This window comes from Halomonas sp. WWR20, assembly GCF_054602495.1.
Map to the genome: position 1 here is coordinate 1 of NZ_JBTRHR010000003.1, position 54,147 is coordinate 54,147.

Genomic DNA, 54,147 nt, shown 5'->3' on the forward strand with positions numbered 1-54,147 from the left:
GCCTCGATCTCGCTGGCCACGGTTTCGAGAAACATTGCGCGATCCTCGAGCGAGGTCTCGCGGTAGGTATCGAAGGCGTCCCAGGCGAGCTGCGCGGCCTTCTCCACCTCGGCGGCGCTGCCACCGGCATAGGCCGGGTCGAGCGGTTCGCCGGTGGCCGGATTGACGGCATGAATGGCGGCACTAGTGCCGGTGATGGCCTGCTGGCCGATGAGTGATTTGCCTTCCAAGATCATGAATGCTTCCTTTGGGTGCGATTGAGTAGGGCTTTTGTCGAGCTGCTGCCATGCGGTTCAGGCAAGTGCCACGAGGTCGTCGTATAGGCTTTTTGAAATGGCAATTCCATGCTTAAGACTGCGTTCGCGAGCCTCGTAACGACGCTGGGACGGGAGTCGAGCACCTTGATCGATCATGGAGGTAAATAGCATTTCGGCGCTATTGATAGACTGCTCGGAAGTGGTGCCCATAAAGTGCGACGGATCCATGGCGATGATGAGCTCTCCATGGTAGGGGGAGGCTCCACAGCCTCCATCGTAGGCCAGGGATTGGGCGCTGGTGAGATCGCCTATCAGCGGCCCGGCAATAAGCTCAATCATGGCTGCCAGTGCAGATCCCTTATGACCGCCAAAGGTGAGCATGGCACCTTTGAGTGCAGCTGCAGCTTCCTGTGTCGGTTGCCCTTGGGCGTCTATGCCCCAGCCCAAGGGGATAGGTTTTCCTTCGCGCCGGTGGAGCTGGAGGTCACCACGCGCAACGGCGCTGGTCGCAAAGTCGAAAATGAAGGGGTACTGGCTCATCGGACGAGGCCAGCCGAATGCGATAGGGTTAGTCCCGAATAGTGGCTGAGTGCCTCCCTCGGGTGCCACCCAGGCATGGCTTGGGTTGCAGGCAATCCCCACTAGACCTCGCTCAGTGAGGGCTTCGATTTCTACCCAGAGGGCCGAAAAATGTACGCAATGATTGATAATCAAAGCGGCGAGCCCATGCTGTTTTGCCTTGGCTTCCAATAGCGGTAACCCCGCCTGGAAGGCCAGTTGCGAAAAGCCACCTTGGGCATCGACACGAATTAGGCTGGTCGTTTGATCGTGAAGCACGGGCTCGGCGCTAGCATCGACCTTGCCTGATTGTAGTGTGCAAACGCAGTTCAACAGTCGATAAAGGCCGTGTGAATGACACTCATCCCGTTGGCCTGCTACCACAACCTGCGCCAGTGCTTGGGTTTGCTTGTCGCTAAACCCCTGCCGCTTAAGCACGGATTCAGCCAACGCATAAGCTTTATTCAGACTCATGCGGATCATGAAGCTCTCCTATCGGAACATAATAGGCATCGAACTAAAACAACGACACAGGGAAGGGGGTTCCTCCCCTGTATCATGTGTTCGCTTTGGGAGAAGGTCACGCTTCCTTGAGCGCAGCTGACCACTCGGCATACCATTTGCGGAACAAGGTGTACTGGTTTTCAACGTAATTACGCTGGGCACAGCTCAGAGCATCGGTTTCGTTGAAGTGCAGCTCATATTGAGTTTCGCCGTTCATGACCATGAGATGCTTGTAATACAGCACCAGGTCCGCGCCTTCATCGAAAGAGGAAAGGACCCCTAGGGCTGATTCGAGTTCTTGTGCCAGCCGGCGTGCACGCGCATCGCCCTCGGCGGCTTGCTTGCTCAGCGAGACGAGGTGCAGGACTTCCCTTGGTAAAGCATTACCAATACCAGTGATAGCGCCAGTCGCACCGCAGTTGACAAAGCCATGGAACACGTTGGTATCAACGCCAACCATCAGGGTGACATCGTTGTCCTGCGAGGTAATGTTCTCAGCCGCATAACGCAGGTCGGCGGCCCCTCCGAATTCCTTGAAGCCGATCAGGTTCGGGTGCTCTTCACGTAGGGCGAAGAACAGGTCGGCGCGGGTGGCGAAGCCATAATAGGGGCTGTTGTAGATAACCGCGGGTAGGTTGGGAGCCGCGTTCAAAATGGCGGAAAAATGCGCCTTTTGTGCAGCGACTGACGTGCCACGTGAGAGCACGCGGGGAATGACCATTAATCCGTGGGCGCCGACCTGGGCAGCATGGGCTGCGTGGGATACAGCTTCCTTAGAATTGACAGCGCCGGTGCCCACGATCGTGGGCACACCCGCAGCAACCAGGCGGGCCACGCCTTCTTGCCGCTCAGCTTCGGTTAATAGTGGCCAGTCTCCCATCGAGCCGCAGTAGACCACAGCGCTCATACCAATATCGATCAGTTCGAGCCCCTTGGCGACGAGCGCATCGTAATCCGGCGCACGATCCGGAGTGCAGGGCGTCATGAGAGCGGGAATACAGCCAGTGAAGATATTGTCGTTCATGTTACTTCCTTGATGATGACTAACGGATCAGTGCCGTATGTGGGTATCCATTCGCGACAGGTTTGCTGGATATGGCTATCGCGAGATTTGAGGTTGCCGGGCTAACCCGGTGGCAAGGTGTCAGGACGCTACGATTCCCCAAGCGAAAGGATCGTTTTCGTCTATGAGCAGGGTCGTATCCGCGCTCATATAAGCGCGGCCCTTGATGTAGGGTCGGATTCGTTCATCATCCCATTCGTAATAGCCTTCGAACTGGCTACCGGTAATGCTGGCTTGTAACCAAGGCGAGCCAGGGGCCAGTTTGCCGTCGGCAGCCAGGCAGGCCAATTTGGCGCTTGTGCCCGTACCGCAGGGAGACCGGTCGTAAGCCTTGCCAGGACAGAGCACGAAGTTGCGACTATCCGCTATCGCGTCTTCAGCAAATAACTCGATATGGTCAATGGCACCCCCGTCCTCGCCAGTGATCGATTGGGCTTCGAGTGCCTGGCGGATCGCCCAGGTGAAAGCGGTCAACGTCTCGACGTTATCGAGCTGTAGCGACTGGTCATGCTCGCCAATAAGGAAGAACCAGTTGCCGCCCCAGGCAATGTCACCGTGCACAACGCCATAGCCAGGCACTTCAACTGGAACCCGTTGCCGGTAACGATAGGAGGGCACATTGCGTACCGTGACTGCGCCATCTTCATGCAGCGTGGCGCTGACTGTCCCAACCGGGGTGTCGATCTTGTGTGTGCCTGGCTCGATCTTGCCGAGGTGATAAAGAGATGCCACCAGGCCAATCGTGCCATGGCCGCACATACCCAAGTAGCCTGTGTTATTGAAGAAGATGACCCCACAGGCCGCATCCTTTGATTCCGGCTGGCAATACAGGGCCCCGACAAGGACATCGTGACCTCGCGGCTCCAGCATGCAGGCCCGTCGCCACTTGTCATGTGAATTACGCAGCGCGTCCCGCTTCTCTGCAATCGTGTCCCCTGTCAGGGCTGGAAAGCCATCCATTACGAGCCGTGTCGGTTCGCCGGCTGTGTGGGAGTCGATGACGTGTATGCGTTTCATAAGCGCTCCGATTATTCTATCTGCATGGGCCAAGGCCCCACTTCGGTATTGTTCCGTGCATGATTGAATCTTTTTATATTTTATACAATCTTCAAAGTGAAAAGTGAAGCTTTCTACAAAAGGTGAGATGCCATAGCCAAGCTAGCGGCAATGGGATATGAAGCCACGCGATGGTTAGGTGCCTACGAAACTAGGGGCAATTCAGCTTAAGGAACCACTGAATAATTCGGTTCTGGCCGGCTGAAACCTCCAGCGTGGTCAGATCATCGTCTCGGTGACCATTACATGACCACCTTCAAGTGGCCTGTTTTACCTGGCAGCCGAGATATTCGGCTGCCAAGCCAGATTCAAAACACACCGGTCCCGCCAGCATGGCCCTGGCATCGTCTCGCCAAGACCAGATTGCCGAGGGCGAACAGGGTAAACAGCTGCGCCTGGTTCTTGGCCAGTCCCTTGTAACGCACCTTCCGGTAGCCGAAGAGGTTCTTGATAACATGAAACGGGTGCTCGACCTTGGCGCGGATGCTGGCCTTGGCTTTCTCGTATGCCAGCAGCAGCGTTTTCATGGGGCTGTCTTCCATCTTCTTGATGGTGCCGCGCTTGGCGGCGACACAGCACCGAGAGTCGGGGGCATCCTTCTCTTCGTCTAGATACTTCCCCATGCTGGTGTAGCCGGCATCGCCGTATATCCGCTTGTCATCAGCCCGTACCAGGGCGCTTGCCATAGTGACATCGGCGACATTGGCCGAGGTGGCGGCAACACTGTGGGTCAGCCCGGTGACCGCATCGACACTGATATGGGCCTTCATGCCAAAGAAATACTGGTTACCTTTCCTGGTCTGCTTCATCTCCGGATCACGTTGCCGGGTCTTGTTCTTGGGGGAGGGTGCGGCCGCCACGATGGTGGCATCGACGATGGTGCCCTCGTGCATGAACAGGCCCTGCTCAGCCAGGCTGACGTTGATTTCCTCGAAAATCCTCTGGGTCAGGGCATGCTTCTCCAGCAGGTGGCGGAAGCGCAACAAAGTGGTTGCGTCCGGCACGCTCTCGACAGCCAGATCGATACCGATAAAGTCACGCATGGCCTGGCTGTCGTAGATGGCGTCTTCGAGCGCCTTATCGGCAAGCGCGTACCACTGCTGCAGGAAGTCGATCCGCAGCATACGCTCCAGGCCGATGGGTGGCCGGCCGCGCTTGCCTGCTGCGTTGGGGAAGTAGGACGGCGACAGCGTCTCAATCAGCCGTTGCCAAGGCACCAAGGCATCCATCTGGGCCAGGAACCGCTCTCGGCGGGTAACCTTCTTCTTGTTCTGGTGCTCTGCTTGGGCGAACGAGGTTTGCTTCATCGGATGGCTCTGTCAGACGATGGCGGTGTAGCCCGATTTTACCCCGTCGGTGACTGCCAGGCAGTTGCGGCGGGATTTAAGCTGGGCGTTAACCGCCATCAACAAAAATTCATGAAAATAACAATCAAAGTCCCGAGTCATAATGAACTGACTCGGGGCTTTTCATTTCAGTGGCGCACTTACTTCGCCGCCAGCGCCACGCCCACCTTCGACCGGCTAGGTCGCCCAATGGCTTGGGTGATCCAGGTGCCGGTTCCCGCCAGCTTGTTCAGGTCGATGCCCGTCTCGATACCCAGCCCATCCAGCAGATACACCACATCTTCACTTGCCACATTGCCGGAGGCGCCCTTGGCGTAGGGGCAGCCGCCGAGGCCGGCGACGGAGCTGTCGATCACGGCGATGCCTTCTTCCAGCACGGCGTAGAGGTTGGCGAGTGCCTGGCCGTAGGTGTCGTGGAAGTGGGCGGTGAGCTTGTCCATGGGAATGTCTCGGCTCACGGCTTCGATCATGCGCTTGGCCTTGAGTGGGGTGCCGGTGCCGATGGTGTCGCCGAGCGAGACCTCAAAACAGCCCATCTCATATAACGCCGTTGAGACTTCGGCGACCTGGGCCGGGTCGATGTCGCCTTCGTAGGGGCAGCCGAGCACACACGAGACGTAGCCGCGTACGCGCACGTTGGCGGCCTTGGCGCGTTCCAACACTGGCTCGAAGCGTTGCAACGATTCGGCAATCGAGCAGTTGATGTTCTTCTGCGAGAAGGACTCGCTGGCGGCGCCAAACACGGCGACTTCCTCGACGCCGCATTCCAGCGCGGCTTCCAGCCCCTTGAGGTTGGGGGTGAGGGCGGAGTACACCACGCCGGGCCGGCGGGTGAGGCCGGTCATCACTTCGCGGTGATCGGCCATCTGCGGCACCCATTTGGGCGAGACAAAGCTGGCAGCTTCGATATGTCGGATGCCTGCCGCGCCGAGGCGGTCGATCAGTTCCAGCTTGGTGGCGGTGCTGATCGGCTCGGGTTCGTTCTGCAGGCCGTCGCGGGGGCCGACCTCGACCAGCCTGACGGAATGGGGGAACGCCATATTCGTCTCCTTACCTCGCGTTATTCTCCCGCCTGAAACTCCACCAGCACATCTCCTTGCCCCACGGTATCGCCGGCCGCGAAGTGGAAGCTCTCCACGTGGCCATCGGCGGGGGCGTTGAGGGTGTGCTCCATCTTCATCGCTTCCATGACCATCAGCGGCGTGCCTTTCTCGACGGTCTGGCCGGGCGCGACGAGCAGCGCGACCACGGTGCCGTGCATGGGGGCGGTGAGGGTGGCATCGACTTCGTGGTGGCCGTGATCGACGGCGTCGAGGCGGCGCCAGAACAGGCGGGTCTCGCCCTGGGCGTCGCCCAGGATGAGGATGTCGCCGTGGGCGGTACGTTCGGTGCGGGCCAGCAGGCGGCGGCGATGCCCGTCCAAAGTGATCGCCACGGCGTCGCCGTCCAGGCGTTGCAGGCGGCCGGGCAGGGCGTCGCCGCCGATGTGCAGGCGCCAGTCGTTGTCGGTCATCGGTCGCTCGGCTTGCACGGTGACGATGGCGTCGCTGTCGGCGTCGTCGCTGGCATGGGCCGGGTCGGTGAGAGCGATGCGGATGGCTGCCGGGGCGTTGAGCCGCCAGCCGTCGCGGCGTGCCCAGGGGGTTTCGGCGCTGGCTTCGTCCTGCAGCCGGTCGATGGCGACCAGGGCCGCTGCCGCATAGGCCTGGGCATCGAGGCGCGGGGCGGCGAACAGGCTGTCGTGGTGATGCTCGATGAAGCGGGTGTCGAGCTCGGCCTGCTTGAACGCGGGGTGACTGGCCAGGCGCTGCAGGAAGGCGCGGTTGGTGATCACGCCGGCCACGTCGAGCGCGCTCAGTGCCCGGTTGAGGGTGGCCAGGGCCTGGTCGCGGTCGTCGCCATGCACGATCAGTTTGGCGAGCATCGGGTCATAGTGCATCGAGACCGCGTCACCTGCCTCGACGCCGCTGTCGAGCCGAACGCGCTCGGCGTCCAGCCCCGCGCCGGTCAGGTCGAGCCCGAAGCGCTCGAGCGTACCCGTGGCGGGCAGGAAGTCCTGCTCGGGGTCCTCGGCGTAGAGGCGCGCCTCGAAGGCATGGCCGCTGATGGTCAGTGCATCCTGCGCCTTGGGCAGCGGCAGGCCGGCGGCCACGCGCAACTGCCACTCGACCAGGTCCTCGCCGGTGATCATCTCGGTGACGGGGTGCTCGACCTGCAGGCGAGTGTTCATCTCCATGAAGTAGAAGCGGCCGTCCGCATCAAGAAGGAACTCGACGGTGCCCGCACCCACGTAGCCGATCTCCCTGGCGGCACGCACCGCGGCTTCGCCCATTTCGCGGCGCAGGGCCTCGCTCATTCCCGGGGCGGGGGCTTCTTCCAGCACTTTCTGGTGGCGGCGCTGCACCGAGCAGTCGCGCTCGAACAGGTAGACGCCGTTGCCCTGGCTGTCGCAGAACACCTGCACCTCGACGTGGCGCGGTTGGGTCAGGTATTTCTCGATCAGCATGCGATCATCGTTGAAGGCGGCGCGGGACTCGCGACGGCAGCCGTCGAGGGCGGCCTGGAAGTCTTCGCCGCGCTCGACCACGCGCATGCCCTTGCCGCCACCGCCGGCACTGGCCTTGAGCAGGGCCGGGTAGCCGATGCGATCGGCCTCGGCTTTCAGATGATCGTCGGCCTGCTCGTCGCCGTGGTAGCCGGGCACCAGCGGCACGCCGGCGGACTCCATGCGCGCTTTGGCGGCGGACTTGTCGCCCATGGCGGCAATCGCGCTGGCCGGCGGGCCGACGAAAATGATGCCGGCCTGCTCGCAGGCGGTAACGAAGGCGGCATTCTCGGAGAGGAAGCCGTAGCCGGGGTGAATGGCATCGGCGCCGGTACGCCGGGCCGCTTCGATCACGGCATCGATGTTCAGGTAACTCTCGCGTGCCGGGGCCGGGCCCAGGCGGATGGCCTCGTCGGCCTCGCGCACGTGGCGGACGTCGGCATCGGCGTCGGAATACACCGCCACGCTCCTGAGGCCCAGGCGGCGGGCGGTGCGGATCACGCGGCAGGCGATCTCGCCGCGGTTGGCGACGAGAACGGTCGCCAGCGGCTTGGGGGCGTTGGCGAGGCTCATGCACCCGGCTCCTTGTCATTGTCTTGATGGGGCTTCCAGGCGGGCGGGCGCTTGTCGAAGAACGCGCCCAGGCCTTCCTGGCCCTCGTCGCTGACGCGCAGTTCGCTGATGACCTGGCAGCAGCGCTCACGGATGGCGTCCGAGTCGGGCTCACGGGCGACGGCGGCGAGCAGGGCCTTGGTGGCGCGGCTGGCTTGAGGGGAAGCGGCGAGGAGGGTGTCGATCAGGGTGTCGAGAGACTTGTCCAGGCTATCGCTGCCGGCCACCTCGTGCACGAGCCCCAGCATCTGCGCGGTACTCACGTCCAGGACTTCGGCGGTCAGCGCATAGCGGCGCATCTGGCGGCTGCCGATGGCGCGCTGCACGTAGGGGCTGATGACCGCCGGGGAGAGGCCGATCTTGACTTCGGAGAGACAGAAGCGGGCGGCTTCGGAGGCCACCACGATGTCGCAGCAGGCGGCAAGTCCCACCGCCCCGCCGTAAGCCGCGCCCTGCACGCGACACAGCGTGGGGCAGGGCAGGGTGTCGAGGCGGTGCATCATGCGCGACAGTTCGCGGGAATCGTCGAGGTTGGCATCGAAGCTGTACTCGACCATGCGCTTCATCCAGGCGAGATCTGCCCCCGCAGAGAAGTGCTTGCCTTCCGAGCCCAGCACCACCACGCGCACCTCGCTACGCTCGGCGGCGTCGTGCAGGCGATCGAGATGACGATTGAGCTCGGCGATCAGGGCATCATCGAAGGCGTTGTGCACGTCGGGGCGCGCCAGGGTCAGCCAGGCAACGCCGCGCTCGTCGATGTTCAGCCGGGAATATTGCGTCTCTTGGGTCATGTTGTCGTCCGTTCCCATGAACCTGCTGATTCCAGAAAGGTGCCGAGCGATGCTCAGGCGAGGCAAAAATCGGCGAGAGGACGGAGTTTACTGAGCGTAAATGAGTACCTTGAGCCGATTTTTAACAAAGCCTGAGCGAGCGCAGGCCCTTTATGGTCACATCCGGAATACGCCGAAGTGCGTCTCTTCCACTTCCACGTTCATTGCCGCCTCCAGCGCCAGCCCCAGCACATCTCGGGTCTGCAGCGGGTCGATCACGCCGTCGTCCCACAGCCGCGCGCTGGCGTAGTAGGGGTGGCCCTGGCGTTCGTACTGCTCGCGGATCGGCGCCTTGAAGGCGGCTTCGTCGTCGGTGCTCCAGGTCTCGCCATCGCGCTCGAACTGATCCCGTTTCACCTGGGCCAATACGTTGGCGGCCTGGTCGCCGCCCATTACCGAGATGCGTGCGTTGGGCCACATGAACAGCAGGTTGGGGTCATACGCGCGGCCGCACATGCCGTAGTTACCGGCGCCGAAACTGCCGCCGATCAGCACCGTGAACTTGGGTACCTTGGCGCAGGCCACCGCGGTGACCAGCTTGGCGCCGTGCTTGGCGATGCCTTCCTGCTCGTACTTCGAGCCGACCATGAAGCCGGTGATGTTCTGCAGGAACACCAGCGGAATCCTGCGCTGGGCGCACAGCTCGATGAAGTGCGCGCCCTTGACCGCGGACTCCGAGAACAAGACGCCGTTGTTGGCGACGATGCCCACCGGGTGGCCGTGCAGGTGCGCGAAGCCGGTGACCAGGGTGTCGCCGTAGTAGCGCTTGAACTCGTCGAAGTCGGAGTCGTCGACCAGCCGGGCGATGACCTCGCGCACGTCGAAGGGCTTCCTGAGGTCGGTACCCACGATGCCGTAGATCTCTTGCGGGTCGAGGCGCGGCGGACGGGATTCGCGCATCGCCAGTTCGCCGCGCTTCTGCCAGTTGAGCCGTGACACGGCGCGGCGTGCCAGTTGCAGGGCATGGGCGTCGTTGTCGGCATAATGGTCGGCCACACCGCTGATCTTGGCGTGCACGTCGGCGCCGCCCAGGTCCTCGGCGCTGATCGTCTCGCCGGTGGCGGCCTTCACCAGCGGCGGGCCGCCGAGAAAGATGGTGCCCTGGTTACGCACGATGATCGATTCGTCGGCCATCGCCGGCACGTAGGCGCCACCGGCGGTACACGAGCCCATCACCACGGCGATCTGCGGGATGCCTGCGGCGGAGAGCGTGGCCTGGTTGTAGAAGATGCGCCCGAAGTGGTCGCGGTCGGGGAACACCTCGTCCTGGTGGGGCAGGTGCGCGCCGCCGGAGTCGACCAGGTAGATGCACGGCAGGCGGTGCTTGCGGGCGATCTCCTGGGCGCGCAGATGCTTCTTCACGGTCAGCGGGAAGTAGGTGCCGCCCTTGACCGTGGCGTCGTTGGCGACGATCACGCACTCGACGCCCGAGACCCGGCCGATGCCGGCCACCACCCCGGCGGCAGGCACCGGTGAGTCATAGACTTCATGGGCGGCCAGCGCGCCGATCTCGAGAAACGGTGCGCCCTCGTCGAGCAGATGATCGATACGATCACGTACGAACAGCTTGCCTCGCGACTCATGGCGTTCGCGGGCCTTGTCGCCGCCACCCCGGGCGATGCTCGCGGTCAGGCCATGCAGCCGCTCGACCTCGGCACGCATCGCCGCCGCGTTGGCCTGGAACGCCTCGCTGCGCGGATTGATCTGGGTCGTCAGAATAGCCATGTGCTTCCTCTCACTTCGATTCCGCAAATAGCTCGCGCCCGATCAGCATCCGCCGAATCTCGCTGGTCCCCGCGCCGATCTCGTACAGCTTGGCATCGCGCAGCAGGCGCCCGGTGGGGTATTCGTTGATGTAGCCGTTGCCGCCGAGCAGCTGGATGGCGTCGAGTGCGACCTGGGTGGCCTTCTCGGCGCAGTAGAGAATCACCCCGGCGGCATCCTTTCTCGACGTCTGGCCGCGGTCGCAGGCGCCGGCGACGGCATACAGGTAGGCGCGGCAGGCGTTCAGCGTGGTGTACATGTCGGCCACCTTGCCCTGTACCAGCTGGAACTCGCCGATGGCCCGGTCGAACTGCCTGCGCTCGTGAATGTAGGGCACCACCACGTCCATGGCCGCCTGCATGATGCCGATGGGGCCGGCGGCGAGCACGGTGCGTTCAAAATCCAGCCCGCTCATCAGCACCTTGGCACCGCGGTTCTCCTCGCCGAGGATGTTCTCGGCGGGCACTTCGCACTCCTCGAACACCAGCTCGCAGGTGTTGGAGCCACGCATGCCCAGCTTGTCGAGCTTCTGGGCGGTGGAGAACCCGGGGAAATCCTTTTCGATGATGAATGCCGTGATGCCCTTGGAGCCCGCCTCGGGATCGGTCTTGGCGTAGACCACCAGCACGTGGGCATCGGGGCCGTTGGTGATCCACATCTTGTTGCCGTTGAGCACGTACTTGTCGCCGCGCTTCTCGGCGCGCAGCTTCATCGACACCACGTCGGAGCCGGCGCCGGGTTCGGACATCGCCAGTGCGCCGACGTGTTCGCCGCTGATCAGCCTGGGCAGGTACCTGGCCTTCTGCTCGGCGCTGCCGTTGAGCTTGAGCTGGTTGACGCACAGGTTGGAGTGCGCGCCGTAGGAGAGTCCTACCGAGGCGCTGGCCCGAGAAATCTCCTCCATGGCGATGCAGTGGGCGAGGTAGCCCATACCGCTGCCGCCGTCCTCCTCGGGCACGGTGATGCCGAGCAGGCCCATGTCGCCGAACTTGCGCCATAAGTCGGCGGGGAAGGTGTTGTCATGATCGATCTGCGCGGCGCGCGGGGCGATCTCATCGCGGGCGAAGGCATTGACCTGATTGCGCAGCATGTCGAGCGTTTCATCCAGACCGAAGTCCAGCGGAGTGTAGGGTGTAAGCATGGCGTGCTCCCCGATGTCGCGTCTTGTGGCGGCGGCCTGATTATCCTTGTGTGCTGATAGGCTAGGCGGGGTTGACGTTTACGTAAAGTAGAGATTTAGTCGAAGAGCGGACAACCGTGCGCTAAGCGCCAACGGGATGCAGACAAGGCATGCTGCGGACACGAAGCCAGACATCGTGTTATCCCTACAATTGACGTAAACTAACCGGCCGTTAGCTTGCTCAACATTCCGCGAGATTACATGTCCTCCGATACTGCTCCGGCGCCCGACCTCCCTGTTTATCGACACCGCGGGTTTGTTCCTTTTCTGGGGTCGCGTCTGGCGGCATCGTTTGCCATGCAGATCCAGGCCATTGTCGTGGCCTGGCAGGTATATGCCATCACCCAGGACCCCCTGACGCTGGGCTACGTGGGCCTAGCCCAATTTCTGCCCATGGTCGTCCTGCTGTTACCGGCGGGAGATCTCGTCGACCGTTTCGACCGGCGACTGATTCTTCATCTTAGCTGGAGCGTGCAGGGCGTTTGCAGTGCATTGCTGCTGTGGCTGGCGCTTGACCCGCCCAGCCATGCCGGCCCCTTCTATAGCGTGCTGGTCCTGTTCGGCGCGGCGCGTGCGTTTACCGGGCCGACACTGCAGAGCCTGCTGCCGCAGATCGTGCCGCCGGCGTTGCTGGGCAAGGCGATCGCGTTGAATTCATCGATCATGAAGATCGCCGTGATCAGTGGGCCGATGCTGGGCGGGCTGTTGTACACCTTCGGGGCGCAGGCCGCCTATACAGTTTGCCTGGTATGTTTCGTAGTCGCCGTGGCGATGCTGTTCTGGGTGCCGGTGGCTTACAAGAGTGAGCGCGTCGCCCAGGAAGCCACGGCCTGGAAGCGCTTCACTGCGGGCATCGTCTACATTCGCCGTCAGCCGGTCATTCTCGGGGTGATCTCGCTTGATCTCTTCGCGGTGCTTTTCGGCGGAGTCGTGGCGCTGTTACCTGTTTATGCCCAGGAAATACTGCACGTCGGACCGCAGGGGCTGGGAGCGTTGCGCAGTGCGATTGCCATTGGCGCCTTCCTGATGGGGTTGTACCTGGGCGTAAAAGCCATCAAGCGCCATGCGGGCCTGGTGATGTTCGCCGCGGTCGCGGTCTTCGGTATCGCCAACCTGGTATTTGCGCTCTCGCACGTTTTCTGGCTCTCGTTCTTGGCGCTATTGATCGCCGGTGCCGCCGACATGATCAGCGTCTATGTGCGGCTGACACTGCTGCAACTGGCCACGCCCGATGAGATGAGAGGACGCGTCAATGCCGTCAACATGTTGTTTATCGGAGCGTCGAACGAGCTGGGAGAGTTCGAGTCCGGGGTGACTGCGTCGTGGTTCGGTACGGTCCCTGCGGCCGTGATTGGCGGAATGGGGACGTTGGCGGTGGTAGGGCTGTGGATGTGGGGGTTTCCATCGCTGCGCCGAGCGGACCGACTCGAAGATGTCACGCCTAAAGAACCGGCATGATCCCGTGGCTTAGGCAATGTACAAGCGGAACGGTTAGAATCGCTGGATAAACCGTCACGCCGTTGAGAATACCCATGAAGCCTTTTCTAGTCCTGATAATCGCTTTGCTACTCGTCGCCTTGACGGGGTGCAGTTATACCCCGGCACGCATCGAAACCAAGCCGATAGTGGAAATCGATGATGGCCATGATCATCACCATGCAGAACATCGTCGCGATGGCGATTTTTGCCCACCCGGGCAGGCCAAGAAGGGACGCTGCTAGGTTCTAGCCTGGCGCTCGCTCTGGCCTCTGATACGGGAACACGTTAAAGCGTATTCCCGTATCGGAGACGCCATCGTCTTATCCGGGCAACCCGAAATCCTCCGGGACCAATCCTTCGCCAATCAGGAAGTCGGCGACCATGCGCTGCTCGTCGTCGTAGTCGTTGCCATAGCGGTGCACAAAGGCGATCAACCGATTCTCGTCGAAGCCCTCATACCACTCCCAATCGACATACTGGCTGCCGACGAACCATTGGCGCGCATCCGTTTGCGAGTTGATCTGCATCTCCATCGCGTTTCCTCCATGAAGTTTTCGGTCGCCTCCACACCCTAGACGGATTTTCCCAGCGCTTCTAATCCGATTCGCAGTGTCATCCTCGATGACGTAAACCGCCGATTAGCCTGAGGTAGCGGACGCTAATCGGGCGTTGTGTCTGCAACAAAAATATACAAAATGATATAAATTCGTTCACATTGCACGATGCCGATGAGCCGCCTTGTGCAAGTTACGGTTCATGTGCGGGCAACGGCGCGACGCCTGGAGACAAGAGGTAAGTAATGACCACGATCGTTTGGGATGGCACAACGCTGGCGACGGACTCCTTGATCAGTGTTAATGGTTCTACCTATAACCATGCGCAGAAACTCTTTCAGTTGGATAATGGCGAATGGGTCGCTTTTGCCGGGGAGCAGCAGGGGTGGTGGGAAGTCATGGAGTGGCTCAATGCCGGTTCGCCCAGGCATGATAAGCCGCATGTCTCGCGTATAGAGATGATCATTGCCGGTCAGAACGGTGTCTTCGAGATGTTCGACCGGCTAGTACGGATGCCGGTAACGGGGCCAATCGCCTATGGGACGGGGTGGAAGTGGGCCTTGGCCGCCATGGACCATGGCAAGAACGCTATCGAGGCTGTCGAGTATGCAACCACGCGTGATCATGACACGGGCGGTAATATCCAGTCGGTTGAGATACTCGCGCTACCCAGGAGTTTATATGAGCCGCTGGGCACTGCGATGCATGAGGTGACAGCTCCCGCGGTCGCGTAAGACATAGGCGGTATAAGATGGTGCTGTCGAATCGGCAAGAGTGTCACAAAGCACTTGGGAGAGGAGGATAGGGCCCAGGAGTTGATAGAGCCCAGGAGTTGATGGGGCACTGGGGAATAGGTTTCTCATCGAGTCGATGGAGGTTGTTTTTGCTATAAATTCCGCCTGTTATTCCTAAACACCATTCATGCATCTGCTCATTCTGTTAATATCGCCGACTTTCGTGGTGGATATATACCACCGGCTTGTCTGGGTGAATTACGGGAATAGCGCATGAATGCGGTAATTTTGGCCGTCCTGGTCATGGTGGGACTCTCTTTGGCGCGCGTGTCTGTTGTGTTTGCCCTGATTATCGGGGCACTCGTCGGCGGACTGTACGGTGGGTTAAGTATCGAAGACACACTCGACGCTTTTAACGATGGGGTGGGCAACGGCGCGCAGGTCGCCTTAGCCTACGCGACGTTGGGAGCCTTTGCGGTGGCTATTTCACGTTCCGGACTGCCGGATCTACTGGCGCAGCGCTTGATCCGGCTACTAGGGTATGAATCTTCGATACAACGCCAGGCGGTAGTAAAGTATTTATTGCTGGGCAGCGTTCTTCTGGTGGCGATTTCATCGCAAAACCTTATCCCCGTCCATATTGCGTTCATCCCGATTCTAATACCGCCGCTACTGCATATGATGAACCAGCTAAGTCTGGATCGTCGTGCAGTCGCGTGCGCTCTGACTTTTGGCCTCACGGCCCCTTACATGCTGTTGCCTGTCGGTTTTGGCTCCATCTTTCTCAATGAGATCCTGCTGGCCAATATCAATGACGCAGGTAGCGCGTTCGGGCTGGAAGTCACTCGCAGCATGGTGCCTATGGCCATGGGGATTCCGGTGGGGGGCATGGCGGTCGGTTTGATGGTGGCCTTGTTCGTTTCATACCGTAAGCCACGCAGCTACCAGCCGTCGACAATCTCCCATGACGCACCGCAGGAGACTGCTGAAGTTCAGGTGCACAACCGTGGCTTGATCATGGCCGTCGTCGCAATCGTGGCGGCTCTTGCCATACAGTTATATAGCGGCTCGATGATCCTTGGCGGTCTGGTGGGATTTGCCTTGCTATCCGTGGGAGGCATTTTCAAGTGGCGTGAAGCAGATGATCTCTTCACCCGCGGCATGCGCATGATGGCATTGATCGGCTTTATCATGATTTCAGCGGCGGGGTTCGCCGCCGTGATGAAGGCAACGGGCGATATTAACGGTTTAGTCGAGAATGCGTTCGAGCTGATTGGCGATAATAAAGCATTGGCAGCGATGATTATGCTATTGGTCGGATTGTTCATTACGCTAGGGATTGGCTCGTCGTTTTCCACGATACCGATTATTGCTGCAATTTACGTTCCCCTTGCCGTGCAGTTTGGCTTTTCGCCAATGGCGACGATTGCGTTAGTGGGGACGGCTGGCGCCTTGGGAGACGCTGGTTCTCCCGCCTCGGACTCTACACTGGGTCCGACCTCGGGCCTCAACATGGACCGTCAGCATGATCATATTTGGGATAGCGTGGTTCCGACCTTTCTACATTACAATATCCCTCTGGTGATCTTCGGGTGGCTTGCCGCTATGTGGCTGTAATGTTTGGTTCGGGAATGCTTAAATAGTTATGCTGGGCTTGGCAATTATCCTTGTAAAGAGGATAATAATTTTGGTAACCCCTGAATCTTCCATGGAATGAGGCAAGAATGTCCCTGCTAAGCGAATATTTGAGGAAGGAACAACAGCTCAAGCAGTTGAGTGATGAACTCCAGCAGCTTGAACAGGATCAGCGTTTGAAGTCAGAGCTGGATTTCAAAGCGAAGCTTGAATCCTTGATGGATGAATACAGCAAGAAGGCAGGTGACGTTGTCGAACTGCTTAGCCCGAATGGCGAGTCACGCTCGGCTCCTGCCAAGGAACAGCCGGCGACAGGCGGTAGGCGCAAGCGCAAGCTGAAGATCTACAAGCACCCGCATACGGGCGAGGTCGTTGAGACCCGCGGTGGCAACCATAAGACGCTGAAAGCATGGAAGGATGAGTTCGGTAACGATACGGTTGAAGAGTGGTTGGTGCGAACTGAAGATTGAATGATAAACCCTTTTCAGTGCGTTGTGTCGATGGTTGAGAAAGGCGAACGAGGCTGGTTGGGGTTGACTGGGTGTCAACAGCACGCAACATGGATGTTGCGAGCTCAGTGTTGCAGGTTAGGCTTTCTGACTGCTAGTTACAGGAAGATGAGCTCTGCGCAGTTTAAATAAGGAGTTTTTGGTGTAATCATATAAATGGCTATGATACTAGAGGTAAGTATTAAGCCTTACTGAGTAAATATTAGTCATGTGGCGATGTCTAGATCTGGCATGAGTCGCTATTTACAATGAAATTATGTGCTTGGCTCTAGCTAAGCTAACATTTGTGTATCCAGTGTGTTAACAATGTCCGCAATCCAGCATGAGGCTATGCTTGGAATACGATAACCTCAAGGTTATATTTCTGCTTTAATAGGGCAAATATATATTCATTATGAGAAAACATGATAATCGCTTTGCACCGAAACCTATGGATGAACGTGAAAAGTTAAGAAAATTCAGGGAGCTAGACGATGCCTTTGCACAAGCTCTGCGGGATATGGAACAAACCACCAGTCACCAGAAGCCAGAAGCAGAGCAGCAGAGGCAGGTCTCTTTTGAAGAAAGACTGAATGATTTAATGACAGAGTACCGTCTGCCTAATGAAAATGTAACAACTTTGCTGCGGACATTGATTGAGCTTGAAAAGATAGCTTGATGATGAACTGCTGTCGTTTTAATTGATAGTCAACCCTGGTCCGCGATGAGTCTTTTGTTAGGCTGGCGTGATGAAAAACAGCACATTAATTAAATAAATTATGAAGCAATTTGTCTCAAGGAGACGGGAGGTGCCTAAATTTGCCGTTCTTTTAGCTGCCCATAATGGAGAAAAATGGATTGCTGAGCAGGTTAGGACAATCCTTGGACAAAAAAACGTATCGGTGACTATTTTTATTAGTATCGATGTGTCAGAAGATAATACTTATAGTGTGTGTCAAAGTCTGGCGAAAGAATTTCGCAATCAGATCAGTATACTGCCTGTCGGTGACCGCTTTGGCGGGGCCGGGCCCAATTTCTATCGGCTTATCAAAGATGTAAACTTTCATGGCTTTGATTATATCGCTTTTTCAGATCAAGATGACTTGTGGTTTGAAGATAAGCTCTGGTGTGCCCATGAAAAAATGAGCGCTAACGGGGCTCATGCATATTCAAGTAATGTTATCGCTTATTGGTCTTCTGGTAGACAGCTTGTAATTAATAAGGCACAACCGCAGAAAAAGTGGGATTATCTATTTGAAGCGGCCGGGCCTGGCAGTACTTACGTGCTTAAAAAATATAATGCAGAAAAGTTGAAAGATTTTGTTGCTGAGCATTGGTCGGAGGTCAATGAGTTTTCTCTACATGACTGGTTAATATACGCTTTTTTTCGAGTTAATGGATGGTGCTGGTTTATTGACAGCTGCCCATCTCTTTATTATCGGCAACACGAAAGCAACCAGATTGGTGCTAATGATGGCATCAAGCAAGCCTTTAAACGCTTATCCAAGGTTAAACAAGGATGGTATCGTAACGAAATTAGGAAATTGGCACTCTTGCTCAAGACGGACAGATTGCCGCCAGGATCTATAGTGTGTTATGGTAATTATTTCAATACTTTGCGTCTGATTTCTTCAGCTAAGGATTTGCGAAGAAGAGTGCGTGACCAGATAATGTTATCTGTATTCATACTGTTTGGTTTTTTTTAATGGACAACAAAGTGCGTACTCCTTACCAGCGCCGCCATTCTCGATGGTACGAAAGGATTCTGCTAGGTTTGCCCTTCCAGTTACTGGTGGGTCTTACTTTGGTTGTCATGTTACCGTCGCTCTGGCGCTGGGGTTGGGGGTTCTGGGAGTATCTTCCCAGTATACGTACCAATACCCTCTTTGCGATAGGCACTTCATTCGTCGTAATTTTCTTTACGCTACGCAGGCTGATCAGGTTTCCAGGAGCGCATACTTCTGCCTATATTATCCCTACGGTTACGATAGTTTTTTTGCTTGCAGTCGCCGTGCTGTTCTTCATGCGCTGGGGGTACACACGTCAGGTATTATTCAGCGCGTATCTGCTTAGCATGGCCTGGTTCTTCGCGGGCTATCTGCTCGGACGGCGTTATCGGCGTTTAAAGTTGGCGGTTGTGCCCTTTGGCGAAACCTTGCAACTTCAAGGGACCGAAAGAGTCGAGTTGCGCTGGCTGGAAATTCCGGACGTTTCAGGTGTCAGGTTCGATAGCATCGTTGCCGATTTACGGGCCAAAGACCTGGGGCCGGAATGGGAAAAATTCCTCGCTCAGTGCACTCTGTCTGGAATCCCTGTATATCATATCCGACAAATCCAGGAATCCATGACGGGCAGGGTTCAGATCGAACATCTTTCGGAAAATATGTTTGGTTCGTTGCTGCCTTCATCCATTTATTCTGTCTGTAAACGAGTCATGGACTTGGTCGGAGCGGTGTTGCTTCTGCCTATCCTATCTCCGTTGCTGCTTATTACCGCTATTGCGATAAAGGCTGAGAGTCGCGGCCCCGTTCTCTTTATACAGGACCGGATGGGGTATCGGGGTGTCCCTTTCAGAGTCTATAAATTTCGCAGCATGCTGCTGGGGCAAGAGGGCAGTGGCTACACTGAGTGTGTGGATGACCCTCGTATCACTAGAGTAGGCAAAGTTATACGCAAGTACCGTATTGATGAATTGCCACAATTGCTGAACATCATTAAAGGTGAGATGAGCTTCATTGGCCCACGGCCTGAATCCATGGAGCTCTCTGAATGGTACGAGAAAGAAGTGGCTTTCTTCAGTTATCGTCATATCGTGCGTCCTGGAATCTCTGGCTGGGCACAAGTGGAGCAGGGTTACGCAGCGCAAATAGATGGTATGACGGCAAAGTTGCAATATGATTTTTATTATATAAAACATTTTTCACTTTGGATTGATGTTCTAATCTTCTTTAAGACAATAAAAACTATATTGTCTGGCTATGGGGCTAGATGAAAATAGCCAATATAGGAATATCGGATCCTGCTTCAGTTAGTGAGACGCAGTAATGAATTTATTTTCCTATCCGTGGTAGGGCCGTAATTCTGCTGTGCCTAGTACCTACCTTAGCTTCCTATTGGATGCCGTCGTCATTATTAGCTGACGAAATCAAGCCGTTCCGCTCATAATATACATAAGTGTTATTTTGGTCTCCCGCCCAATATGATGGCTCATGCCTGCATAAATTACCTTACTGATGGTTAATGCTTTAGTATGGCCGCATAAGTAGATGTTTTAATCTATAGATATACTAATGATCATTTCGTGGTCTAAAAGTATCTATATTGTTTTTTTAATGTTCAAAACGTACTGCTAATAGTAGGTTTTTAATCGTACATGGCTGGGTTTGATTAATTAAGCAGGAGTGGCTTGATATTAAGAAAATGGTTATAGACATGTAGTGGGTTAACTGTTTTTATTGTAGCTATAAAGTCTCTTCAAGTTGGCGCGATATATTCCGCTTGTTACTTATCGTGTGTAATTAAATGCAGTTTCACGCGTTAATGTACGCTGCAAAAGGAACGGTTAATGTTAACTCCTATTGTCATGGCAGGTGGTAACGGTTCACGCCTTTGGCCTTTATCGCGACACATGCGGCCTAAGCAATTTCTTAACTTGCAAGGCGATGGCTCCATGCTGCAGCAGACGTTATCCCGTCTGGATGGCTTGGATGTCTCAGCCCCCACGGTTATTTGCAATGAGGAACACCGCTTCCTGGTGGCCGAGCAACTGCGTCAGATTGAGGCAAATGATGCTCGGATATTGCTCGAGCCCTTTGGCCGTAACACCGCCCCGGCAATAGCGCTCGCGGCAATCGCAGCCACACAGAAGGGCGATGACCCACTGCTAATGGTACTGGCTGCCGATCACCAGATCCAAGATATCGAAAGTTTCCATGAAAGCATTCATCAGGCGTTGCCTCTAGCGGAGCAGGGCTATCTGGTGACTTTCGGTATTGTACCCACCCATGCCGAGACGGGATATGGCTACATCCAGCTAGGCGACATGCTGGGCCAAGGACCGGGCACCAAGGTAAAACGGTTTGTGGAGAAGCCCGACCTTGATACGGCTTCAACGTATCTTGCATCGAATGACTATTGCTGGAACAGCGGTATGTTCATGTTCCGGGCCAGTCGCTATCTGGAAGAACTGCAAACACACCATCCCGCTATATTCGACGCTTGTCAAAAAGCGATGAGTGACACCCAGCTCGATCTGGACTTCGTGCGCCTGAACGGTGAAGCGTTTGCCGCGTGTCCTGAAGAGTCCATCGACTATGCCATCATGGAAAAGACCGACCGGGCCGCTGTGGTACCCATGCACGCACGGTGGAGCGATATTGGCTCATGGTCCTCTCTCTGGGAAATGAGCAACAAGTGCGAATCAGGCAATTGCCAATCGGGCGATGTCATGTTCGAGGATACTCATAACACATTGGTACGCGCCGAGAGTCGTCTGGTGGCCGCCGTGGGCGTCGAGAACTTGATGATCGTCGAAACCAAAGATGCGGTGCTGGTGGCCCATAAAGACCAGGCCCAGCAAGTCAAACGTATCGTAGAACGCCTTAAAGAAGAAGGCCGGCCGGAATATCTGCATCATCGAGAAGTTTACCGTCCTTGGGGCGTTTACGACTCTATCGATAATGGTCAGCGCTACCAGGTCAAGTGCATCAGAGTGAAGCCTGGGGCCAAACTATCCGTGCAGATGCATCATCACCGCGCCGAGCACTGGGTGGTCGTTTCGGGTACGGCGCGTGTCACGAACGGCGATAAGACTTACCTGGTATCCGAAAACGAGTCAACCTACATTCCGATCGGGCAGGTCCATGCATTGGAAAACCCGGGTGTCATTCCCTTGGAACTGATAGAGGTCCAGTCAGGGGCATACTTGGGTGAAGACGATATTGTACGTTTTCAGGATAACTATGGACGTGTCTGAACTACACGTCATAAGTGATTAATGCCATCCCGCAGTTAATGCTGGTTCGTGTCGTTAAGTATGAAATATAAAAGCCTCATCTCTATCGAAGAGAATCAACGGACAACACTCGGCCGGGGCGTAGCTATGGTGAAATTCAGCGAAAAAACGACGTTTACGAGTTGTAGACGGAATGCTTGAACTGATTTTTAACACCATTCAGGTAAGTGCTGGTCCTTTTCAGACAGAGCGTAGAGAGGGCGGGGCGATTTATAGCCAGGGAGCAAGTTGGGAGGCATCATGAAAAGCTTAAATCCAATCAGGGGTATCGCCCCGGTTATTGATATCTTGGCCATCATCCTGGCTGGCTTTCTAGCGCACGGGGTGCGCTTTGAAAGCTATATGTTGAATGACAGATATATGCTCGTGCTGTTTGGCATGGCATTGTTAGTCGTACTGATAAACCTTTTTAGTGGCGGTTATAACCGGTGGCGATCCACTCGATTAATGCGCAGGATCTACCGGTTGATCTGGGTCTGGGGTGCCATGTTTGCGCTCATGGCAAGCTTCATGTTTCTCCTGCAGCAGTCGGAAATATTTTCTCGTCAGTGGGTCGTCTTTACCTTGCTGCTTTCGTTCAGTTTTGCCTGTGCCGCCAGGGCATTCTTGATGATGATCGTGGCCTACCACAATATGAGCACACGGCATCGCAAGAAGGTGTTTCTTGTGGGGCCAGGGGACGTGTTGCTTGATGTGGCCAAGTCGATGCGGGCCAGTAGACAAGAAGGATATTCCATCGCGGGCATTTGCCGCTCGGTCAATGAGTTGACTGAAAAGGAACTGGCATGCCTGGCACGTAGAGTGGAAAAGTCCCAGGCGAGGGAAGTGTGGCTATGCATGCCAGTAGGAATGGGAAGCCGAGTCAGGCCCATCATGCATGCATTGCGTCACCTGACGGTCGAAATTCGCTTTATTCCTCAGTTCTCAGAAATTCCCCTGCTTAATCATCGCGTAAGCCGGGTATCGGGCATGCACGCCATTGATTTGAGCGTTTCGCCGATGACCGATGGCGCAATGTTCGTCAAACGTCTGGAAGACATCGTTGTGGCAAGCTTGATTCTGTTGGCGATTTCACCCGTATGCCTGGCAGTGGCTGTAGCGATCAAGATGTCGTCGCCGGGGCCGGTCATCTTCAAGCAATATAGAACCGGCATCAATGGTAGGGATTTTCTGGTGTATAAATTTCGCTCAATGAAAATACATCAGGAATCTGGCGGCTGGGTGGCACAGGCCACTCAAGGCGATCCACGTGTGACGCAGGTAGGCGCCTTTATCCGCCGGACCTCGCTGGATGAATTACCCCAGTTTCTCAATGTGTTGCAGGGGTCCATGTCGATCGTAGGCCCCAGGCCGCATGCCTTGGCGCACAATGAGTATTACAAGGACCTGGTCGAATCCTACATGCAACGCCACAAAGTCAAGCCGGGGATTACAGGGTGGGCCCAGGTATGTGGCTATCGGGGTGAAACGGATACCCTGGATAAAATGCAAAAGCGAGTCGAGTGCGACCTTTGGTATATCAATAACTGGTCATTGGCGTTAGACATCAAGGTTATCTTCCTGACCGTATTCAAGGGTTTTTCAGGAAAGCACGTCTATTGAATTAGTAAGGTGAGCATGCTCGAGCAGGTGTGTGCCGGTAACTAAACAGCGATAAGTGTCCGCAAAGCCAAGAGCTAATGCTGTTGGCTTTGTTTTTTAAATACTTTCGAGAAAAAATAATGAGTCGATGTGGTCCTTTTTTATTAATGGAGATTTAGGGGTGATCTTGTTTGTGACTCATTTTTTTAACTTTCCCAGATAATTATGGTTACTGTGCTGACAAGCCATGTAGCATGGGCTAACGTATACATAATGTAGTGAAGTAATTCTTTCTGTGTTCGAGCGTTATCCTTGAAGCGCATTAGTTGAGTTTAAATTAATAAAAACGGGCATACGTTCGCGAAGGAGTTCAAGAAATAAATAATCGCTAATTTCACCAGTTGCTCATGCAATAAACGTAAGCTGCATCACGAAAAATAGAGATCCACTAAACAAAACTATCTCCTAGCTATGCTCAGGAAGGGAAACATTCATAAGGATGGTAACGAGTATGAAGAGCAAATTACGCCAGTGGTGGCTTCCCCTGACTGCTGTCCTTCTCGCCGTAACGACATTGTCCGGGTGTGCCTTATCGCCTGGGTCCAATATTGATTACGACGCCGAAGGCTCACCTCTTGAAGGCCATGTCGAAGTCGTCCCCATCACCATGCAATTGGTGCGCGAACAATCTCGGCAACCTTTGTATAGTCTCGACGATGTCGCCGAGTTATACGGAGAAAATAAAACCTTGGCCGAATATGAGTATCGTATCGGGCGTGGCGATGTTCTCTCGGTGATCGTTTACGACCATCCCGAGCTTACGATTCCCGCCGGTTCGGAGCGTTCGGCAACGGAGTCGGGGCAGGTTGTCCATCCCGAAGGCACCATCTTTTATCCTTACATAGGTAAAATCAAGGTCGCCGGGCGCACGGTGCGCGACGTGCGCGACGAGATCCAGCGCCGCTTAGGCGGGTATATCGCCCAGCCTCAAGTGGATGTGCGGGTAGCGGCGTTCAACTCTCAAAAGGTTTATGTCACGGGACAGGTGAATGAGCCCGGCCCTTATCCCATCACCAACATCCCCATGCGCGTGCTGGATGCGATCAGCTACGCGGCGGGACTTAACGACTCTGCCAGCTGGCACAATGCCGTACTCACCCGCAATGGCCAGGATATTCGCATATCGATTTATGACATGCTGACCTATGGCGAGCTGGAGCAGAACCTGCTGCTGCAGGATGGCGACGTGCTGCATATCCCCGATGCCGGCAATCAGAAAGTCTTTGTCATGGGTGAAGTCAACGAGCCCACGACATTGCCGCTGCTGAACAGCCCCATCTCGCTGACCGACGCGATTGCCCTTGCCGGCGGTATCGATGAAGGCCGAGCCAATGCCTCGGGTATCTTCGTCATTCGGCGCAATCCTGATATAAGCGACTCCGACACCCTGGCGACGATCTATCAGCTGGACGCCAGCAATGCGGCGGCATTCATACTCGGCGCGCAGTTCATGCTCCAGCCCACCGATGTGATCTATGTCACGGCTGCCCCGGCTGCCCGCTGGAACCGTGTGCTGAGCCTGCTGCTACCGTCACTGACCACCGTGTTCCAGGCGACGGAAATCAGCGAAAACGTGCAGAACCTAAGCGATTAATCCACACATTTTAGGTCGCTAGCCACAGCAAACCCGATATCGAAAGATGTCGGGTTTGTTCTATTTGGAGACATGAAGTTTGATGACAATGGCTAAATCAAGGGGCAGGAAAAGGAAAGGGACGCACCTTGAGAACCCAGCAGCGGGAGGGTGAACCAGCAGTGGGGAAGTGAAAGAGGCGAGAACAATCACACCTCGGTAGCCCCCAGCAGAACCTGCGTATAGTGGCGCTGGTCTTTCAGCGCTTGGGTAATGATCGTTTCAAGCCTGTGATAATCGTTCGGCATCGTTTCTTCCATGCCGGTCGCTTCGAAACGTTCCATCAGCTCACGCGTGTCGCTAATGACGCCATCGAGTTTATCGATGACCTGCTGGCATTCGGACTGATTCATCTTATTTCCCGTCTGCGTGAATGGCATATTTCGTCAATAGCCACGACTAGCCGGCCTGAATCTCCCGCACCCGTGTATAGAGCTGCCTGGCATTGTTGATCGCCACGCTTTCATGCGGGTCGAGCTCCAGCATCGGGCCGGGAGGACGACTGCCGGTGTCGGTGAACTTCTTCAGCTCATCGGCATAACGCGCGAGCAAATGGTCCAGATTCATCCGGATGATGGTGATTTCCAGCTGAAACTCCTGCTGCTGTTTCAGCACGCGAGCCTGTTCTTCCGCGCTGCGGCTCTCCTCGAGCTTCGCCTGAAGCGTATCGTTGACCAGCTTCTCCGTGGCGTTCAGCTTGGGGATGATGTCATGCAGGAGATCCCGAGCGGATAGCGTGTTGTTAGGGTTTTGCATGGGATGACCTTTATAAAAGACAGAGGCCCTAACGGGAGCCTGCTACGTTCAAGTATGACGGGAGCTCAGAGGGAGCGGACCAGTGAGAACACTCCTTTACCTATCCGGATATGGATCATCTTTTGCATCTCCACGGCCGCTCAGAATTTTCCACCCGCGCTTGGGATGGGGAGGTTTTTTGAGCCTAGGACATGGAGGGAGAGATTTTTTTGATTGGTTCGAGTAAAGGTACCCGCAGTCTACACACTCATACGTGCCTGCAGATACATCGCTTCCGTATGGAACAAAATCCTTTAGCGCTTCATTCGATATTACTTTTTCTTTACGCTCATTATCTAGAATTTCTCTTATAAGATTTTTTAAACGATCGCTCATTTTTTCTTCCCCAATTAAAAAGACAGGGCTTACGCCCTGTCTTTATTCTCACCACTATGCGTGGGATTAACCCAGCAGAGACAGTACGGACTGCGGCACCTGATTGGCCTGCGCGAGGACGGAAGTACCGGCCTGCTGCAGGATCTGGGCGCGAGTCATGTTAGAGACTTCGTCAGCGTAGTCGGCATCTTCGATGCGTGAACGGGCGGCAGACAGATTGGTTTCGTTAGTCTGCAAGTTAGTAATGGCAGACTCAAAGCGGTTCTGGATAGCACCCAGATCGGAACGGTAACTATCGACCATCTTGAGAGCATCATCTAGCTTCTGAAGCGGATCAGCCGTTGAGGTGCCTTCAGCAAGGTCAACAGTTGTGGCTGCATCCCATGTACCTGCAGCTGAGTCCGCTGCGTAGGTTTCATCATTGACTTCAACATATTCTGTGCCCGCTGCATCGACACGAATATTTTCTGTAATGGTGCCTGTATCGCCAGCGACGGAAGCAGTTGCAATGCTTACTGCGCCTGTAGTGACAGTAGCACGATAAGTGTTATTGCCTTCTTTTACAACGTAATCGCCTGTTCCTACTCCCCCAGCATCTAGTTCTTCATGCAGCGTTTGGCCTGAGGCAAGACCAGTTACCTTGTCAGTGCCAATCTCGGTCAGAGACTCACCGACTTTAAGGCTATTGGCTACACTGAAACTGGAAAGTTCAAGTGTATCGCGATCGATTTTTTTAGTGGCGATGTTGATAGCTTCGTTGTCTTTTGCGCCTACTTGGATTTTAACAGAATCGTCTTCACCTAAGACCTTCACGCCGTTAAAGCTGGTCTGCTCGGAAATCCGATCAATTTCTTCTAAACGCTGACCGATTTCGTTTTGGATGGAAGCCAAGTCATCTTGTGAGTTAGTCCCGTTTTGCGCCTGTACGGTCAGCTCACGAATACGCTGCAGGTTATCGTTAACCTGATTCAAACCGCCTTCCGCAGTCTGCGCGACGGAGATACCGTCGTTGGCGTTACGCTGTGCCTGAGACAGACCAGTGATCTGGCTGCTCATGCGGTTAGCGATGGCCTGGCCGGCGGCATCATCCTTGGCGCTGTTGATACGCAGGCCGGAAGACAGGCGTTCCATGGCGGTGGTCAGGTCGCCCTTGGAAGAGTTCAGGTTCTGCTGGGCAATCATCGAAGTGATGTTGGTATTGATCACTGACATGACAAATTCCTTACTAAGTAGGGGGCTGCTTTGGCAGGCCGTCTTCCTCTAGGAGCGGGGCCCACCGCAACGGCACCGTTGCCGTTACCCTATTTATCGACGCTTGCGCGAAATGCTTTAGGGGAAAATGTAAATTTGTTGGGGAGGGCTGTTCATATTCGAGTGGGACGGCCAGCAGGCCCGTGATCTCTATCTGAATGCTCACGCTTACAGGTAACCATCATGATCCAGACCAACCGCAAACCGACGACCGTGGGCGAGATGCTGACCCATGAGTTTCTTGAGCCCCTCGGCCTCAGACAGACTCGGCTCGCCAAGGTAATGGGAGTTGCGCCGAGCCTGGTGAACGCGCTGTGGGAGGCCATGCACGACGAAAGGCGTCGCGAGCGCGTCGAACGAGCACAGCACCCATTACGAGTTCGGTACGCCCAGAGTTACCTTTGTTCCGGCTGGATCTGGCTCCTTCAAGACGTGAGGCGGCTTGCAAGTGTGGAAGGGTGTGCCGCGTGGGCCGGGTAGCTTGTGCATTGACGAGGTAATGCACATGCATTACCTTTTACGTGACGTCATTACCCCGTCGATCTTTGGAGGTTGCCCATGAATGCGACGCACGAAGTGGATTCCACGCTGACCGAGCGCTACCAGACCACCGTTCCGGCGCAGGTCCGCCGAGTGCTGGGCCTCGGCAAGCGTGACAAGATCCACTACAGCATCCGTGACAACGGCGAGGTAGTGCTCACGCGGGCAGTGGGCGCGCAGGCTGAAGACCCGGTCATGCTGGGGTTCTTGAGCTTCCTGGAGCGTGACCTACACGACCATCCCGAGCGTATTCAGCCCTTGACCGCAGCATCGGTTGCCAGGGCGCGTGAGCTGACTGCAGGTATCGATGTGGATCTCGATGAGCCGCTGTCCGAAGATAACGAATGAGTGTCGAGGTTAACGAGCCCTTGCGTATCAATGGGTGGACGATCTATGCCCACCCATTATTCCTTTCCCAACTGGATTCGCTGGCCCGGCGAGTCGACCGGCATAGGCATAAGGATGCCGAGGGCTATACGCGCAAGAACGACACCAAGCGACTCGCGGCGATTCTCAAGCTCGCACTTGAGGACATTCCTAGCGACCCGACCCATGAGCAATATCGGCAAGGGAATGCGCTGGGTGATGAGCACAAGCATTGGTTTCGGGCTAAGTTCTATCAGCAATACCGGCTATTCTTTCGCTATCACGAGCCCAGCCGGATCATTGTCTACGCCTGGGTCAATGACGAGCAGACCAAGCGGGCCTATGACAGCAAGACGGATACCTATCGGACCTTCCGCAAGATGCTTGCCAACGGCAATCCACCTGATAGCTGGGACCCGTTGATAAAGCAGGCGGTCGAGCCTGGTGCCCGTCTTTCACGATTCACTTGAAACCGTCCGATGGGGAGGGGGGCAATGGCAGCCATTGATATCGCTGGATTCAGCGCCTTCAGAATTTCGAGAAGGCGCTGGCGCAACTGAAGGAGGCGATAACGCTGATACAGCAACGGCCGCTCTCTAATCTCGAGCAGCAGGGCACGATCCAGGCGTTCGAAACCACTTATGAGCTGGGCTGGAACACGCTGAAGGATTATCTGGTGTGGCAAGGGATCGAGTCGATCGTCGGTTCGCGAGATACCGTTCGCGAGGCATTCAAGCTGGGGCTGATCGAGAACGGTGAGGCCTGGATGTCGATGCTGGTGGACCGTAACCCACTTCGCAGTCTTACAATGAGCAAACTGCGCAGGACATCCTGACGAATATTCGGCAGTCTCATTACGACAACTTGATGGCACTTCGCCAGACGTTGGCCGCGCTGCGAGATAACGCGTCATGAGTGCAACATGCCAGCCCGATAGGGGATTGGCGCTAGAGGCACAGGCGAGGATTCGTGAAGTATTGAGCAGCGTTCCTGCGCTGGAGCAGGCTATCCTGTACGGCTCGCATGCCATGGGGACCTATCGTCCCGGTTCCGATATCGACCTGTCACTTTATCAGCAGATCGATAACCCCGAGCTGATCGAGCATATCCAGCGGGTTGGTAAGGTATTTTATCGGCGGTCGAACCGTTGAGTTGCCGGTATATAAGCATTCAAGGACGGAATATGCTGATTTCAAGCCCCTCGATATGCCGGTAGTATCGGTCATTGGCGGTGATTAGGGGTATGCCCAGGTGAAGGGCGCTGGCCGCGATCAAGGCATCTGCCATTTGCATGTTGTGGCTCAGCGAGTGTTCTTCCACCAGAAACATGGCGCGTGATGAGATCTCTACATTGATTGGGAATATCTCTGCTTGCCAGAAACGTATTGCCTGGCGTAGGACTCTCAGCTCCGCCTTGTCACGCAGCCCTTGCAATAGCTCCATGTAGCTTACCGCTGAGAGGGTGAAACGAGGATGTTCATCGAGTAATTGCGCCGCTACTTCGTTACCTCGTAGGTTCCAGATCAATACATCCGTATCCACCAGCATCAGGGCAGATCTCTTGGCTGTCGCAGGCCGCGTACGAGAGTGGCCACATCTTTCTCATGGGCGGCATCGTTTCGCCATAGTCCGAAGGCGGGATTGCGTGGTTGGCCTTCGGAACCTTGTGCCTGCTCATCGTTCCAGGTGATGAGTTTGGCCCTGCGTTTGCCGCGATAGGTGATAATGACCTCTTCGCCGCGATCGGTTGCAGCAATAAGCTCTCGTGTATGAAGACGTAAATCTTTGATCGTGGCTTCCATAACGCTCTCCTAGGTTACACTTGTAAGTGTAACCTAGGGTTGGTGAAGATCAAGGCCCGTCCAGAAGACGGTTATTGCATGGAGAAGCAGAATGCCCAGTATCGATGTCGTGATCGAGCTCTCCGCCGCCCAGTGCCTGGGGCATTATCAGGGCGGCATACAACAGGTCTATGCGCATAGCCTGGATGGGCGTCGGGTGGTGTTTCCGGCCAAGGCGCTACGCCATATCGTGACCCGCGACGGTGTCAGCGGCGTGTTTCGCTTGACGTTCAGTACGGCAGGGCAATTCGAGTCGATCATATCTCTAAAAAGCTTGGCCTAACGGGAGCAGTCATTGCCCTGGGAGAGGGTTGTGTGCCATTTTTGTTACCTGTAACAGGGCGGAGAGAAGGGCATGACGCGATCTGTCAATGGCAGAGTCAGGAAGCGGCGAGAGGCGCTACGCGCCCAAGGGCTGCGTCCTCTTCGGATCTGGGTTCCGGATACGCGCTCGCCTGATTTTGCCGAGCAGTGCCGCATGCAATCGTTGGCCTTACGAGATGATGCTCAGGAATCGGATATGCTGGAATGGATAGAAGATGTTACGGCTCAAGGTGACTGGCAGTGAGGCGTGGTGACTAATAAACCGTAGACAACGCCTATCTGCCCTTCACTCGAAGCCACGTGTCCGCCGGCCTGGCGTCTGATGGGCTAGTCCGCCTGTCTGTGACTCGGTCGATGGGCCTACTTCACTGCGACCAGATGAGTCCTGTCGATGTAATGTCGCTGTGTGAGGCGAAACCTGGCGTTCCCACGCTGCTCGATCGTGACCTGACGTTCATGGAGGGGATCGAGGCGAGCCTGCGCACGGTGGGCAATAATTTTCGGGTTATGCTGCTGTGGGCGGCAATCCTGGCGGGCTGTACGGCCATCGGCATCCTGACCTTTTATATCGGGCTGGCGGTGATTCTGCCCCTATTGGGCCATGCGACTTGGCATGCCTATCATGATCTCGTCACCTTCAAGACGCACGACGAAACGGCCTCATGGGCCTGATCGATGTTGCTGGATGAGCCGCATTCGTGTGCGACGCGCGACAGGGATGTTGCGGTTCGAGGCGCGTCTATAATGCTCTTTTAACCCTTTCCCTTAACGGTGCTGCCTGACGGCCAGTAAGCGATTGGCCATTTCCTCGAACCCCTCTCCATGGCCGGCCTCGCAAACCCAGCGCGGCGTATGGGTCAGCTTGCCCAGGTGCGGTGTGATATTGGCAACACCGACGCTGAGCGGGTAGGCGGCAAACAGCGACTCATCATTGGGAGCATCGCCGATAAACAGCACGCGTTGTGCCTGCTCCGCTATTGAGAGGTCAAAATCCTCGCCGAGCAGTTGCGCGGCCATGCTGGCCTTGTCGTGGTCGCCGAACCAGGCGTTGACATGGATCGAGCTGGCTCGCGCACGGGCACCGGCGCGGCGGAAAATATCGATAACGGTGGCAATATCCTCGGCGGGCAGCGGGCCGACATCCTGGGCGTGATCCACCGCCACATCGGCCAGCCGGTAGGGCTGGTCTGCGGCCAAGCGTGCTGCGGGGACGTCACGTAGCGCTTGTTCGGCGATATTCAGCAACAGTCGCTGCTCGTCACGTAACGCCGTCAGTGGACGTACAAAGCGTTGGTCGAGTCCACCGCTTGCGGTTCGCCTGAACCGCAAGGCGCCACTCTCGCCGATGACGGCCGCCACCGGCCAGGCACGCACGATATGGTCGCACCAGCCTGCGCAGCCGCCGGTCACCGGGATGACGCTGATGCCTGCGGCCATCAGCCGTTCCATGGCGGCGAGTGTGCGGGCGGCAAGCTTGCCATGCCGGGTCAGGGTGTCGTCGACGTCGGTGAGCACGATGTCGACTCGTGCCAGCGTCTCGGGGGGAGCGTCTTTCAGGGATGTCATGTCATCTATTCAATCGGTTTCGTGGCCAAGATGCTGGCGGCGCGAGTCGAGGAGATCGACTGAAAGCAGGTGGAGCACTATATAGTAGCGACACACGCTACATCACCGTGCTGCCGTTTGCCGTGCTACCGCAGACCATGCCGCGTCGGATCGGGCCCTCCATGGTATCAGGTGAACAGTCACCTGCGTATCTCGGCCAGGGGGCTCGCTTGGTCAAATGGCATCTTTCCTGCATGCTATAACCGACAAATTGAACCCACCTCAGCGACACAAGGATACCGCTTCATGAAGGATTGGCTACGCACACTTCCCAAGGCGGAGCTGCATTTGCATATCGAGGGTTCGCTGGAGCCGGAGCTGATGTTCGCCCTGGCCGAGCGCAATAAGGTGCCCCTGCCTTATGCTTCGGTAGAGGAGGTTCGGGCGGCGTATGACTTCGAGGATCTACAGTCGTTTCTCGATCTCTATTATCAGGGCATGCAGGTACTCAGGACGTCGGATGATTTTTACGATCTGGCCATGGATTACTTCGCGCGCGCTCATGCCGAGGGGGTCATTCATGTCGAGCTGTCATTCGACCCCCAGGCGCACCTGGCGCGGGGTGTCGAGCTGGCGGTGCCTTTCGAGGGGTTGACGCGTGCCATGCGCCAGGCGCAGGCGCAGTGGGGAATGACCACGGCGCTGATCATGAGCTTCCTGCGCGACCGGGATGCCGAAGAGGCGATGCGCGTACTGGAAGATGCCAGCCCCTACTACGCGCTGATCGATGCCGTGGGCCTGGACAGCGCGGAGCGAGACCACCCGCCGCGCAAGTTCGCCGATGTCTTTGCGCGTGCCAAAGCTTTGGGGATAACGCGCGTGGCGCATGCGGGCGAGGAGGGGCCGGCGGCCTATATCGAACAGGCATTGGATATCCTCGAGGTGAGCCGTATCGATCACGGCGTGCGTTGCCTTGAGGCCCCCGCCCTGGTGGAACGCTTGAAAGCGTTGCAAATACCGCTGACGGTATGCCCGCTTTCCAATCTGCGCCTCAAGGTTGTCGAGCAGATGACCGATCATCCCTTGCCTAAACTGTTGGATGCGGGACTCAAGCTGACGATCAACTCCGATGATCCGGCCTATTTTGGCGGCGGTGTCCTGGACAACTATCTGGCCTGTCATGAGGCTTTCGGCTGGGACAAGGCCACGTTTACCGGCCTGGCCCGCAATGCCATCGAAGTGGCATTCATGCAAGAACCGCGGCGTCAGGAGCTGTTGGCGCAATTGACCGCCGGTTAATATTTTTTCTGCTCGACAAAACCTGCTCTGACGGTAACGCGATGAAGGATTTCATCGCGTTATCATGTTTATGCAATCGCTATATAATGAGTTTTACCATTCTTTATTTATGAAGAGTCTAATGGGTTTTAATTGATTTTCAGATGGCGAATTTGATCATTCATTTACGCTAATGATCCTTGTGATAACCGCCAAGACTTATGTATTGTTGTGTCATGATAAAACTCGCGACCGTTACCTTCCTTAATTATATCGCACATTAAAATTCACAAATTTTATTCTGCATTCATGCGGTGTGTGTGGCGTGATGAGAAGAATAAAGTAAAACCCGAGCAAGGATACTACTCATGGCGATCACCGATGCCCATGTTTCCGAGGTTTCTTCTGATACCTCTACCGAGGCTGCGGCTATCGAGGCCTCGGTTAGCAATGCCCCGCTAGATGACCGCGCCGCCGCAACTGTTGTCAGCTGGCAGCGCTTTTCGGTGCCCTACGAATATCCCGTGGCCTTTACGCGCGGGCTGTTTGCGCCAGGAAACTCTCTGCTGGCGGAAATGCTGGCGTTAAGGGAATCGCATAAACGCCATAAATGCTTGGTGTATATCGATAGCGGGCTGGCCGAAACCCAGGCTGACCTGGTCGCGCGGATCGAGAGCTATATCGCTGCTCACGCGCAGATCGAGCTTCTGACGCCGCCGATGCTGGTCCCTGGCGGGGAGCGGATCAAGGCCGCGCCGGATGTCATCGAGTCGGTACAGCGCGCCATTCATCGGCTGGGTGTCGATCGCCACTCTTACGTGATTGCCATCGGCGGCGGCGCGGTATTGGATGCCATCGGCTTTGCCGCTGCGACGGCGCATCGCGGTGTGCGCCATATTCGCATCCCCACCACGGTGCTGGCGCAAAATGACAGCGGGGTGGGGGTCAAGAACGCGGTCAATCTCAGCGGGGTCAAGAATTTTGTCGGCAGCTTTGCGCCGCCCTGGGCGGTGCTCAACGACTTCGACCTGCTGGAGTCGCTGCCCCGTCGCGAGCGCATGGCGGGGATTTCAGAGGCTATCAAGGTGGCCCTGATCCGTGACCGGGAATTCTTCGAGTGGCTGGAAACCCACGTCGAGGGTCTGGTAGCCCACGAGCGATCCGTCGAAGAGTACATGATTCGCCGCAGCGCGGAGCTGCATATGCGCCAGATCGCCCATGGCGGTGACCCTTTTGAGCTAGGCTCCGCGCGGCCACTGGATTTCGGCCACTGGTCGGCGCATCGCCTGGAGGCGCTAACCCATCATGAAGTGCACCATGGCGAAGCGGTCGCCATCGGCATCGCGCTCGATGCACGCTACTCGGTGCTGACCGGCTTGCTACCCGAAGGGGAAGACGAGCGCATCGTTTCGCTTCTGGAGCGTCTTGGCCTGAGTGTTTTTCATCCGGCGCTGGCCTCGACGGGCGACAACGGCGAGGCGGCGATTCTGACCGGGCTGCGGGAGTTCCGCGAACATCTCGGCGGCGAGCTGACGGTCACGTTGCTGGCCGATCTCGGCGTCGGTGTCGAGATCCACGCCATGAACGCCGAACTCGTCATGCAGGCGGTCGCCTGGCTTCAAAACCGCGAGGTGAAAAATGCGCTTGCGGGATAACCTGGGCCAGCTCACCTATTGTCTCAATATCCATCCGGCGGAAACCTGGAGCGAGGCGCGCACAGCGCTCACGGGGCCGGTTCGTGCGGTCAAGGCGGCAGTGTCGCCAAACGCGCCCTTTGCCGTGGGATTGCGGTTTTCCGCCAAGGCGGTTCGCTCGCTGGCCTCTCCCGAGGCGCGTGCGGAACTCGTGGCGCTGTTGGACAGTGAGAGATACCAGGCCATCACGGTCAATGGCTTCCCTTATGGTGCGTTTCACGGCACGCGGGTCAAGGAGGATGTCTATCAACCCGATTGGCGTACCGAGGAGCGCCTCGCCTATACCAACGCCCTGGCCAAGCTGATGGCCGAGATTACACCCCAGGGAGGCCAAGTCAGCCTGAGCACGGTTCCCGGTGCCTTCAAGCCTTTGAGCGCCGGCGCCGAACAGTGCATGGCCGACAAGATGCTGCGAGCGGCGGCACATTGCGTCGCACTGAAGCGCCGTACCGGCGTCAGCGTGGCCATCGCTCTCGAACCGGAACCTCACTGCTTTCTGGAAACGGTAGAGGAGGCGATAAGTTTCTTTAAGCACTACCTGTTTTCCTCTGCCGCAGCGCAACGGTTGGCCGAGTTGACGGGGCTTCCCACTAACGAGGCGGTCGAAGCGCTCCCTGAGCATCTGGGCCTCTGTTATGACGTATGCCACGCAGCGGTTGAATTCGAGGACCCTATCGCCAGTATCACGGCTCTACGCGCCGCGGGCATTCCGATTCACAAGCTTCAGTTGAGTTCAGCGTTGCGCATTGCCGAAGTGAGCCCCGAGGCACGCCACGCCCTGGCGGCCTTCAGCGAGCCGACGTATCTGCATCAGGTCGTCGCACGCAGTAAAAATGGCCTGGCCCGCTTCGCCGATCTGCCCGAGGCATTGGCGCGCGGGGCGGCGGCCGATGGCGAGGAGTGGCGCATTCATTTTCACGTGCCGGTCTTTGCGCAGTCGTTTGGTGTGTTGGGAACAACGCAAGCGTTCCTGAAAGAAGTTCTCGCGCTGCACGCTCGCGACCCCATCTCACCCCACCTGGAAGTGGAAACCTATAGCTGGAATGTACTACCTGAGGAGCTGAGACATGACAGGATGGAAGATGCCGTGGCAGGCGAGCTTCGCTGGGTCGCAGAATGCCTGGGCGAGCCGGGCTAAGTGGCTCAGGCTCGGGCGGGTATCGAACCTGCCTACCGTCTGGTCGAATGGCATCGCCGGCTGGGTACTGACCGGCGTCGCTCCGGGGGGCGCGGGGCTGCTGGTGTTGTTGATGGCCTTGTCATTGTTCTATGTTGGCGGCATGTACCTCAACGACGCCTTCGATGCCGAGATTGATGCCCGCGAGCGCGCTAACCGGCCGATTCCCCTGGGAGAAGTCTCGCGTCTCACCGTCTACATTCTGGGCTTCGTCATGCTGGGGCTGGGCGCCACACTATTGTTCTGGCTCAGTGTGCCGGCGGGCTGGGGTGGGCTGGCGTTAGGGGCGGCTATCGTACTTTACGACTGGTGGCATAAGCGTACCGTGCTCGGCCCGGTGATCATGGGGCTCTGCCGCTTCTTGGTGTATGCCACCGCCGCTCTGAGTGCCGGGGCGAGTACGCCCGATACCGTCATAACGGTAGGCGCGCTAGGGCTTTTCTGTCATGTCGTGGGGCTCACCTACGCCGCCAGACAGGAAGCGTACAACCGGGTCGGCGCTGTCTGGCCGCTAGCGGTAATGGCCGTTTCGGTAGGTGTCGTGGCGTGGATGGCGGACGGAATTCTTGCCTGGGTGATTTTAGCGCTCTATGTCGGCTGGGGAGCCTGGGCGCTCAGTCTGCTGTTTCGCCGCCAGCCCGGCGATGTGCCCAGAGCCGTGGTGAGCCTGATTGCCGCCATTTCACTTTATGACGCCGCGCTTGTCGCATCTGCCGGGGCCTACGGGCTGGCGGTTTTGGCCGTGGCAGCCTTTGGTGCGACGCTGGCGTTGCAGCGGGTGGCACCGGGAACCTGAACCGCTGTTTCTTCGTCATTAGCGAGTGCATTGCCCCTCCTCTTTCTTTTGAAGATTGGAGTCGTCAAGATATGACGCGAGTGGCTTTATGGCTTATCTGCCAGCCGGGGTGTTATACAGGGAAAACATGCAATGAGGGATGAACAGCTGCTAAAGCGTTTCATCGAGTTGGCCGGTCAGCGTGAGGAGCTTGCGGCACTCTGGCTGTACGGCTCAAGAGCGAGAGAGGATCATCACCGGCAAAGCGATTATGATCTGGCCGTCGTTTTCGTCGACTGGATTGACTTGCCATTGGATCGTCGGCTGCGTCCGGAACTGCTGGCCCTGGACTGGCAACAGGCGCTTGAACTGCCAGAGGGCTTGCTCAGCATCGTTGATCTCGCTATTGCGCCCATCCCGCTTGGCTGGTCCATTATCAGCGAAGGGCGGCTATTGCTGGATCGTCACCCGCAAATCCGTATGCAGCAGGAAACGCGTATCATGTCTCGGTGGGAACTGGATTACCTCCACCAACGGAAACGATATGCTTGAAAACCACTTCAACGCAGCTTATATCGACGCTCTGGAAAATCACCTCGATGAATGCGAAGCCGATATCGAAGTGCTGCGCAGCATTCTGGCAGAACGCCCTTGGTCACGTATTGAACGGCATGCTGCAGAAAGAACACTCCAAGTGCTGATAGAAGGCTGCATTGGCGTGGCCAAACATTGGGCAAGAAGAGAAACAGGGCATATAAGTGGTGAGGCACTGACGGCTTTTCAGCGCCTGACGGACAAAGGGGTGATCGGAGGCGAGACTCCATGGCGCAAGATTATTGGCCTGCGAAATGTGTTGGTGCACGACTATCTCGAGGTGGATACCGAAATCGTCCGCGATATCGTCGAGCAGGAACACTACCGGGCGCTGTTAGCGTTTTCTCGTAATGCCCTGCAGGCCTTGCAACGCTAGACCTGCAGAGTCTCTATCGTTGGGTTCGAGGCTCGTTGGGGCTCAGTCAAACACATGGGCCAGCGTCAGGCGCTTGAAGTCGATCGCGTCCACGGCACCTTCGGGAAGTAGCCCGGCTTCGGAGGAGATCACCAAAGGGCCTTCCTGCGGATCGTCGGTAACCCGCCCGTGCGAGCCCTTCACCATATGGGTGTCTTTCAGCGAAATGACATCCAGCAATTGTCGAAAGCCCAGCTTGCGTTTGCCTACCCGCCAGCCGGCGGAGAAAACGGGCCATTTGAGTGCCGGGTCGAAGAACAACTCGACCGGATCGTAGCCGGGCTTGCGATGAATATCGACGGTACGGGCGTAATCCGGTGCGCGCGCATCGTCCAGCCAGTAGTAGTAACTGAACCAGCGATCCGGTTTCGACACGGCCACCAGTTCGCCCGAGTTCGGATGGTCGAGGCCATGCGCCTGCATGGCGTCGCGATCCCATACCGCTTCGACTCCTTCCAGTTGCTCTATCAAGGTCTTGACTTCGATGACTCGCGCCGGATCCTTGACATAGATATGCGCAATTTGGTGATCGGCGACGGCAAAGGCCGCCGAGGCGCCTGGGTCCAGCTGCTCATGCTCTTTCTCGACGCGTACTGCGATCAGCCCCGCCTGGCGTAATGCTCGATTGATATGAACCGCCTCGGTAGTCGGCGTGATGCCATATTCCGATACCACGATCACCCGTCGGCCCTGCGTGTCTGCCGCGTCGATCAGCTCTCCGCAAAGCGCGTCGACTTCCTGAAGGTCCTGCTGAATGCGGGGATGGGAGAGATCGGGGCCCAGCCGTTGTAGGTTGTAGTCCAGATGGGGCAGGTAGGTGAGGGTAAGTGTCGGGTTGCGCGTAGCCATGACATGCAGGGTCGACTGGGCTATCCAGGCACTGGAGGAGATGTCCGCCGCCGGCCCCCAGAACTTGAACAGCGGAAATTGGCCCAGCTTGGCGTCCAACTCATCGTGCAGTTCGGGCGGGTGGGTGTAGTGGTCGGGCACCTTGCGGCCATCGGCCGGATACATCGGACGTGGCGTCGCGCTCCAGTCGGCACTCGAGTACATGTTGTACCACCAGAACATCTTGGCGCAGGTGAACTGGGGGTCGCGGGCCTTGCCGGCGTCCCAGAGCTTTTCCCCTTCGACGAGCCGGTTGGACTGCCGCCACAGCCAGACTTCGGACAGATCGCGAAAATACCAGCCGTTGGCCACCGCGCCATGCTCGGCAGGGCGCAGGCCGGTAACCAGGGTCGATTGCACGGTACAGGTCACGGCGGGCGTCACGGTGTTGAGTGGCCGCATGCCGCCGCGAGCGGCCAGTTTCGCTAAATGCGGCGTGTAACGCCCCACCAGGCTAGGCGTGAGTCCCACGACCAGGATAACCAGCGTATTGTTCATGATGAATCTCTATTAATAGATTTTTGAGCCGTAGGGAAACGAATAAAGGCGCATTCATAACACCCAAACAAGGATCGATGAGCGTCGGGGCTAGCCAGGATGAAATTGTCGGTTGAGTTTGTCGGGTTACAAGAATTACCAATGGGTTTCGAAAAACTCAAGTTATTATGAAGTTGGCTGCCGCGATTGAGGCTTATAAATGACTTCATTAATGTCAAGAGCGGCGTTTTAATGATGTTGTTAGTCATTATTCTGTAGGTGTATTAATGCTCTGTTAATTTTATATCGCTAGATAAACAATCTTGGTGGATAAGAGGTTGCGGATTAATGTAAAGCTTCCGTGCAGGGCTCAGGGAGCAGAACATGGCGGCACATATCATCGAACTTCTGCGGCGTTGGGTAACACGCCAGTCAGAGGAACACGGGGAATGGTTCAACGAGCGGCTGGCGATGCTGGCAGCCGGGGCACCTGAACGCGAGTTGCACATCGTGATGGGGCTGGCGCCTCGTCAACTAGGCAAGGCGGATCTGTCCTTGTCTCAAGAGGACCTGGCGGAAGCGGAGGCGATGCGCCCCGGTTGGTGTCCCAAGGGCTGGAGCGTGGACGGGGCGGCACGGGTGGCCGCGCTTCTCGCGCATCGGGGGGAGCGGACATTCGCCGGCAAATTCAAGGATTTGCGGCGTACGGCGGACGTGGGGGAACTGATGGCGCTTTATCGTGGCCTGCCGCTGTATCCCGAACCGGACAGCCTGGCGTTCGAAGTGGGGGAGGGGCTGCGTTCGAACATGCGTGCAGTCTTCGAGTCGATTGCCCATCACAATCCCTATCCGCGTGACCATTTCGACGAGCACCGCTGGAATCACATGGTGCTCAAGGCACTATTTGTCGGCAGCCGTCTTGCGCCGATTGACGGCCTGGATGAACGGGCGAACCCTGAGCTGGCCCGGATCCTGCTGGACTATGCGCATGAACGCTGGGCGGCGAAACGTCCCGTCTCGCCTGAATTGTGGCGCTGCGTGGGGCCCTTTGCCGATGACGTCGGCGCGTTTGACGATTTGCAGCGCGCCCTCGCGGGCAATGCCCAAGAGCGGGTTGCCGCTGCGCTGGCGCTTTCTTCCAGCCCCTCTGCGCAAGCCCGCGAGATTCTGGCTTCCACCTCGCTGATCAACGACCTCGACGCAGGCCGCATCAGTTGGGACACCCTGTCGACGACCGAGGCTGCCTGATGTTTATCGATCCCCACGCGCACATGATTTCCCGCACCACCGATGATTATGAAGCCATGGCGGCGGCCGGTGTCGTCGCATTGATCGAGCCGGCGTTCTGGCTGGGGCAGCCACGGACCTTCGTCGGCACCTATGTCGATTACCTGTCCACGATCGTGGGCTGGGAGCGGTTCCGCGCCGGACAGTTTGGCATTCGCCACTATTGCACCGTGGGCCTGAATTCCAAGGAAGCCAACAATGAGGAACTTGCCGAAGGCGTAATGGAATGGCTGCCACGCTTCGCGCTGAAGGAAGGCGTCGTCGCCATCGGCGAGATCGGCTATGACGAGCAGACGCCGCTGGAAGATAAATACTTCCGCGCCCAGCTGGAGCTGGCCCGCGAATTGAAATTGCCGGTCATGGTGCACACGCCGCATCGCGACAAGAAACGCGGCACGTCGCGCTCCATGGATGTCTGCGAGGAGATGGGGGTCGATCCGTCGTGGGTGGTGATAGACCATAACAATGAGGAAACCGTCGCCGAAACCCTGGAGCGGGGCTTCTGGGCGGGGTTCTCCATCTATCCATCGACCAAGATGGGCAATGCGCGCATGGTGGAAGTGCTCAAGCAGTATGGCGGAGAGCGCATCATCGTGGACAGCGCCTGCGACTGGGGAATCTCCGACTGCCTGGGGGTGGCCAAGACCGCCAGACTGGCGCTGGAGCAAGGCGTGTCGGAAGAGACGGTGCGCAAGGTGACCTATGCCAACGCGTTGGAGGTCTACGGCAAGAGCGGACAGATACGCGAGGAGGATTGGCTCAATCCGCCGGAGATCGATCAGCGAACGCTATTCGAGGGTAACTCGATCCTGCGTGGTGGACGCGAGCCACGCATCGAGACACCCGGAGAGCACCGTGCCGAAAACCTGCTGATCGAGTAGCAAGTAGAAGGTAGCGGAAAAGCCCAGCATTGACTGGGCTTAAAGCGACTTAAAGCGACCGGGCTTGCATCACGCCCGGGAGCTGATTCCCCCGAATCCCTTGCGCCGCGACTGGCCGGTGGGGCCGTAAAGTGTGCTGCCCGCCGCTTCCGACAGGAAGTTGATGGCCTTCTGATTATGCTCCAGACGCATGTTAATCATCAGGCCGTTCATGCGGTTTTTCTGCCGTGCCTGTTCGGCTAGCGTGCGCATGTCGCCCCAGTCATCGAGGCACTGGCTTTCCTGGGCGGCGCGTTCGGCGCCGCGCAGTCCTTCACCATGGCCCGAGGCGCGCTGAGCGGCTAGCCGGGCTTGCTCGTACTCTTCCATTTCCGCGGCAATGCGCTGTTTGTCGGCGGCAAGGCGCGACAACGCCTCGCCGTCGATTTGCCCCTGGGCAAGTTGCAGGTGCTCTTCGTCGAGCAGCGCGACGAACGATTCCAGGGCCGCCTTCTGGCGGCGCAGGCATTCACGGTAGTTCATGGAAGCTTCTATCCTCACTCGCCGAGCAGGTCTCGTACGCTCTGGATGAGACCATCGGCAATCTTGTCTGAACGAATATCGAGGCGGCCCTCGCTGATGGCCTGCCGAATTTCCGCAACGCGTGCCGTATCGATATCCTGGCCGGCATCGCCGGAAGCGGCCTGGCTGAGGGTGGTCACTGTTGCGGCAGTGGCGGGCGCGGTGCGCGTGGTGTCACTTACGGTTGACGTGCTGTTGCCGGACTTTTCCTGTCCCGGCAAGCGGGTCAATGACTGCAATGTGTCGATTTTCAAGGTTCTGGTCTCTTGAAAGCGGGCTTGTAGGAAGTATCGGCGCTGCAGGCCAAAGCTTTAGGGAAACTGCTCATAAATGTTTGCGCAGATGAGTTTCTGCGCTTCGAGCCCCTTGAGCGGCATGCGGCGCCGGTTTCCGGTAAAACAACAAGTCTAGCGCGTCGGCTAAAGGCTTTCGATAGCGACGTTGAATCGCTCAGAAGACGACATTGAGCCGGCTCTCTCCGCTTACCTGGGCATGCAGGATGTTGCCATCATCGGTGCGCACCCGTATCGAGGTGCCCATGCCGCCACTTTCAAGCGCCTTCGCCTCGCGAGTAATCCGAAACCCCGCCCCTTGCGCCACCAGAGTAACCGGCTCGCCACGCCTGACCAGATAACGCTCTCTTACCATCGAAGACTGCAAAGCGGTGCCGGCGGGGATGCGCCGAGTGGTGACGGCGCCGATGAGGGTTTGCGGGTCGTCCAGCCATTGCCGGGGCAGGCGGCTCTGGTCGGCGGTGTGCCACTCGAACATGTCCCGAGTCACCGTCGTGCCGGGGGCGATATCGCGGCTGGCGACCAGGTGGCGCGTGTTGATCGCCACCGTGGCTTGCATATAGCGCCGCTGTTCGCCGCACTGGACCCCGACGGTGACACGCCCCTGGGGCGGGCCTGAGCGAGGCAGAAACGGCTCGGGGTTGGCGCACTCCGGCAGGCGTGCCGTCGAGGGGCGTACCTCCACGCTGATATCTTCGCCTTCGGCCTGCGCATACAGAAACTCCTCGACCGCATTGATGACCGCCTGGTCGCTGGCCAGCGCGATGGGCGCCCAGCTCAGCGCGGCGATCAGGGCCATGAGAGGCAAAGCCACGATATGCCCGGCCAGATAAAGCGTCTTTCGCCCTTTGCGTGTGCTGGGTTGCGCCATGATAAGCCCCTCTTGCGCTGCCGATGTTCTGGCATGACATGCGCCGAGGACATCCAGGCGCACTGATGGGAAACGATTCTAGGCGCTGAGCGGGATTGCCAAAGGCGGAAATGACGCGCAATTGAGAGCCTGTTCCGGCGTTTGGGGTGACAGGGGGCGGGCTATTCTCCAGCCTGCACATCCTCCCGAACGGCGCGGGCCGCTGGAGACAAGACACCGGGACAGCAGGGATACCAAGAATGATCGATAAGCTTGACGGCGCACTGCGCTATCACCAGGAAGCACTCAATCTGCGCGCGGAGCGGCAGCAGGTACTGGCCGGCAACATCGCCAATGCCGATACGCCGAACTACAAGGCGCGCGATTTCGATTTCGCCAAGGAACTCGACCAGGTGATGACGCAGGGGCGGTCCAGTGCCAACGCGCTGTCGCTGAACACGACATCGAGCCGCCATGTGCCTGCCCAGGCCCACGGCGCGGGACTGGGGCGCGAGCTGCTCTACCGCGTGCCGGATCAGCCCAGTCTGGACGGTAACACCGTCGACATGGATCGGGAACGCAGCAACTTCACCGATAACGCAGTGCGCTATCAAGCCAATCTGACCATTCTCAGCCGTAAGATCCAAGGGCTGAAAACTGCAATGCAGCCGGAGTAAGCCCTATGTCGATGTTCAGTGTCTTTGAAATTTCCAGTTCGGCGATGAGTGCCCAGGCACAGCGCATGAACGTGACCGCCAGCAACCTGGCCAATGCCGACAGTGTGGCCGGCCCCGATGGCGAGGCCTACCGCGCCAAGCAGGTGATGTTCGAGACCGTCTCCCAGGGGGCGCATGGCACCGGTGGCGTGCGTGTGTCCGAGGTGGTGGAGGACGAGTCTCCGCTGCGTCTTGAATATCGCCCCGAGCATCCCCTGGCCGACGAGCAGGGCTATGTCTCGATGCCCAACGTCGAGCCGGTCAATGAAATGGTCAACATGATTGCCGCCTCGCGCTCCTATCAGGCCAACGTCGAGGTGCTCAACACCAGCAAGACGATGATGCTCAAGACCTTGACCATTGGCGAAGGCTAACGGAGACGCGACATGGCTAGCCCTATCGGCAGCAGCACCCTTGCCAACATCAATAATGTCGGCAGCACTGGTACCACCGGCACGGATACCGCGGGAGAGCTCAACGACCGCTTCATGACGCTGCTGATTACGCAGTTGAAGAATCAGGACCCGATGAGTCCCATGGAGAACGCGGAATTGACTTCGCAGATGGCGCAGATCAATACCGTCAGCGGCATTCAGGAACTCAATACCACGCTGGAAGGCATTACCGGACAGATCGAAGCGGGACAGTCACTGCAGGCCACCGCGCTGATCGGTCAGGGCGTACTGGTGCCGGGCAATGAGATCCGTGTGGGCTCGGACGCTGACGGCAATGTCGTGGCAACGCCGATCGGTATTGAGCTAGGAACCGATGTCGACAACATCAAGTTTACGATTACCGACGGTTCGGGCCAGGTGGTGGCACAACGCAACACCGAGTCGGTCAAGGCGGGCGTTCAGTCGTTCTACTGGGATGGCGTGCTCGATGATAAATCGAAGGCCGCTGATGGAAATGTTTATAAGGTTAGCCGCGTCGAGGCCACCGTGGGTGACGAGCCGGTGTCCTCCTATACCTTGCTCAACTATGGGCTGGTCAGCGGTGTGATGAAAGGTGACGGGGAGCCGCTGCTCGACCTGGGACCGAACATGGATGACGTCAAGCTGGCGGATGTCCGTCAGATTCTATAACCAATGACAGTGATGAGCGCAGTATGCATGCGCGCTGTCACCACTTGATTGCCTGTCACTTTATAAATTAAGGAACTGAATCATGGGCTTTTCACAAGCATTGAGTGGGGTCAACGCAGCCTCCACTCAGCTCGACGCCATCGGCAACAACATCTCCAACTCCCAGACCAAGGGCTTCAAGAGCTCCTCGGTACAGTTTGCCGACGTCTTCGCCGGCAGCCAGGTCGGCTTGGGCACGCGGGTCGCCGGTGTGCTGCAGAATTTCAACAACGGCACGCTGGAAACCACCAACCGCGATCTGGACCTGGCGATCAGCGGCGACGGTTTCTTCCGTTTCAATCAGGGCGGGCAGGTCGGCTATTCCCGCAACGGCCAGCTGACCATGACCAGCGACGGTTACCTGGTCAACGCCCAGGGCGCCCAACTGACCGGCTACAACGTCAGCAACTTCAATACCGTCAATGCCGCCATCCCGACCGGTGGCCAGGCCGAGCTGATCCAGCTGCCGGCGGACTCGATGGTCGCCCAGGCAACCACGAAGTCCTCGGCGGGTGTCGATCTGGATGCCGGCGATGAAATCCCGACCGAAGCATTCAATGCCGCAAACGCCTCCACGTACAACTACAGCACCTCAACGACTTTCTATGACTCATTGGGTAATTCCAACAACCTGCAGATGTATTTCATCAAGACGGGTGACAATGCCTGGCAGGTCGAATCAAGGGTGGCGCTAGGGGCGAGCAGCTCTTGGTCGAATACTGTTGAAGCTGACGGAAACTATCCAGCAGGCTTTGCCCCAACAAAGAATGGTACAGAAGAATTTACTTACGATGATGTTGATTATGTCGCTACGGTCACTGGCGGATCAACGGTAGGCGGTACGTTTCAAGGTGGAACGATCTCTTATCAAGCCAAGCTTGAAACAGCAACTCTCGAGTTTGATAGCAATGGTAAATTAAAGACGGCTTATAACGGCACTGCTGGTGCGCCTGTTACAAAAGCTGACGGGGTCGGAGAAAACGTCGTAGAGTTTGCTTTCAATGGTGCTAATGGTGCAGCTAAGACGAACTTTACCTTCGATTTCTCCGGTTCCAGCCAGACCGCCCAGGATTACGCCATCAACTCCCCGCAGCAGGATGGTTACGCCTCGGGCCAGTTGGTCGGCATCCAGATCGAGGATGACGGCACCATCGTCGGCAACTACTCCAACGAGAAGTCCATCGACCTCGCCCGCGTGGCCTTGGCCAACTTCGGTAACAAGGAAGGCCTGCAGTCGATTGGCGACAACATGTGGGCCGAGACCGGCAGCTCCGGCGCTGCGGTGATTGGCGCCGCGGGGGTAGGCAAGTTCGGTACCATCGAATCCGGCACGCTGGAAGCCTCCAACGTCGACCTGACCAAGGAACTGGTGGACCTGATCATCGCCCAGCGCAACTTCCAGGCCAATACCAACACCATCAAGACGCAGGATGAAATTCTGCAGACCGTGGTCAACCTGAAGTAATCCGTGGGCCCGGCCAGTGTTGACACTGGCCGGGCGCGTGGGCTTTCTTCCGTCTTGCCAGAGCGACTCGTGACATGGATCGGATCATCTATACCGCCGCCAGCGGCACCAAGCAAATCATGGATAAGCAGGCGGTGGCCAACCATAACCTGGCCAATATCTCCACGCCGGGCTTTCGCGCCCAGTTGGCGGCGATGCGCGCCGTGCCGGTGCAGGGCGATGGCTTGCCGACCCGGACCACGGTGGCGGCGACTACCCCCGGCTATGACTTCACGCCCGGCAATTTCAGCCCCACGGGCCGCACGCTGGACGTGGCCCTGAAAGGGCAGGCGTGGCTGGCGGTCCAGACGCCCGAAGGCGGCGAAGCCTATACCCGGCGCGGCGATCTGCAGGTCGATGCCAACGGTTTGCTGACCAGCATGGACCGCCCGGTACTCGGGGAAGACGGGCCGATCATCATTCCGTTGGGGGCCAATGTCACCATCGGCGCGGACGGCTCGATCAGCGCTATCGAGCCGGGCCAGAGCCCCGACACCATCGCGCCGATAGCGCGACTGAAGTTGGTCACACCGCCCCAGGAACAGCTGCAGCGCGGTGAGGATGGGCTGTTTCGCCTGCCGCCGCCTGCCGGAGAGGACGTTGCCGCGGCTCAGCCCCTCGATGACCAGGCGCGCCTGACCTCCGGCGCGCTGGAAGGCAGCAATTTCAGCGCCACCGACGCCATGGTGGCGATGATCGATAGCTCGCGCAGTTACGACATGCAGATGAAGGTCATCGAAAGCGTCGATGAGAACGCGCAGCGAGCGAACAACATATTGTCGTTACAGGGTTAAAAACGCCCGAGCCTGGATGCGGCGCGACGTGACGCAGACAGCACAATGAACAACGCAGGAACACCATCATGATCAAATCGTTGTGGACGGCCAAGACCGGTCTCGAGTCGCAGCAGACCAAGCTGGATGTCATTTCCAACAACCTGGCGAACGTCTCGACCAATGGCTTCAAGCGCTCGCGTGCCGTGTTCGAGGACCTGCTGTACCAGAACATGCGCCAGCCGGGTGCCCAGTCGTCGGTGGTCAGCAACCTGCCTTCCGGCATGCAGGTGGGCACCGGGGTACGTCCGGTCGCCACCGAGCGTCTGCATAGCCAGGGAGGGCTGCAAAACACCGAGAACTCCAAGGATCTGGCGATCAACGGTAAAGGTTTCTTCCCGGTACAGCGCCCCGACGGCACGACGGCATATACCCGCGATGGCAGTTTCCAGGTCGACCAGAATGGCCAGATGGTCACCGCCAACGGCTACCCCATCGAGCCGGCGATCATCATTCCGCAGGACGCCTTGTCGGTCACCATCGCGCAGGACGGCATCGTCACGGTGACTCGCCCGGGCACCACGGAGAGCGCCCAGGTCGGCCAGCTGATGCTGACCACCTTCGTCAACCCGACGGGGCTGGAAAGCATCGGCGAGAATCTCTATCTCGAAACCGACTCCTCCGGGCCGCGCAACGATCTCATGCCGGGCATGGATGGGGCGGGAACGCTGTATCAGGGCTACGTCGAGACATCCAACGTCAATGTGGTCGAGGAGATGGTCAGCATGATCGAGACCCAGCGCGCCTATGAAATCAACAGCAAGGCCGTGGAAACCTCCGATCAGATGCTGGCGCGCCTGGCCCAGCTTTAATGCACTCTAGCGAGAACGATGCTGATGCCCCGACAGGAACATGACATGCAGGCACACCGCCTCTTCGCACGGGGACTGCGCGTAGGGCTGATCGTGGCCATGACCTGTCTGGTCGTGAGCGGTTGTGCCCAGATTCCGCGCCAGTCCGTGGTGACGGAACCCGCGCCCATCGTGGTGCCGGAGCGCCCGTTGCCGCAGGCCAACGGTTCGATCTTTCAGGCCCGTTATGGCAATCAACCGCTGTTCGAGGACCGCCGGCCACGTTCGGTCGGCGATATCCTGACCATCGTCCTCGACGAACAGGTCAGCGCCAGCAAGAATTCCGCGTCCAATGCCACCCGCAATGGCAGCATCGGCCTCGATCTCGGCCAGGTGCCGGATGTGCTCGATTTCCTCTCGGAGTACGGCACCGATCTCGAGGGCGAGAACGTTTTCAGCGGCTCGGGCGGCTCCAATGCCAATAACACCTTCACGGGGACCATTACGGTGACGGTTCTCGATGTCGTGCCCAACGGTAACCTGGTGGTGCGCGGCGAGAAGCAGATCGCCATCAACCAGGGGACGGAGTACATCCGTTTCTCGGGGGTCGTCAATCCGCGCACCATCACCGCTCAGAACACCGTGGCGTCCACCCAGGTGGCCGAGGCGCGTATCGAGTATATCGGTGACGGATACATCAACGAGGCCCAGCATATGGGCTGGTTGCAACGCTTCTTCCTTAACGTGTCGCCTTTCTGATGAACATGCTCAACGTTTTCCGTCTCGCTCGTCCTCTTTCGCTCATTGTCGCGGCGCTGTTGCTGATCATGGCGGCGACACCGGCGCATGCCGAGCGTATCCGCGATCTGGCGTCGTTCGCCGGGGTGCGCGATAACCCGCTGGTCGGTTATGGCCTGGTGGTCGGCCTGGATGGTACCGGCGATCAGACCATGCAGGCCCCGTTCACCGGACAGGCCCTGACCAACATGTTATCGCAGTTGGGCGTGACGGTGCCGGCGGGCACCAATATGCAGCTGCGCAACATTGCGGCGGTCATGGTCACCGCTCAGTTGCCGCCGTTTGCGCGTCAGGGGCAGGAGATCGACATCGTGGTGTCCTCCATGGGTAACGCCAAGAGCCTGCGTGGCGGCACGTTGCTGATGTCGCCGCTCAAGGGGGCGGATGGCGAAATCTATGCGTTGGCGCAGGGCAACTTGCTGGTCAGCGGCATGGGGGCCGAGGCGGGCGGCAGCAGTGTCCAGGTCAATCATCAGGCGGTCGGGCGTATCGTCGGCGGTGCGATTGTCGAACGCGAGGTGCCGTTGAGTCTCGGGCGTGGCGACGGCACGCTGGATCTGTATCTCAACGATGCGGATTTCGGAACCGCGCAGCAGGTCGTCGATGCCATCAACGCCGAGTTCGGCCCAGCGGTTGCGGCGGCGCTCGATGGACGCGTCGTGCGCATGAAAACGCCTGCCGACAGCAATTCGCGGGTCAACTTCCTGGCCCGTGTGGAGTCGCTGCAGGTCACGCCCGGCACTGGCCCGGCCAAGGTCATCATCAACTCGCGCACCGGTTCCGTGGTGCTTTCCAGCGCCGTAACGCTGCAGCGTGCCGCCGTGGCGCACGGCAACCTGTCGATCGTCATCGATTCCAATCCGCAGGTCAGCCAGCCCAACCCGTTGTCGGGTGGCCAGACGGTGGTGGTACCCAATGCCGATATTACCGTTCAGCAGGAAAGCGGTGCCTTGCAGGTCGTGCAGTCCAGCGCCGATCTGGTCGATGTGGTCAATGCACTCAACGCGCTGGGGGCGGATCCCCAAGATCTGATGTCGATCCTGCAGGCGCTCAAGGCGGCCGGGTCGCTACGCGCCGAACTGGAGATCATCTGATGAGCATGGGAGAGCTGAGCAACCAGTTTGCACTCGATATGCAGGGCATGCAGCGCCTGAAGCATACGGCAAAGACCGCGCCGGAACAGGGCGTCAAGGAAGCCGCGCGGCAGTTCGAGGCAGTCTTCCTGCAAATGATGCTCAAGAGCATGCGCGATGCCACGCCGCAGTCGGGATTGTTGAATAGCGAGCAGACGCGTTTCTACACGTCGATGCTGGATCAACAGTGGTCTCAGCATCTTGCCGGGCAGGGTATCGGTATCGCCGAGCAGATCGTCAGTCAGCTCGAGAGCAGTGGCTTGGTGCCGGGGCTAAGCGCGAACGACAACCTGATTGCCGGTATCCCTCGGGGCACGCCACGCGTGTTGCATGATGCCCTGGTCAGCGATGCCGAGCTGCCCGAACTGAGCAAGGAAATCGCCGCTCTCGAGGCGCGTGCCGAGGCGCCCATAAGCGAGGGCGAGTTGTCAGAGCTCGAGACCGAGACCGAGAAGACCACGGCCAAGCGGGCGGCGCATGTCGAGGCCTTCCTGAGCCAGTTGCAGGCACCGGCGCAGGCGGCGTCCCGCGCCACGGGCGTGCCCGCCGAGCTGATTCTGGCCCAGGCCGCGCTGGAAACCGGCTGGGGCAGTCGCGAAATTCCCACCGCGGATGGCGGTAACAGCCACAATCTCTTTGGCATCAAGGCGGGCAGTCGCTGGGAAGGGGACGTCACGCAGATTACCACCACCGAATACATCGATGGCCGGCCTCGCAAGATAGTCGACGGCTTCCGCGTCTACGCCTCCTTCGAGGAGGCCTTCACCGACTATGCTCGCCTGATCGGCAACAATCCGCGTTATGCCGAGGTGGTGACGGCAGCCACGCCTCAGGACGCGGCGCGTGCGTTGCAATCGGGAGGCTACGCCACCGACCCGAAATACGCCGACAAGCTGATTTCCATCATGGCGCAGGTTGGCGATACGGCGGAGCCGGCGCGTGCGGTTGCCCGCAATACGTCAGCGGCCAGCGAGTCGCCTTTCAGTCTCGAGCGGGCGCCGACACAAATTTTTTAATTCCACTCAAGCTTGAAGGGTCAAGCCGGCGCTATTTTGGCCGATAACGACTATCAGAACAGAATGATACGCGCTGGCGTGACAGCCATTAGCGCCTCTGCCCAGGAATCCCGAGATGAGTATTTTTTCCATCGGCTTGAGTGGCCTTAGCGCGGCCCAGTCCGCCCTGGCGACCACCAGCAACAATATCAGTAACGTCTATACGCCGGGCTATAACCGCCAGTTGACGATTCTGGGCGAGAGCGGCACCAGCGGTTCGGTGGGCATGGGGGTGTCGGTGGACGACACCCAGCGCCAGTACAACCAGTATCTCACTACCCAATACAACCAGGCCAACAGCGCCACCAGCGCGTTGTCTACCTATCAGGCCCAGGTGAGCCAGATCGACAACCTGCTGGCGGATAGTGAAGCGGGCCTGGCACCGCTGATGCAGGATTTCTTCGCCGGGTTGGAAGACCTGACCGGTGCGCCGTCCGATCCCGCCGCGCGCCAGGGGGTGCTGGGCACCGCCGACAGCATGACGGCCCAGTTCCGCGCCTTCGACAGCTACCTCGAAGACATGCAATCGGGCATCAATAGCCAGATCAAGGATACCGTCACTCAGGTCAACAACACCGCCGAGCAGGTCGCCAATCTCAACCGCGAGATCAGCCTGGCGCGAGCCAAGACCGGTGAAGAGCCTAACAGCCTGCTCGACCAGCGCGATCAACTGGTCTCCGACCTCAACGAGCTGGTGGGCGTGAGCCTGACCGTGCAGGACGGCGGCAGTTATACCCTGTCGATCGGCAACGGCCAGCCTCTGGTCGCCGGCCAGAAAAGCTTTGCCCTGGAAGCCACGGCCTCGTCCGAAGACCCGACCCGTACCACGGTGGGCTATCGGGATGCGGGGGGCAGCCTGCAGGAGCTCGACGAGTCGCTGATCACCAAGGGCGAATTGGGGGGACTATTGACGTTTCGTAGTGAAACGCTGGATGGCGTGCAGAATCGCCTGGGACAGCTGGCGGTAAGTGTCGGCGGCAGCTTCAATGCCCAGCACGGCTTGGGTGTGGACCTCAAGGGGGAGCCCGGCGGGGAATTCTTTTCCATCGGTGAGCCAAATGTCATTTCCAATACCAATAACAATGGCGATGCGGTGCTGAGCGGTGAATTCAGTGATATTAATGCTGTCACCGCCAGTGACTACCGGGTCACGGTGACGAGCGACGATGAATATCAGATTACCCGCCTTTCCGATAACACCGATTTAGGCTCGTTCGCGCTCGAGGACAACAAGTTCAGCTTTGACGGTGTCACCCTGGAGCTTTCTGAAGGGGCTGCCCAGGCAAACGACACGTTCCTGGTTCAGCCCACCCGCCAGGCCGCCGGCCAATTCGAAGTGCAGATACGCGATACTTCCAAGATCGCCGCTGCACAGTCAGATGCCACCGGCGACAACCGCAACGCTATGGAGCTGCTGAATCTGCAGCAGAACAAGACGACGGTCGGCCAGAACGCCAGCTTCAGCGACGCCTATGCCTCGCTGGTCAGCGAAGTGGGTAACCGTACCAATATCGTTCAGGTCAACCTCAGCGCCCAAGAAGGGCTGACGGAACAGCTGCGCGCCTTCCAGCAGGCCGAGTCCGGCGTCAATCTGGATGAGGAGTTTGCCAATCTGGTCAAGTATCAGCAGTTCTACCAGGCTAATGCCAAGACGATCGAAGTCGGGGCGACCATCCTCGACAGTATTCTGGGTCTACGCGCCTGACGCGTGTGATGAATTGATGCCAGGGTGCGCCGCATAGAAGCAGCGGCCCTTATTGAGGAGAGCGTCATGCGTATCAGTACCGTGACCATGTTCGAACAAAGCGTGTCGTCGATGAACCGCCAGCAGAGCAACTTCATGCAGGTGGGGCAGCAGATCGCCACCGGACGCCGTGTGGTCAGTCCCTCCGATGACCCGCAAGCGGCCTCGCGCGCCGTCGGCGTGTCCCAATCCTCGGCCGTGAACGAGCAGCAGAAGGATAGCCGGATATCGGCGCGCAACGCCTTGAGCCAGGAAGAAAGCGTGCTGGGCAGCGTCAGCGATGCCATTGCCAGCGCCAAGACCCTGATCGTCCAGGCCGGCAACGGCACCTTGAGCAACGCCGATCGCGAAGCCATCGCTTCCGAACTCAACGGTATCTACGAAACCCTGATCGGACAGGCTAACGCCACCAACGGCAATGGCAGCTACCTGTTCGGAGGCTATCGCGACAGCGCACCGCCTTTCGTCCGCAAGGATGGTGCAGAGAGCGACGTCGAGTATGTCGGGGATCGTGGAGTCAGAACTCAGCAGGTCGATGCCTCGCGCCAGATGGCGGTGAATGACACCGGTGAGAGTATCTTTAATAGTCTCCAGAATGGCGCGGGATATACCGCAACGGCAGTGCCTAAAGAGGATAGCGAGGGTAATCTGACCTTTACCGGGCCGACGGTTACCGACTCTAGTGCTGCCAGCAAGGCCGACGCGTTTGTGGTTTCATTTTCCGTCAGCGTGGATGCAGAGGGTAACAGCACCACGACGTATTCCACTGATGGTGGCGCTACTCAAACGGCTTACAGTGATGGTAAGACCATCGATGTCAACGGTTTATCCCTGACGCTGGAAGGCCAGCCGGCGGATGGCGATAGTATCTCCGTTGGCCCCGCCGAAGAGCAGTTCACCAGCATCTTCGATACCCTGAAAAGCGCTCTTGACGTACTCAAGAACCCGGTGGATACCGATGCGAAGCAGGCGGCTCTGGAGAACACCCTCTCCACCGTTAGCCGTCAGTTGGATGGATCCCTGGATAATGTACTGACGGTGCGGGCCTCGGCCGGTGCGCGCCTCAATGAGCTGGATGTGCTGGATACCGTCGGCAGCAACCGCAACGTGAGCTATGAGCAGACGTTGTCGGATCTGGTCGATCTCGACTATAACAAGGCGCTTTCCGACTATGCGCTGCGTCAGGTAGGGTTGCAGGCCTCGCAGAAGGCCTTTGTCGATGTCCAGGGGATGTCGCTGCTCAACTTCCTCAAGTAAGGCGATTCCCACCCCTCGTCCATAGACAGATTGCCCGCCATTCGGCGGGCAATTGCGTTGGGGCATGGCGTCGGGCGCGATTCAACGTGGATCAGTCAATGGCGGGGTTCATCTGCTCGACCAGAGCCTGC

61 protein-coding genes (1 of these 61 only partly in view) are annotated in these 54,147 nt (G+C 57.8%); 38 read left to right on the plus strand and 23 right to left on the minus strand.

The features are described 5' to 3' along the window. From ACW4DH_RS06375 to ACW4DH_RS06420, 10 genes are all read right to left on the minus strand, one after another. On the minus strand, positions 1–236 hold a 236-nt coding region (locus ACW4DH_RS06375), incomplete at its 3' end, for an aldehyde dehydrogenase family protein (RefSeq protein ID WP_459635537.1). A 57-nt stretch (positions 237–293) separates the two neighbouring features. Further along, the gene (locus ACW4DH_RS06380) at positions 294–1,298 is read right to left on the minus strand and encodes an Ldh family oxidoreductase (protein ID WP_459635538.1); all 1,005 of its coding nucleotides are present in this window, start codon (positions 1,296–1,298) and stop codon (positions 294–296) included. A gap of 97 nt (positions 1,299–1,395) precedes the next feature. Beyond that, positions 1,396–2,343 (minus strand): dihydrodipicolinate synthase family protein, encoded by a 948-nt coding sequence (locus tag ACW4DH_RS06385; RefSeq protein WP_459635539.1) that lies wholly within the window; start codon positions 2,341–2,343, stop codon positions 1,396–1,398. Between the two features lie 120 nt (positions 2,344–2,463). Continuing rightward, positions 2,464–3,399, minus strand: coding sequence for a 4-hydroxyproline epimerase (locus tag ACW4DH_RS06390; RefSeq protein ID WP_459635540.1), 936 nt, complete (start codon positions 3,397–3,399; stop codon positions 2,464–2,466). Between the two features lie 347 nt (positions 3,400–3,746). After that, positions 3,747–4,745, minus strand: coding sequence for an IS5 family transposase (locus tag ACW4DH_RS06395; protein WP_459635541.1), 999 nt, complete (start codon positions 4,743–4,745; stop codon positions 3,747–3,749). Positions 4,746–4,924: 179 nt separating this feature from the next. Next, positions 4,925–5,824: a hydroxymethylglutaryl-CoA lyase gene (locus ACW4DH_RS06400; protein WP_459635542.1), complete on the minus strand. Its 900-nt coding sequence runs from the start codon at positions 5,822–5,824 to the stop codon at positions 4,925–4,927. A 20-nt stretch (positions 5,825–5,844) separates the two neighbouring features. After that, a complete protein-coding gene (locus tag ACW4DH_RS06405) occupies positions 5,845–7,902 on the minus strand; it encodes an acetyl/propionyl/methylcrotonyl-CoA carboxylase subunit alpha (RefSeq protein ID WP_459635543.1) in 2,058 nt (685 codons plus the stop codon). Beyond that, the gene (locus ACW4DH_RS06410) at positions 7,899–8,732 is read right to left on the minus strand and encodes an enoyl-CoA hydratase-related protein (protein WP_459635544.1); all 834 of its coding nucleotides are present in this window, start codon (positions 8,730–8,732) and stop codon (positions 7,899–7,901) included. The genes ACW4DH_RS06405 and ACW4DH_RS06410 overlap by 4 nt, the downstream gene beginning before the upstream one ends. Before the next feature lie 156 nt (positions 8,733–8,888). Next, positions 8,889–10,496 (minus strand): carboxyl transferase domain-containing protein, encoded by a 1,608-nt coding sequence (locus tag ACW4DH_RS06415; RefSeq protein ID WP_459635545.1) that lies wholly within the window; start codon positions 10,494–10,496, stop codon positions 8,889–8,891. A 10-nt stretch (positions 10,497–10,506) separates the two neighbouring features. Next, positions 10,507–11,676 carry an isovaleryl-CoA dehydrogenase gene (locus tag ACW4DH_RS06420; RefSeq protein WP_459635546.1) on the minus strand — a complete coding sequence of 390 codons (1,170 nt, stop codon included), beginning with the start codon at positions 11,674–11,676 and terminating at the stop codon, positions 10,507–10,509. Between the two features lie 240 nt (positions 11,677–11,916). Between ACW4DH_RS06420 and ACW4DH_RS06425 the strand changes: the two genes are divergently transcribed. After that, positions 11,917–13,173, plus strand: coding sequence for an MFS transporter (locus ACW4DH_RS06425; RefSeq protein WP_459635547.1), 1,257 nt, complete (start codon positions 11,917–11,919; stop codon positions 13,171–13,173). A gap of 74 nt (positions 13,174–13,247) precedes the next feature. After that, positions 13,248–13,436, plus strand: a complete 189-nt coding sequence (locus ACW4DH_RS06430) for a hypothetical protein (RefSeq protein ID WP_459635548.1) — start codon at positions 13,248–13,250, stop codon at positions 13,434–13,436. Between the two features lie 78 nt (positions 13,437–13,514). On the opposite strand, the gene ACW4DH_RS06435 is transcribed toward ACW4DH_RS06430, so the two are convergent. Continuing rightward, positions 13,515–13,727: a hypothetical protein gene (locus ACW4DH_RS06435; protein ID WP_459635549.1), complete on the minus strand. Its 213-nt coding sequence runs from the start codon at positions 13,725–13,727 to the stop codon at positions 13,515–13,517. 266 nt (positions 13,728–13,993) lie between these two features. Between ACW4DH_RS06435 and ACW4DH_RS06440 the strand changes: the two genes are divergently transcribed. From ACW4DH_RS06440 to ACW4DH_RS06480, 9 genes are all read left to right on the plus strand, one after another. Next, positions 13,994–14,482, plus strand: a complete 489-nt coding sequence (locus ACW4DH_RS06440) for a 20S proteasome subunit A/B (RefSeq protein ID WP_459635550.1) — start codon at positions 13,994–13,996, stop codon at positions 14,480–14,482. A gap of 273 nt (positions 14,483–14,755) precedes the next feature. Further along, on the plus strand, positions 14,756–16,099 hold the full coding sequence (locus ACW4DH_RS06445; protein WP_459635551.1) for a Na+/H+ antiporter family protein: 1,344 nt from the start codon (positions 14,756–14,758) through the stop codon (positions 16,097–16,099). Positions 16,100–16,206: 107 nt separating this feature from the next. Then, on the plus strand, positions 16,207–16,587 hold the full coding sequence (locus ACW4DH_RS06450; RefSeq protein ID WP_459635552.1) for a histone-like nucleoid-structuring protein, MvaT/MvaU family: 381 nt from the start codon (positions 16,207–16,209) through the stop codon (positions 16,585–16,587). Between the two features lie 469 nt (positions 16,588–17,056). Continuing rightward, the gene (locus ACW4DH_RS06455; RefSeq protein WP_459635553.1) at positions 17,057–17,284 is read left to right on the plus strand and encodes a hypothetical protein; all 228 of its coding nucleotides are present in this window, start codon (positions 17,057–17,059) and stop codon (positions 17,282–17,284) included. A 130-nt stretch (positions 17,285–17,414) separates the two neighbouring features. Next, positions 17,415–18,311, plus strand: coding sequence for a glycosyltransferase (locus ACW4DH_RS06460; RefSeq protein WP_459635554.1), 897 nt, complete (start codon positions 17,415–17,417; stop codon positions 18,309–18,311). Then, positions 18,311–19,597, plus strand: a complete 1,287-nt coding sequence (locus ACW4DH_RS06465; protein ID WP_459635555.1) for an exopolysaccharide biosynthesis polyprenyl glycosylphosphotransferase — start codon at positions 18,311–18,313, stop codon at positions 19,595–19,597. The genes ACW4DH_RS06460 and ACW4DH_RS06465 overlap by 1 nt, the downstream gene beginning before the upstream one ends. 573 nt (positions 19,598–20,170) lie before the next feature. Next, entirely contained in the window at positions 20,171–21,580 is a 1,410-nt protein-coding gene (locus ACW4DH_RS06470) for a mannose-1-phosphate guanylyltransferase/mannose-6-phosphate isomerase (protein ID WP_459635556.1), read from the plus strand. A 279-nt stretch (positions 21,581–21,859) separates the two neighbouring features. Further along, positions 21,860–23,221, plus strand: a complete 1,362-nt coding sequence (locus tag ACW4DH_RS06475; RefSeq protein ID WP_459635557.1) for an undecaprenyl-phosphate glucose phosphotransferase — start codon at positions 21,860–21,862, stop codon at positions 23,219–23,221. A 490-nt stretch (positions 23,222–23,711) separates the two neighbouring features. Then, positions 23,712–24,854: a polysaccharide export protein gene (locus ACW4DH_RS06480; RefSeq protein WP_459635558.1), complete on the plus strand. Its 1,143-nt coding sequence runs from the start codon at positions 23,712–23,714 to the stop codon at positions 24,852–24,854. A 188-nt stretch (positions 24,855–25,042) separates the two neighbouring features. Here the strand turns inward: ACW4DH_RS06480 and ACW4DH_RS06485 are convergent, their stop codons facing one another. The 4 genes from ACW4DH_RS06485 to ACW4DH_RS06500 all read right to left on the minus strand — a co-directional run bounded on the left by ACW4DH_RS06485 (position 25,043) and on the right by ACW4DH_RS06500 (position 27,236). Further along, complete coding sequence (locus ACW4DH_RS06485) at positions 25,043–25,246, minus strand: hypothetical protein (protein ID WP_459635559.1); 204 nt, start codon at positions 25,244–25,246, stop codon at positions 25,043–25,045. Positions 25,247–25,292: 46 nt separating this feature from the next. Further along, the gene (locus tag ACW4DH_RS06490) at positions 25,293–25,649 is read right to left on the minus strand and encodes a hypothetical protein (RefSeq protein WP_459635560.1); all 357 of its coding nucleotides are present in this window, start codon (positions 25,647–25,649) and stop codon (positions 25,293–25,295) included. A 96-nt stretch (positions 25,650–25,745) separates the two neighbouring features. Continuing rightward, positions 25,746–26,024 carry a hypothetical protein gene (locus tag ACW4DH_RS06495; RefSeq protein WP_459635561.1) on the minus strand — a complete coding sequence of 93 codons (279 nt, stop codon included), beginning with the start codon at positions 26,022–26,024 and terminating at the stop codon, positions 25,746–25,748. A 66-nt stretch (positions 26,025–26,090) separates the two neighbouring features. Beyond that, positions 26,091–27,236 (minus strand): FliC/FljB family flagellin, encoded by a 1,146-nt coding sequence (locus ACW4DH_RS06500; protein WP_459635562.1) that lies wholly within the window; start codon positions 27,234–27,236, stop codon positions 26,091–26,093. Positions 27,237–27,458: 222 nt separating this feature from the next. On the opposite strand from ACW4DH_RS06500, the gene ACW4DH_RS06505 reads away from it, so the two are divergent. The 5 genes from ACW4DH_RS06505 (at position 27,459) to ACW4DH_RS06525 (ending at position 29,332) form a co-directional block, all read left to right on the plus strand. After that, positions 27,459–27,755, plus strand: coding sequence for a helix-turn-helix transcriptional regulator (locus ACW4DH_RS06505; protein ID WP_459635563.1), 297 nt, complete (start codon positions 27,459–27,461; stop codon positions 27,753–27,755). Positions 27,756–27,833: 78 nt separating this feature from the next. Next, entirely contained in the window at positions 27,834–28,163 is a 330-nt protein-coding gene (locus ACW4DH_RS06510) for a type II toxin-antitoxin system PrlF family antitoxin (RefSeq protein ID WP_459635564.1), read from the plus strand. Further along, positions 28,160–28,651, plus strand: coding sequence for a type II toxin-antitoxin system YhaV family toxin (locus ACW4DH_RS06515; RefSeq protein ID WP_459635565.1), 492 nt, complete (start codon positions 28,160–28,162; stop codon positions 28,649–28,651). The genes ACW4DH_RS06510 and ACW4DH_RS06515 overlap by 4 nt, the downstream gene beginning before the upstream one ends. Positions 28,652–28,698: 47 nt before the next feature. Then, positions 28,699–29,016 (plus strand): nucleotidyltransferase substrate binding protein, encoded by a 318-nt coding sequence (locus ACW4DH_RS06520; RefSeq protein WP_459635952.1) that lies wholly within the window; start codon positions 28,699–28,701, stop codon positions 29,014–29,016. Positions 29,017–29,092: 76 nt separating this feature from the next. Then, positions 29,093–29,332, plus strand: a complete 240-nt coding sequence (locus ACW4DH_RS06525; protein WP_459635566.1) for a nucleotidyltransferase domain-containing protein — start codon at positions 29,093–29,095, stop codon at positions 29,330–29,332. Between the two features lie 19 nt (positions 29,333–29,351). Here the strand turns inward: ACW4DH_RS06525 and ACW4DH_RS06530 are convergent, their stop codons facing one another. Together ACW4DH_RS06530 and ACW4DH_RS06535 are read right to left on the minus strand one after the other, a co-directional pair. Then, positions 29,352–29,729, minus strand: a complete 378-nt coding sequence (locus ACW4DH_RS06530) for a PIN domain-containing protein (RefSeq protein WP_459635567.1) — start codon at positions 29,727–29,729, stop codon at positions 29,352–29,354. After that, positions 29,729–29,983 (minus strand): type II toxin-antitoxin system Phd/YefM family antitoxin, encoded by a 255-nt coding sequence (locus ACW4DH_RS06535; RefSeq protein WP_459635568.1) that lies wholly within the window; start codon positions 29,981–29,983, stop codon positions 29,729–29,731. Before ACW4DH_RS06535 ends, ACW4DH_RS06530 begins: the two co-directional genes overlap by 1 nt. A gap of 91 nt (positions 29,984–30,074) precedes the next feature. Between ACW4DH_RS06535 and ACW4DH_RS06540 the strand changes: the two genes are divergently transcribed. The 3 genes from ACW4DH_RS06540 to ACW4DH_RS06550 all read left to right on the plus strand — a co-directional run bounded on the left by ACW4DH_RS06540 (position 30,075) and on the right by ACW4DH_RS06550 (position 31,018). Then, positions 30,075–30,305, plus strand: a complete 231-nt coding sequence (locus ACW4DH_RS06540) for a DUF2835 family protein (protein WP_459635569.1) — start codon at positions 30,075–30,077, stop codon at positions 30,303–30,305. Positions 30,306–30,377: 72 nt separating this feature from the next. Further along, positions 30,378–30,590, plus strand: a complete 213-nt coding sequence (locus ACW4DH_RS06545; protein ID WP_459635570.1) for an antitoxin MazE family protein — start codon at positions 30,378–30,380, stop codon at positions 30,588–30,590. Between the two features lie 134 nt (positions 30,591–30,724). Then, the gene (locus ACW4DH_RS06550) at positions 30,725–31,018 is read left to right on the plus strand and encodes a hypothetical protein (protein WP_459635571.1); all 294 of its coding nucleotides are present in this window, start codon (positions 30,725–30,727) and stop codon (positions 31,016–31,018) included. A 93-nt stretch (positions 31,019–31,111) separates the two neighbouring features. Here the strand turns inward: ACW4DH_RS06550 and ACW4DH_RS06555 are convergent, their stop codons facing one another. Continuing rightward, positions 31,112–31,912, minus strand: a complete 801-nt coding sequence (locus tag ACW4DH_RS06555; RefSeq protein ID WP_459635572.1) for an HAD-IIB family hydrolase — start codon at positions 31,910–31,912, stop codon at positions 31,112–31,114. Positions 31,913–32,197: 285 nt separating this feature from the next. Between ACW4DH_RS06555 and ACW4DH_RS06560 the strand changes: the two genes are divergently transcribed. The 6 genes from ACW4DH_RS06560 to hepT all read left to right on the plus strand — a co-directional run bounded on the left by ACW4DH_RS06560 (position 32,198) and on the right by hepT (position 37,785). Further along, positions 32,198–33,190 (plus strand): adenosine deaminase, encoded by a 993-nt coding sequence (locus tag ACW4DH_RS06560; protein ID WP_459635573.1) that lies wholly within the window; start codon positions 32,198–32,200, stop codon positions 33,188–33,190. 347 nt (positions 33,191–33,537) lie between these two features. Next, positions 33,538–34,824, plus strand: a complete 1,287-nt coding sequence (locus ACW4DH_RS06565) for a 3-dehydroquinate synthase (RefSeq protein ID WP_459635574.1) — start codon at positions 33,538–33,540, stop codon at positions 34,822–34,824. After that, the gene (gene eboE / locus ACW4DH_RS06570) at positions 34,808–36,001 is read left to right on the plus strand and encodes a metabolite traffic protein EboE (RefSeq protein ID WP_459635575.1); all 1,194 of its coding nucleotides are present in this window, start codon (positions 34,808–34,810) and stop codon (positions 35,999–36,001) included. The genes ACW4DH_RS06565 and eboE overlap by 17 nt, the downstream gene beginning before the upstream one ends. After that, positions 35,931–36,836: a UbiA family prenyltransferase gene (locus ACW4DH_RS06575; RefSeq protein WP_459635576.1), complete on the plus strand. Its 906-nt coding sequence runs from the start codon at positions 35,931–35,933 to the stop codon at positions 36,834–36,836. The genes eboE and ACW4DH_RS06575 overlap by 71 nt, the downstream gene beginning before the upstream one ends. Positions 36,837–36,968: 132 nt before the next feature. Then, positions 36,969–37,367, plus strand: a complete 399-nt coding sequence (mntA, locus tag ACW4DH_RS06580; protein WP_459635577.1) for a type VII toxin-antitoxin system MntA family adenylyltransferase antitoxin — start codon at positions 36,969–36,971, stop codon at positions 37,365–37,367. Continuing rightward, a complete protein-coding gene (hepT, locus tag ACW4DH_RS06585; RefSeq protein ID WP_459635578.1) occupies positions 37,360–37,785 on the plus strand; it encodes a type VII toxin-antitoxin system HepT family RNase toxin in 426 nt (141 codons plus the stop codon). Before mntA ends, hepT begins: the two co-directional genes overlap by 8 nt. A 42-nt stretch (positions 37,786–37,827) precedes the next feature. Here the strand turns inward: hepT and ACW4DH_RS06590 are convergent, their stop codons facing one another. Beyond that, positions 37,828–39,210: an alkaline phosphatase family protein gene (locus ACW4DH_RS06590; protein ID WP_459635579.1), complete on the minus strand. Its 1,383-nt coding sequence runs from the start codon at positions 39,208–39,210 to the stop codon at positions 37,828–37,830. A gap of 363 nt (positions 39,211–39,573) precedes the next feature. Here ACW4DH_RS06590 and ACW4DH_RS06595 point away from each other — a divergent pair, with 363 nt between their 5' ends. Together ACW4DH_RS06595 and ACW4DH_RS06600 are read left to right on the plus strand one after the other, a co-directional pair. Beyond that, entirely contained in the window at positions 39,574–40,437 is an 864-nt protein-coding gene (locus ACW4DH_RS06595) for an EboA domain-containing protein (RefSeq protein WP_459635580.1), read from the plus strand. After that, positions 40,437–41,357 carry a TatD family hydrolase gene (locus ACW4DH_RS06600; protein WP_459635581.1) on the plus strand — a complete coding sequence of 307 codons (921 nt, stop codon included), beginning with the start codon at positions 40,437–40,439 and terminating at the stop codon, positions 41,355–41,357. Before ACW4DH_RS06595 ends, ACW4DH_RS06600 begins: the two co-directional genes overlap by 1 nt. A 69-nt stretch (positions 41,358–41,426) precedes the next feature. Here ACW4DH_RS06600 and ACW4DH_RS06605 read toward each other — a convergent pair whose 3' ends face one another. From ACW4DH_RS06605 to flgA, 3 genes are all read right to left on the minus strand, one after another. Next, positions 41,427–41,879: a flagella synthesis protein FlgN gene (locus ACW4DH_RS06605; protein WP_459635582.1), complete on the minus strand. Its 453-nt coding sequence runs from the start codon at positions 41,877–41,879 to the stop codon at positions 41,427–41,429. Between the two features lie 14 nt (positions 41,880–41,893). Further along, on the minus strand, positions 41,894–42,172 hold the full coding sequence (flgM, locus tag ACW4DH_RS06610; protein ID WP_459635583.1) for a flagellar biosynthesis anti-sigma factor FlgM: 279 nt from the start codon (positions 42,170–42,172) through the stop codon (positions 41,894–41,896). Positions 42,173–42,368: 196 nt separating this feature from the next. Next, complete coding sequence (gene flgA / locus ACW4DH_RS06615; protein ID WP_459635584.1) at positions 42,369–43,082, minus strand: flagellar basal body P-ring formation chaperone FlgA; 714 nt, start codon at positions 43,080–43,082, stop codon at positions 42,369–42,371. Positions 43,083–43,321: 239 nt separating this feature from the next. On the opposite strand from flgA, the gene flgB reads away from it, so the two are divergent. From flgB to flgL, 11 genes are all read left to right on the plus strand, one after another. After that, positions 43,322–43,738, plus strand: coding sequence for a flagellar basal body rod protein FlgB (flgB, locus tag ACW4DH_RS06620; RefSeq protein ID WP_459635585.1), 417 nt, complete (start codon positions 43,322–43,324; stop codon positions 43,736–43,738). Between the two features lie 5 nt (positions 43,739–43,743). Further along, entirely contained in the window at positions 43,744–44,151 is a 408-nt protein-coding gene (flgC, locus tag ACW4DH_RS06625) for a flagellar basal body rod protein FlgC (protein WP_459635586.1), read from the plus strand. A 12-nt stretch (positions 44,152–44,163) separates the two neighbouring features. Further along, entirely contained in the window at positions 44,164–44,862 is a 699-nt protein-coding gene (locus ACW4DH_RS06630; protein ID WP_459635587.1) for a flagellar hook assembly protein FlgD, read from the plus strand. Between the two features lie 82 nt (positions 44,863–44,944). Beyond that, the gene (locus tag ACW4DH_RS06635) at positions 44,945–46,366 is read left to right on the plus strand and encodes a flagellar hook protein FlgE (RefSeq protein ID WP_459635588.1); all 1,422 of its coding nucleotides are present in this window, start codon (positions 44,945–44,947) and stop codon (positions 46,364–46,366) included. A 74-nt stretch (positions 46,367–46,440) separates the two neighbouring features. Next, the gene (locus ACW4DH_RS06640) at positions 46,441–47,199 is read left to right on the plus strand and encodes a flagellar basal body rod protein FlgF (RefSeq protein ID WP_459635589.1); all 759 of its coding nucleotides are present in this window, start codon (positions 46,441–46,443) and stop codon (positions 47,197–47,199) included. Positions 47,200–47,267: 68 nt separating this feature from the next. Beyond that, positions 47,268–48,050 carry a flagellar basal-body rod protein FlgG gene (flgG, locus tag ACW4DH_RS06645; protein WP_459635590.1) on the plus strand — a complete coding sequence of 261 codons (783 nt, stop codon included), beginning with the start codon at positions 47,268–47,270 and terminating at the stop codon, positions 48,048–48,050. Positions 48,051–48,149: 99 nt separating this feature from the next. Beyond that, positions 48,150–48,788: a flagellar basal body L-ring protein FlgH gene (locus tag ACW4DH_RS06650; protein ID WP_459635953.1), complete on the plus strand. Its 639-nt coding sequence runs from the start codon at positions 48,150–48,152 to the stop codon at positions 48,786–48,788. 68 nt (positions 48,789–48,856) lie between these two features. Then, positions 48,857–49,921, plus strand: coding sequence for a flagellar basal body P-ring protein FlgI (locus tag ACW4DH_RS06655; protein ID WP_459635954.1), 1,065 nt, complete (start codon positions 48,857–48,859; stop codon positions 49,919–49,921). Then, positions 49,921–50,976 (plus strand): flagellar assembly peptidoglycan hydrolase FlgJ, encoded by a 1,056-nt coding sequence (flgJ, locus tag ACW4DH_RS06660; RefSeq protein ID WP_459635591.1) that lies wholly within the window; start codon positions 49,921–49,923, stop codon positions 50,974–50,976. Before ACW4DH_RS06655 ends, flgJ begins: the two co-directional genes overlap by 1 nt. Positions 50,977–51,091: 115 nt before the next feature. Beyond that, positions 51,092–52,720 carry a flagellar hook-associated protein FlgK gene (gene flgK, locus ACW4DH_RS06665; protein WP_459635592.1) on the plus strand — a complete coding sequence of 543 codons (1,629 nt, stop codon included), beginning with the start codon at positions 51,092–51,094 and terminating at the stop codon, positions 52,718–52,720. A gap of 66 nt (positions 52,721–52,786) precedes the next feature. Next, positions 52,787–54,016, plus strand: a complete 1,230-nt coding sequence (flgL, locus tag ACW4DH_RS06670) for a flagellar hook-associated protein FlgL (RefSeq protein ID WP_459635593.1) — start codon at positions 52,787–52,789, stop codon at positions 54,014–54,016. Between the two features lie 91 nt (positions 54,017–54,107). Here the strand turns inward: flgL and fliR are convergent, their stop codons facing one another. Further along, on the minus strand, positions 54,108–54,147 hold the 3' end of the coding sequence (gene fliR / locus ACW4DH_RS06675) for a flagellar biosynthetic protein FliR (protein ID WP_459635594.1). 752 nt of this gene lie beyond the right edge of the window; the window shows 40 of its 792 coding nt (coding positions 753–792); the start codon falls outside the window, past its right edge; it ends in the stop codon at positions 54,108–54,110.

Coding starts and splice junctions, on each gene's coding strand:
- ACW4DH_RS06485 (WP_459635559.1), bottom strand. CDS start 25,246: ATGAATCAGTCCGAATGCCAGCAGGTCATCGATAAACTCGATGGCGTC.
- ACW4DH_RS06505 (WP_459635563.1), top strand. CDS start 27,459: ATGATCCAGACCAACCGCAAACCGACGACCGTGGGCGAGATGCTGACC.
- ACW4DH_RS06455 (WP_459635553.1), top strand. CDS start 17,057: ATGGATGAACGTGAAAAGTTAAGAAAATTCAGGGAGCTAGACGATGCC.
- ACW4DH_RS06495 (WP_459635561.1), bottom strand. CDS start 26,024: ATGAGCGATCGTTTAAAAAATCTTATAAGAGAAATTCTAGATAATGAG.
- ACW4DH_RS06535 (WP_459635568.1), bottom strand. CDS start 29,983: ATGGAAGCCACGATCAAAGATTTACGTCTTCATACACGAGAGCTTATT.
- flgJ (WP_459635591.1), top strand. CDS start 49,921: ATGAGCATGGGAGAGCTGAGCAACCAGTTTGCACTCGATATGCAGGGC.
- ACW4DH_RS06540 (WP_459635569.1), top strand. CDS start 30,075: ATGCCCAGTATCGATGTCGTGATCGAGCTCTCCGCCGCCCAGTGCCTG.
- ACW4DH_RS06530 (WP_459635567.1), bottom strand. CDS start 29,729: ATGCTGGTGGATACGGATGTATTGATCTGGAACCTACGAGGTAACGAA.
- ACW4DH_RS06490 (WP_459635560.1), bottom strand. CDS start 25,649: ATGCAAAACCCTAACAACACGCTATCCGCTCGGGATCTCCTGCATGAC.
- ACW4DH_RS06410 (WP_459635544.1), bottom strand. CDS start 8,732: ATGACCCAAGAGACGCAATATTCCCGGCTGAACATCGACGAGCGCGGC.
- ACW4DH_RS06560 (WP_459635573.1), top strand. CDS start 32,198: ATGAAGGATTGGCTACGCACACTTCCCAAGGCGGAGCTGCATTTGCAT.
- ACW4DH_RS06635 (WP_459635588.1), top strand. CDS start 44,945: ATGGGCTTTTCACAAGCATTGAGTGGGGTCAACGCAGCCTCCACTCAG.
- ACW4DH_RS06385 (WP_459635539.1), bottom strand. CDS start 2,343: ATGAACGACAATATCTTCACTGGCTGTATTCCCGCTCTCATGACGCCC.
- ACW4DH_RS06445 (WP_459635551.1), top strand. CDS start 14,756: ATGAATGCGGTAATTTTGGCCGTCCTGGTCATGGTGGGACTCTCTTTG.
- hepT (WP_459635578.1), top strand. CDS start 37,360: ATGCTTGAAAACCACTTCAACGCAGCTTATATCGACGCTCTGGAAAAT.
- ACW4DH_RS06650 (WP_459635953.1), top strand. CDS start 48,150: ATGACCTGTCTGGTCGTGAGCGGTTGTGCCCAGATTCCGCGCCAGTCC.
- ACW4DH_RS06450 (WP_459635552.1), top strand. CDS start 16,207: ATGTCCCTGCTAAGCGAATATTTGAGGAAGGAACAACAGCTCAAGCAG.
- ACW4DH_RS06420 (WP_459635546.1), bottom strand. CDS start 11,676: ATGCTTACACCCTACACTCCGCTGGACTTCGGTCTGGATGAAACGCTC.
- ACW4DH_RS06575 (WP_459635576.1), top strand. CDS start 35,931: ATGACAGGATGGAAGATGCCGTGGCAGGCGAGCTTCGCTGGGTCGCAG.
- ACW4DH_RS06435 (WP_459635549.1), bottom strand. CDS start 13,727: ATGGAGATGCAGATCAACTCGCAAACGGATGCGCGCCAATGGTTCGTC.
- ACW4DH_RS06425 (WP_459635547.1), top strand. CDS start 11,917: ATGTCCTCCGATACTGCTCCGGCGCCCGACCTCCCTGTTTATCGACAC.
- ACW4DH_RS06480 (WP_459635558.1), top strand. CDS start 23,712: ATGAAGAGCAAATTACGCCAGTGGTGGCTTCCCCTGACTGCTGTCCTT.
- ACW4DH_RS06415 (WP_459635545.1), bottom strand. CDS start 10,496: ATGGCTATTCTGACGACCCAGATCAATCCGCGCAGCGAGGCGTTCCAG.
- ACW4DH_RS06595 (WP_459635580.1), top strand. CDS start 39,574: ATGGCGGCACATATCATCGAACTTCTGCGGCGTTGGGTAACACGCCAG.
- ACW4DH_RS06470 (WP_459635556.1), top strand. CDS start 20,171: ATGTTAACTCCTATTGTCATGGCAGGTGGTAACGGTTCACGCCTTTGG.
- ACW4DH_RS06395 (WP_459635541.1), bottom strand. CDS start 4,745: ATGAAGCAAACCTCGTTCGCCCAAGCAGAGCACCAGAACAAGAAGAAG.
- ACW4DH_RS06565 (WP_459635574.1), top strand. CDS start 33,538: ATGGCGATCACCGATGCCCATGTTTCCGAGGTTTCTTCTGATACCTCT.
- flgK (WP_459635592.1), top strand. CDS start 51,092: ATGAGTATTTTTTCCATCGGCTTGAGTGGCCTTAGCGCGGCCCAGTCC.
- flgL (WP_459635593.1), top strand. CDS start 52,787: ATGCGTATCAGTACCGTGACCATGTTCGAACAAAGCGTGTCGTCGATG.
- ACW4DH_RS06465 (WP_459635555.1), top strand. CDS start 18,311: ATGGACAACAAAGTGCGTACTCCTTACCAGCGCCGCCATTCTCGATGG.
- ACW4DH_RS06545 (WP_459635570.1), top strand. CDS start 30,378: ATGACGCGATCTGTCAATGGCAGAGTCAGGAAGCGGCGAGAGGCGCTA.
- ACW4DH_RS06400 (WP_459635542.1), bottom strand. CDS start 5,824: ATGGCGTTCCCCCATTCCGTCAGGCTGGTCGAGGTCGGCCCCCGCGAC.
- flgB (WP_459635585.1), top strand. CDS start 43,322: ATGATCGATAAGCTTGACGGCGCACTGCGCTATCACCAGGAAGCACTC.
- ACW4DH_RS06380 (WP_459635538.1), bottom strand. CDS start 1,298: ATGATCCGCATGAGTCTGAATAAAGCTTATGCGTTGGCTGAATCCGTG.
- ACW4DH_RS06605 (WP_459635582.1), bottom strand. CDS start 41,879: ATGAACTACCGTGAATGCCTGCGCCGCCAGAAGGCGGCCCTGGAATCG.
- eboE (WP_459635575.1), top strand. CDS start 34,808: ATGCGCTTGCGGGATAACCTGGGCCAGCTCACCTATTGTCTCAATATC.
- ACW4DH_RS06430 (WP_459635548.1), top strand. CDS start 13,248: ATGAAGCCTTTTCTAGTCCTGATAATCGCTTTGCTACTCGTCGCCTTG.
- flgC (WP_459635586.1), top strand. CDS start 43,744: ATGTCGATGTTCAGTGTCTTTGAAATTTCCAGTTCGGCGATGAGTGCC.
- ACW4DH_RS06640 (WP_459635589.1), top strand. CDS start 46,441: ATGGATCGGATCATCTATACCGCCGCCAGCGGCACCAAGCAAATCATG.
- ACW4DH_RS06550 (WP_459635571.1), top strand. CDS start 30,725: ATGAGTCCTGTCGATGTAATGTCGCTGTGTGAGGCGAAACCTGGCGTT.
- ACW4DH_RS06655 (WP_459635954.1), top strand. CDS start 48,857: ATGGCGGCGACACCGGCGCATGCCGAGCGTATCCGCGATCTGGCGTCG.
- ACW4DH_RS06440 (WP_459635550.1), top strand. CDS start 13,994: ATGACCACGATCGTTTGGGATGGCACAACGCTGGCGACGGACTCCTTG.
- ACW4DH_RS06475 (WP_459635557.1), top strand. CDS start 21,860: ATGAAAAGCTTAAATCCAATCAGGGGTATCGCCCCGGTTATTGATATC.
- ACW4DH_RS06515 (WP_459635565.1), top strand. CDS start 28,160: ATGAGTGTCGAGGTTAACGAGCCCTTGCGTATCAATGGGTGGACGATC.
- flgG (WP_459635590.1), top strand. CDS start 47,268: ATGATCAAATCGTTGTGGACGGCCAAGACCGGTCTCGAGTCGCAGCAG.
- ACW4DH_RS06525 (WP_459635566.1), top strand. CDS start 29,093: ATGAGTGCAACATGCCAGCCCGATAGGGGATTGGCGCTAGAGGCACAG.
- ACW4DH_RS06590 (WP_459635579.1), bottom strand. CDS start 39,210: ATGAACAATACGCTGGTTATCCTGGTCGTGGGACTCACGCCTAGCCTG.
- ACW4DH_RS06390 (WP_459635540.1), bottom strand. CDS start 3,399: ATGAAACGCATACACGTCATCGACTCCCACACAGCCGGCGAACCGACA.
- ACW4DH_RS06405 (WP_459635543.1), bottom strand. CDS start 7,902: ATGAGCCTCGCCAACGCCCCCAAGCCGCTGGCGACCGTTCTCGTCGCC.
- ACW4DH_RS06510 (WP_459635564.1), top strand. CDS start 27,834: ATGAATGCGACGCACGAAGTGGATTCCACGCTGACCGAGCGCTACCAG.
- ACW4DH_RS06555 (WP_459635572.1), bottom strand. CDS start 31,912: ATGACATCCCTGAAAGACGCTCCCCCCGAGACGCTGGCACGAGTCGAC.
- ACW4DH_RS06630 (WP_459635587.1), top strand. CDS start 44,164: ATGGCTAGCCCTATCGGCAGCAGCACCCTTGCCAACATCAATAATGTC.
- mntA (WP_459635577.1), top strand. CDS start 36,969: ATGAGGGATGAACAGCTGCTAAAGCGTTTCATCGAGTTGGCCGGTCAG.
- ACW4DH_RS06500 (WP_459635562.1), bottom strand. CDS start 27,236: ATGTCAGTGATCAATACCAACATCACTTCGATGATTGCCCAGCAGAAC.
- ACW4DH_RS06600 (WP_459635581.1), top strand. CDS start 40,437: ATGTTTATCGATCCCCACGCGCACATGATTTCCCGCACCACCGATGAT.
- flgA (WP_459635584.1), bottom strand. CDS start 43,082: ATGGCGCAACCCAGCACACGCAAAGGGCGAAAGACGCTTTATCTGGCC.